We start from the raw sequence: 57,671 nt of genomic DNA on the forward strand, positions 1-57,671 counted from the left end.
CTCGCCCGACCGCAGCCCAACGCAGGCCAGGAAGACGGCCATCCCGAAGTCGCGCAGCAGCAGGCTGGCACTGTCGGGCAGGTAGAAGACGATACGCCCCGCGTTGCCGATCTGCGACAACAAAATGGCCACCAGCATCGGCCCACCTGCCAAGCCGATGCGAATGCCCGAATGCAGGCCCGGCAGCGCCAGTGGAATGCTGCCCACCAGGATGCCCAGCCCAATGCCTAGAAAGATCGGGATCAGCTGTGGCCGGTTCAGCACCTCGATCGAGTTTCCCAGTTCCGCCTCGGCCGATCGAACACCGTTGCACGGTCCGACGACCGTCACCGTGTCCCCGAACCGCAGCGCCAGCGACGCCGTTGGCGTCAATTGCACGCCAGCCCGGCTGATGCGCGCGATCGTCACGCCGAAACGCTTGGTCAGATCCATCTCGCGCAGCGTGCGGCCAAGGTTGGGCTTGTGCGTGAAGATCAGCACGACGCGCTCGACGTCCCCCACCGCCGTCTTCACATCAATCGGCTTCCGCTGGCCGGCGTGCTCCACGAACTCCTCCAGCGCTCGCCTGGAGCCGACCATGCGGTACACGTCGCCCACGCGCATCACGGTGTCGGCGCTCGGCACGGTCAGCACGTTCTCGCGCAGCAGGCGCGACAGAACGAGGTTGTGTTGGCGCAGCAACGCGTGGTCGCGAATGCGCACCCCGTCCAGTTCCTTCCGGGTGACCTCGAAGTCCATCGCTTCGATGGGCGGCCGTTTGGCATTCTCCACTTCGCGCAGGGCCTTCAGTTCAGCGGCCACATCAATTCGAAAGATTCGGCGAAACAGGATCAGCAAAATGATCGGCCCCAGCAGCCCGAACGGGTAGGCGGCCGCGTAAACGGACGACGTTAGCCGCAGCGCCGCGTCGCCGGCGGGGTCGCCCCTGAACTTGTCGCGCAGCGCTTCCTCGCCCGCCGCCAATGCCGGAGTGGTGGCGAAGCCACCGGTGTACAGGCCGGGCGTCGTCTCGCGCGGCAAATGGAACACCAGCACGATGGCCGCGGTAAGCACCGCACCCAGCACCACCACCGCCAGCGCCAGCAGGTTCAGCCGCAGCCCTTCCGCCCGCAGTGACGACAGAAACCCCGGTCCCACCTGCAGTCCGATCGAATAGACGAATAGCACCAGCGCGAAGTCGCGCATGAAGCCGAGCACGTCGTCGTCAATCACCAATCCCAGCCCGCGCAGGCCCAGCGCCACAAACATCACCGCCGCCACGCCTAGGCTGACGCCGCGCACCTTAATCGCGCCTGCGAACAAACCCAGTACGATCGCCAGCGATAAGATCGCCAACCCACCGGCGACCGATCCGTGCGGAAATATCCTGTCCAGCCACGCTTCCATCGTGCTGCGGATCGTCGCTGTTGGAGGGCGCAGGTCAAGACGCGAACCCTGCTTAAACAAGGGACCCAGTGGAGAAGGATGTCATCCCGAGCGGAGCCTCAGGCGACGGGAGGGATCTCGACTGTTCGAGCGACTCTCGTGCAATCGAGATCCCTCAGGTCGGCAAGCCTCCCATCGGGATGACAACTCACGTCATAGCAACTCCTGCCTCCTCACCCTTCCCCATTCCATCCCATTCCCCGCCCATGGGCAATTCGTATACTGTGCCGCTCGAACAACAAACGAACCTCATCACGGAGCCCAGATCATGGCCACGCAATCCAAGCCCGACCCCAAGAAAATCGTCCTCGCCTACTCCGGCGGCCTCGATACCTCCGTCATCCTGCCTTGGCTGAAGGAGCGCTACCCGGGCGTGAAACTCGTCGCCTTCGCGGCCGAGCTGGGCCAGGGCAGTGAACTGAAGGGCGTGGAGGAGAAGGCCTACAAGAGCGGCGCCGACGAGGTGATCGTGATGGATTTGCGCCAGGAGTTCGCCGAGCAATATTGCTGGCCGATGCTGCGGGCGCACGCGATCTACGAGCAGGACTACCTGCTGGGCACCAGCATCGCCCGCCCGCTGATCGCCGCCAAGCAGGTTGAGGTCGCCCACCAGACCGGCGCCGACGCCGTCGGCCACGGCGCGACCGGCAAGGGGAACGATCAGGTCCGCTTCGAGCTGACCTACATGGCGCTCGACCCGAAGCTGCAGATCATCTCGCCTTGGAAGGACACGAAGTTCGAGCTGCGCGACCGCGAGACCGCCATCGACTACGCCGAAAAGCATGGCATTCCGATCCCCGTTTCGAAGAAGAAGATCTACAGCCAGGACCGCAACCTGTGGCACATCAGCCACGAGGGCGCCGAGATTGAACACCCCGACGCCGAGCCGAACTGGGAGGCGTGCCTGACGATGACGGTGCCGCCGGAGAAAGCCCCGGACCAATCGGAGATCGTCGAGATCGGCTTCGAAAAGGGCAACCCGGTCAGCGTGAACGGCAAGTCCCTGCCCGGCCACGAACTGCTGGCGCTGCTGAACGAAATCGGTGGCAAGCATGGTGTCGGCGTGACGGTGCTGGCGGAGAACCGCCTGGTCGGCATGAAGAGCCGCGGCGTGTACGAAACGCCCGGCGGCACGATCCTCTACGAGGCCCACAAAGCCCTCGAACAGATCTGCATCGAACGCGACACGGCCCACTTCAAGCAGCAACTAGTGCTGCGCTACGCGGAACTGGTCTACTACGGCCAATGGTTCCACCCGCTGCGCGAGGCGATGCAGGCGTTCATCGACCACACCAACGCCACCGTCACCGGCGTTGCCAAGGTGAAGCTCTTCAAGGGCCGCGCGATGCAGGTCGGCGCCAAGTCGCCGAACACCCTCTACGACCCGCAACTGGCCAGCTTCAGCATGGAAGGCTACGACGTGACCGCCGCCCGCGGGTTCATCGATCTGTTCGGGCTGCCGATGAAGGTCGCGCAACAGGCGAAGAAGTGGTGAGGCTGAATGCCGCGACTCCCCAATGGCGACAGGGCGGTGGTCGATCCGCGCAAGCTGATCGACTACTGCCTTAGCGCAACCCATCCGGTGGGAAAGCATAAGGCTCGGCTCTTCGCTAGCGCAATTGGCATCACGCCAGACGAATGGGGCCTGCTGCATTCCGCGTTGCTGAAGGCGGCGCAGGAAGGCGATGCCGTCGGCACCGATCGCTCGCCTTACGGGCAGAAGTACGAGATCCGGTTTCCCATGCTTGCCAAGGATGGACGGACGGCGACGCTGCTGAGCGTCTGGATCATCGGTTCCGATGAGATCCCGCGCTTGGTAACGTGCTATCCGCTATAATGACCGACAAGCGAGGTCCGCATGAGCGCAACCCAACTGAACGAACTGGACGTGGTCGCCGTGACGGTCGACCTGCCCGACTTGAGCTTAGCGCGCGGTCAGGTTGGAGCTGTGGTTCACGTTCACGCGCCGGGCGTGTATGAGGTGGAGTTCGTCGACCACGCTGGCCGCACCTACGCCGTTGCGACGCTGCCCGGCGAGCAACTGCTCCCGTTGCGGTACGAGCCTGCCGCCGCCTGACGGGCCTGAGGAAAGGTGTTCCGGCGCACCTGCTCGCTAGCGAGTCCTCCTTCTGTAGGCCCTCATCCACCCCGCTTTTTCTTCTTGAACAACCCCGGGTTCCGCACCAGAAACCCCCGCACGCCATCGGCGATGAAGCTGTACCGCCCGGTCTTCAGGTAGACGTAGCCCATCACCGCCACCACCACCGCCCCCAGCGTGTCGACGATAAGGTCCTTCATCGTGTCCGTCACCCCGCTGCCGCTGTGTTGGCTTTGCATGTCCAACGCCGGGAAGAACCAATCGACGCCGAACTCGAAAATCTCCCACACCACGCCCAGCGTGACCGCGAACGTGACGCCGAAGAAGCAGACGAACGACGGCCGCATTCCGCGAGGCACCTCGTCGGTCTGGTTCAGCACGAACAGCACGATGAACCCGATGATGCCCAGCAGGAACCCGCTGGCCGTGTGCAGCACGAGGTCCCACCACCAGAAGCGGTAATACAGATCGAACGCCGAACCGAGGAACAGCGACAGGAACACGAACGCCGCCGCGATCAATTGGAACTCGGGCGGGATGACGATGCGGTACCGCCGAAACAGGAACGCCGGCACCAGCGTCAGCAGCACGACGATGCCGGTGAGGAACAGGTTCTCCCAGTCCCGCCGGTACAGGAACAGCGCCATCCCGATCGCCAGCAGCACCTGCAGCGCGAACGTCAGCCGCAGGTACAGGCCGCGCTCTTCCGCGGGAAACTCGGCGGGCGGTTTCGAAGGCCAATGCATGGCATAAATGCTAGACGGTGGCGGCGCAACGTGCCACCCGTAGGGGCAGGCCTCCGTGCCTGCCCTCTTCGCTTCTCCCCGCGCACTGAAGAGGGCAGGCACGGAGGCCTGCCCCTACAGTGCGTTAGAAACAAAGGCGCGGGTTATCACGCGGTTTCATTAGGCCGCGACGTCGCCGTCGGTTAAGATATGAAGCGACGGGGAGGTCACGATGAACTTCAACAATCTAATTGATGGATGGAACCTGGCGTTCGCCCTGCCGTTGCTGTTGGCCTTGGTCTACCTCGGCCTGTACATCGCCAGCGGCGTGACGTTCGGCGATCCCGATACCGACGGTGACGCCGACCACGACGCGGACCACCATCACCCCGACCCCGCCCACGCCGGCGGGCACGACGTCATCCAGTACCACGCGTCGCAGCCGACCGACGCGCCCGTCACCTTCAGCCTGCTCAGCTGGTTCGGGGTTGGCCGCGTGCCGATCAGCCTGTGGCTGAGCGGCGCGATGCTCGGCTGGGGCGCGTTGGGCCTTGGCGCGTCGGCGTTCGCGAACAAGGAAGGGTTCAACGGGCCCACCACCGCCGCGATTGACTTCGGCGCAGCCGCCCTTGGCGCGCTGATCGTCATGCGGGCGCTTACGTTGCTCGTGACGCGCATCGCGCCCATTCACGAAAGCTACGCCCGCCGGCGGCACGAGTTGCTGGGCAGCGAAGGGGAAGCCATTTACGCGATCGACGAATCGTTCGGCATGGTCGGCGTGCGCGACAGCCGGGGCGAGTTCTTCCAACTCGGTTGCCGCGTGGACGACGGCCAGCCCATCGCCAAGGGCTCGCGCGTGAAGCTCGTCGGTTACAACCGCGACACGAACCTGTTCCACGTCGTGCCGGTCGAAACGCCGGCCGACACGGTGTCGGCTGCTTAACAATACTTCACCGCGTCAGTGGACGCGGTTCGCTGAGACGCGTCATCCTGAGGTACGCCGAAGGATCTCTTCGATCCGACGGAGAGTACGGGGGGAGATCCTTCGGAGTACCTCAGGATGACGAACTGTTCGAACTAGAATGACAACCTAAAAGAGGGAACCTTAACCATGATGATGTTCATCCTGTTTCTCATCGGCGCCGCAATGGCCATCGCCCCGTGGGTGGCTGGCCAGCAACTGAACTTCGGCCAGCAGGCAGCCATCTCGATGTTCGGGGGCGCGGTGGCGCTCGTGTCGGCCGTCATCGTCCTCTACTCCAAGCTCTACCGCCGCGCGTCGGCGAACATGGCGTTCGTCCGCACCGGGCAAGGCGGGGCACGCGTGATTCAGGATGGCGGCGCGATCGTCATCCCGGTGCTGCACGAGATCATCCCCGTCTCGCTCGAGACGATGCGCCTGAACGTCGAGCGCCGCGGCACGCACGCGCTGATCACGAAAGACAACCTGCGCGTAGACCTCTCTGCCGAGTTCTACATCAAGGTGCAGGCCAACCGCGACGACATCCTGCAGGCCGCCCGCAGCCTCGGCGACCGCAACATCCAGGCCGAGGCCGTCAGCACGCTTGTGCAGGAAAAGCTCGTCAGCGCCCTGCGCACCGTGGCCGCCACGAAGGACCTCGTCGAACTGCACAGCAAGCGCGACGAGTTCGCGTCCGCCGTGCAGCACATCGTCACCCACGACCTCGCCAGCAACGGCCTGACGCTCGAAAGCGTCACCATCAGCGCCCTCGACCAGACCGACCCCTCGCAGTTGCAGGAACGCAACGTCTTCGACGCCCAGGGCCTGCGCAAGATCGCCGAGATCACTCAGAAGGCCCGCGTCGAGCGCAACGAGATCGAACAGGAAAGCCAGCGCCAGGTGGTCGAGCGCAACGTCGCCACGCGCAAGAAGGTGCTCGACCTTGAACGCGACCAGGCCGAGTTCGAGGCCGACCAGCGGACGAAGGTCGCCAACGTGCGCGCCGGCCGCGAGCGCGAGATTCAGGAATACAAACTCCAACAGGACGAAGCCGTCGCCAAGCGCGACATCGAGAAGATGCGCACGATCGAGACGAGCGAGGTCGAGCGGCAACTCGCCGTCGAGCAGGCGCAGGTCGCCAAGCAGGTCGCGCTGATCGCGACGGTGCGCGAGCAGGAGACCGCCGACATCCTCAAGGCCCAGGCCGTCGCCGTCGCCGAGCGGGCCAAGGAGGTCGCCATCGCCCAGAAGGAGCGCGAGCGTGCCGCCGCCCAGGCGCAAGCGCTGGAGGCCGAGGCCCATCGCGAGAAGGCCAACCAGGAAGTGGTGACGGTGAAGGTGACGGCCGAGGCCGAGCGCGAGGCCGCCAAGCGGCTGATCAGCGCCAAGCAGGTGATCAACGAGAACCAGCTGCGCGAGCAGACCACCGCCGACGTGCTCGCCTACACCACCGTGAAGGAGGCCGAGGCCGAGCGCCAGGCCGCCGATTTGCAGTACGAGGCCAAGCTGCGTCTGGCGCAGGGCGACGCCGAGAGCGCCATCCGCCGGGCCGAGGGTGAGAAGGCCATCAAGATGGTCGACGTCGACGTGTCGCGCGAAGAGGTGGACGTCGAGCAGGCCCGCGTCGAGGTCGAGCGCCGCAGCCTGTCGAACAAGCAGGAGTTCGAGGGGGCCGCGTTGAAGTTCGAGCTCGAGAAGCTGCGCATTCAGGCCGAGCAGGTCGTGCGCGTGGCCGCCGCCGAGGCGATGGGCAACATGCTGGCCAAGGCGAACATGCAGATCTTCGGCGACCCCGACACCATGGCCCGCATGAGCGGCCGCTTCATGCAGGCCGCCAGCGTCAGCAACAGCGTCGACGGTTTGCTCAGCACCCTGCCCCCGCAGGCCGCGTCGCTCTTGAAGCAGCTCGGCGACAAGTTCGGCATCAACGTCGACATGAACGGCAACGGCAACGGCCACTCCACCGACGGCACCGCGACCGTCGACGGCAACGGCACGACCACCGTCGCCACGACGATCAAGCCGCCGAAGGATGCTTGATCGGTTGGTTTCGTCACGACGACGCACCCGGGGCAGACGACCGCGTCTGCCCCTGATGCGTTGTCGTGACGCTGCCTGTCGAACGGTTTGAACCGCCAAGGCCGCCAAGAGCACCAAGAGCTTCTCAGTTTCCTTGACACGTCATCCTGAGAGGGTGTCAAAGAACACGCTCGGGTCCGCCTTTCACGTGGCATGGGCGTCTCGCCCATGCGTGTGGAATGGAACAACAAATGCCTTTTGTGGGTGACTGCGCTGACCAAGCCGCAGGCTCTAAATTGAGTCTTCCGGCCCCACGACACGCATGGGCGAGACGCCCATGCCACGGTCGGAGCGGCCGCGGCACTGTTCTTTAGCATCGCCTGTGGTGCTCCGAAGGATCTGTTCGATTCCGCGGGTGCCAGGAGATCCTTCGGAGTACCTCAGGATGACGGTTGCTTCGTGAAGTGCATCGGCCCGTTCTTGGCTGTCTCTTCTGTAGGACAGGCATTCCTGCCTGTCTCTACCCCCCTCTCCCCGCTTTCTGTGGCACAGACATTCCTGTCTGTGTCTCCCCCCGTCCCCCTGTCTTCGAGCGGGGCAGACATTCAGGTCGCTGCGATTCGGGACGGCCCGGACGCGACGGCGCGAATTGCGGTCGCGACGGCCCGCGAAGAAGAAGATTGAACCACAGAGGACACAGAGGCCACGGAGAGGAAGGCCCACCGCGGATCGAACGTCGCCCGCGAACGCCGCTACTGCAACGGCGGCTGCTCGTCGCGCGGTTTCGTCAGCACGTCGAACCCGCGCGCCTTCTTCTTCGATCGCCGGTTGAAAAGCACCGCCACCACAATCGCGGCTAACGGCATCAACACCAATACCAACAACAGATCTACCGCCATCATCGCCCTCCTGCGTTGCGCTGCCGGGTGAATGTCGCACGAGCCGCGCTCGGTTTGGGCATAGGCCAACAAACCTGTTCCTTTAGCGGCTTGTCCTCTGGGTGCCACGGTTTGGTACGCCAAGCCGTGCTGTGACGTCGACGCAGCCGACCCGGCTTGGCGTACCAAACCGTGGCACCCGACCGCTACGGCGAGGTACGTCCTGCTCTAGTTGAACGCGCCAGACACGGGCGGGCAAGCCGCCGGCGGCACGAGGATGGAGATTGGGGGAATCACGTGCTCGCGCCGCTGGTCGCCCATGTCCTACGCCGCCGCCCGCAGGACGCGGACCGACTCGCCAACGGGCATCGCAATACCGCCGCCGAGGTAGGCCTGCACGGGCCAGCTCATCGGGCCGGGCTGGCTGCGCGTGCCGTACCAGCAGGCCATCAGGTGGACGACGGAGCCGGGCGGCAACTCGGCTGGAAAGGCCACGTCGATCGTCGCGCGCTGCGTGTTGCCGCAGAAGCGCCACGCGCTTATGTCCATCGCCGCGTGCGGGCCCACGTAGCTGAAGACCGTCGCGCCGCGCGCATCGCGCGGTCGGCGGCGCACGCCGAAGATCTGCCCGCGCAGCGACAGCCGCACCGTTCGGCCCGACACCGACACCACGCGCACGCGCGGCCGCTCGTCCGGCGGCGCCACCGTCGTCCGCCGCCCGCCGCTCACCGTCAACCCGATCAAAATCTGCTGCGCCGCCGACAATTCTGTCTGTCCCCTGATGATCGAAACGATCGGCCTTACGACCAATTTCACGCGCTCGCGTGCCTGGTTCTTGTCGATCGTGGCCGCTCGCGACTGCATGCTGGGTTTCGCCGTGACCGCGTACGCCGCCAGGTAGGCCGCCGCCACCTCGCTCACCAGGTCCGACTGCGATTGTTGCAACCCGTAGCGCGATGGGTCCTCCGCGATGCCCGCAGCGAACACCCCGATCCAACTCGCGAAGTCGGCATCCTTCGATGGAAAGTAACTCTTGCGCATCCCGAGCCCGCCTCTCACCCGCGCCGCCACACCGGCCGTCGCGATCGCGTTCGCCGTCGTCTCATCGCAGCGCCGCACGCGCGACGCCACCCCTTTCTCATCGACCATCCCAATGCCCACTTAACCCCCCAGCCCGCAAATCTCCGCACGCCCGATATAAACCGCCACCCGCGTCCTGCAACCCGCCTCGCACGTCACAAATTCTTTCACCCCCATACCTCTGCAGCGCTGCAACGCCCCTCTGCACCGCTGCAACGTCATGCTGCAGCGCTGCAATGGCGCGCTGCACCACTGCAATGACGCGCTGCACCACTGCAATGGCACGCTGCACCGCTGCAATGTCGCGCCGCACCACTGCAGTGGCACGCTGCAGCGCTGCAGCGTCCCTACGCAGCGCTGCCGCGCCGTCCTGCAGCGCTGCAGCGTCTTCCCGCAGCGCTGCACTCCTGCGCCGCAGCGCTGCCGCACCCCCGCGCCCCACGCCGTGGGCTCGGGTCTCACCGACCGCGACCCACGCGCTTCGGTCGGCGCCCTAACACCGCGCAACGCCAGCTCCGCGGTCGACGCCGCGTCCATGCCCACCGGCGCATCCGCCGCCCCCGCCGCCGCAGCCTCGACCCCCGCCCCCATCACTCCCACCCCGTCACCGCCCTCCGCCGCCGCGCGACCGGCGACCGTGACCGCCGCGCACTGCGCCGCACGCGCCGATCTCTCCGGCCTGCAGTACGGCCCGCCCTTCCTGAGTCGCACCTCGCCATCTCGGGGTTCGGACGTGGAGCGTTGTACGCACGCCGAGTTGGAGCAGGCCCGGACGACGACATCAGTAGAAACTTCGCCACCCGCCACCGGTGTGCAGGTGCGGGCGGCGCGGTGTTGGCCATCGTGCGTCGGGACCTTATGATCGCGCGGCCCCATCCCACTGAGGAGCGACGACATGCTGATCCCGCCCGGCCGCGAGGCCGAAGCCGCCGTTTGGGCCCGCGCTGCCGAGGGCGTGCGCGCCGCGTCGTGGTTTGCTGGTGGGGGTTGGCTCATCTCGCAGATGGGGCCGACCGGGTTTCAGCTGTCGAAGCGAAACTGGTTCAACGACGACGGCCACGGCATTCACTTCGAGACGTGGACCACGCCCGAGGACCTCGCCGCCGGCGCGGTGCCGTTCCAGTGCCACATCATGCATGCCGGCCGCACGTTCCCCGGCACGGGTAAGAAGGCGGCCGCCGTCAGCCGACCTGTCCTTGCCCGCTGCGGCGCGGCGATCCGCGGCTGGGGTTACCACACGCCGCGCACCGCGGGCATGAGCCTCTGCTCGGCGCGGCTGCCGTTCGACTCGCTCGACGATCTGCCGGACATCGTGGCCCGCGAGTGCTCGCGCTTCGCGACGACGCTCGCCCCAGTGATCGACGAGATGCTCGCCTGCGTCCTGGCGGGTCGACCGATCCCCCGCGCGACGGGCGCCGGCGTGGCCCGGGCCGCCAAGCCTCGCGTGCCGGAGGCGTGGGGAACGTCGATCCTCCCGCCGTTCGAATCGCTGTCGGACGGCTCGGCCGCCTGGCAGACCGCCACCGAGGCGCGCGGCGAGATCGCCGTCACCCGCGACAAGCGCGGCACGCTGCGCGTCACCGTCGGCCCGCGCAGCCGCCACGGCTACCACGCGACGCTCCGCTGCCGCGGCCTCGCCTTCACGGCGGGCGCGAGCTACCGCGTGAGCTTCACCGCCCGCGCCGCGACGCAGTACCGCATCGCCGGCAACATCCGCCAGGCGGCCAAGCCGTTCCTCCCGGTCGGCTTCTTCCCCGGCCTGACGATCGGCACTGACTGGCAAACCCACACGTGGACGCTGATCGCCGACCGCACCGAACCCGATGCGTGCATCACCTTCGCGCTCGGCCAGATGCCCAACACCATCTGGCTGAAGGACCTGTCCGTCCAGCGCGCAGCGTGAACATGCCGGGCACCGACGCGGCCGCGCGTCACGATCTGGTGCGCCAGTTCGTAGGGTGGGATTGATCCCACCGCCCTCGCTTCGGCTAGGCGAGATGGTGAAATGTTTCCACCAGCGTGGGTCCGGTCGCTGCCGCCGCCGAAGCTCGGTCCCGGCCCGTCCCACGTGCGGTGTCTCGACGCAGACGGGTGGCCCAACGGTAGCCGCGAGATCACCGACGGCGTCGTGTATGCGTGGCGGCACGAGGACGCGTCGCGGATCGCCGCTTACGACCGGACGAACGGGAGGGCCTACTACTACTGGGCCACTCGGTAGCGCTCGGCGATGGGTTGGGTTCAGTCGGCGCACGCGGCGTTCGGCTTCGCGCCGCTTGACGACGGGCGGCGCGGATCATGTAATGCGGGCGCAAAGGCTGGGCCCGCTTCGGGCGTCATTCATTTATCTCAACGAAGGGTTTCGATGGCACAGGTACGGACGGTCGCCGCTTGGACGGCGATCGCGTGGGTGGCGGCGGTGGGCGCGGGCGTGATGGGGCCGACCGGCGCGGCGTGGGCGCAGGTGCCGGTGAAGGCGCAGCAGCCGTCGCAAGACGGGCGCATCGTGCGCGGGCCGGAGAAGGACTTGGGCGCGGGGAAGGTTTGGACGTGGGTGAAGCTGGACGGGGCCGGCACGCCGACGGCGGTCGGCGTCGACTTTACCGAGACAGCGCTGAACGACCTGCCGGCGGGCAACCCGGCGCTGGACGAGAAGATCGGCATGTGCTGCACCGGGCCGGAGTATGCGCTGGAGTTGCCGGCCGAGGCGACGAAGCTCACGCCATTTCAGCACGTGGTGGTGAACTGGCAGCCGCGCGGGCACGAGCCGGTGCCGATCTACGGCAAGCCGCACTTCGACTTCCACTTCTACATGGTGTCGAGCGCCGAGCGCACGGCCATCACCGCGACCGGCGACGACGTGGCCAAGTGCCTGGCGCCCGTGCCGGCCGAGCAGATGCCCGAGGGGTACATCTGCCCGCCCATGCCCGTGCCGCAGATGGGCGCGCACTGGCTGTCGAAGGCGGCCCCCGAACTGGCCGGCGGCACGTTCGGCGAGACGTTCATCTACGGCTCGTACGACGGCAAGGTGACCTTCTACGAGCCGATGGTGTCGAAGGAGTTCCTGGAGACGCGGCCGAACGTGAACAAGCCGATCGACCAGCCGAAGCAGTACGCAAAGGCCGGGCTGTACCCGACGACGTATCGCGTGCAGTACGTCGAGGCGACGAAGACGTACACGGTGGCGCTGGAAGGGTTGACGCAGCGGTAAGGCGACAAGTTCGTGAATCACACGACGCCGCGCCACCCCGCCGCTGGGGGCGCGGCGTCGTCGTTTAATTACTCTTTTCCTTAGGCCGCGTTGTTGTTCCCAAAGCACGGGGCTTCGGCGCATACTGTCGGCATCATGAACAAGCGCAGCATCGTTTCGATGGCGACGGCGGTGGTGTCGGTGGTGGGTTCGGTTGCGGGCATCGCGCGCGGGCAGGACCCGATGGTGATGTCGCCGATGTTTCCGTTCGTGTTGCCGTGGGACGACGTCAGCGAGAACGTGACCAACGTCAGCAGTTGGCTCGACGCGCCGGCGGGCAAGCACGGGTTCATCGCCGCGCGCGGGCCGCACCTGTACGCGGGCGAACAGCGGTTCCGCTTCTTCGGCGTGAACATGGCCTTCGGGGCGAACTTCCCGCAGAAGGACGACGCCGACAAGGTGGCCGCCCGCATGGCGCGGTTCGGCATCAACTGCGTGCGCTTCCACCATATGGACATGTTCGCGGCGCCAGCGGGCATTATGACGGCCGACATGAAGGGGCTGGACGCGCAGCAGCTGGACAAGCTGGACTTCTTCGTCGCGGCGCTGAAGCAGCACGGCATCTACAGCAACATCAATCTGCACGTGAGCCGCGTCTACCCGGACATGCCCGGGTGGGAGAACGCGCCGGACTTCCATAAAGGCGTGGACCTGTTCTATCCGCCGATGATCGAGGCGCAGCGCGACTTCGCGCGGCAGCTGCTGTCGCACGTGAACCCGTACACGGAGACCAGTTACGCGGACGAGCCGGCGGTGGCGATCGTGGAGATCAACAACGAGAACGGGCTGCTGCAGCAATGGTGGGGAGGCGCGCTCGACGCGATGCCCGAGCCGATCGAGCGCGAGCTGCACAACCGATGGAACGCCTGGCTGAACGGCAGGTACGCCAGCCTCGACGACGTGCGCAAGCAGTGGCAGGAAGGCGCCGAGCCACTCGGCGAGCCGATGCTGCGCAACAGCGACTTCGCCCAAGGCATGGACGGCTGGACGCTGGAGCGCCACGGTGAGGCTGACGCGAATGCGACGATCGACGAGAACGCGGGCAACGGCAACGGCGGGCGCGCGATTCGCATTACCGTGGACAAGCCCAGCAGCGAGTCGTGGCACGTGCAGCTGGTGCAGCCGGGCCTAAGCCTGAGCAAGGGGAAGGCGTACACGCTATCGATGCGCATGAAGGCGAGCGGCGACTTGAAGAACACGAACGTCGCGATGGCGCAGTCCGGCAGCCCATGGAACGTGCTGGCGAGCAGCAGCGTGCCGCTGACCGACCAGTGGAAGGACGTAACGCTCGTGCTGCGCGCCAGCGCCGATGAGCCCAACGCCCGCCTGATGATCGGCGGGCTGGCAGCGGCCAAAGGCGAGGTGTCGATCGCCAACCTTTCGCTGCGCCCCGGTGGGCGCGGCGGGCTGAAGGACGATGCGAAGCGCGGCGACATCCCGATCGTCACCAGGGCCCACTACGGCGCGCTGACCGAGTCGGCGCAGCGCGACTGGATCACGTTTCTGTACGAGACCGAGGAAACGTACTGGACCGAGATGAGCGCGTTCCTGAAGAATGATCTTGGCGTAAAGTCGCTGGTGGTCGGCAGCGCGACCGGCTTCAGCCCGTCATCCATTCAAGCTAAGCTGGACGTGGTGGACGTGCACGGCTACTGGCAGCACCCGCACTTCCCCAACAAGCCGTGGGACCAGGCGGATTGGGTGGTGAACAACCTGTCGATGGCGGGCGCCGAGGACGGAGGGCAGATCCCCGGCATGGCGCTGCGCCGCGTGGCGGGCAGGCCCTACATCTGCACCGAGTACAACGCCGCGTCGCCGAACACGCATTCGTCGGAGACGTTCCTGCTGCTGTCGGCCTACGCGGCCATGCAGGACTGGGACGGCATCTTCGCCTTCGCCTATTCGCACCGCACCGACGACTGGGCGGCGGGCAAGATCCCCAACTTCTTCGACATCGACCAACACCCCACCAAGCTCGTCACCCTGCCCGCAGCGGCGGCGATGTTCCTGCGCGGCGACGTGACGGTGCCGGACGCGCGAGCGGTGGTGAACGTGTCGCGCGAGGAGGCGATCACGCAGAGCATGAACTCTGGCCCCTGGTGGCACGCGGGCGCGTTGGGCATCGACCCGCTGACGGCACTGGTGGCGCCTGTGGCCATCGACACCGGCGACGCCACCCCGACGACGCAACCGGCGGCAACGACACCGGCGACCGCGGCAGCCGAGGCGACAACGGCGGCGGCCAATGCGCCGGTGAAGATTGATCCCCCCACCGCCGGGCAGCCGATCGTCAGCCGCGGTGGTGAGTTGACATGGGACGCGCAGCGCAAATACGTCACGATCAACACGCCGCGCAGCAAGGCGTTCATCGGGGAGATTCCGGCCGACCAACCGATCGCGCTGGGCACGGTGAAGCTGACGCTCAGTCCGAACCTGCAGAACTGGGCGGCGGTGTCGATGACGGCGATCGACGGGCCTGACTTTCAGTCGCCGGGCCGGTTCCTGATCACCGTCACCGGATCGGCCGAGAACACCCGCATGGGCTGGAAGAACGCCGAGCGCAACACGGTGGGCCGCGACTGGGGCGAGTCGCCATCGCTGGTGGAGGGCATCGGCGGCACGATCACGTTCGAGAACGTCGACAAGGAAACGTGGGCATGGGTGCTCGACGAGCGCGGCCAGCGACGCTTGGAGACGACGAAGATCAGCACGCCGACATCCAAGGGGTTCCAGTTCGGCCGCGAGTCGGGCACGATCTGGTATGAGGTGGAGATCGGCAAGGAATCAGCGTTGGTAGATCGGTAGCAAGCGGTACGGCACGGTGAGCGTGAGCACCGACATGCTGGTGCTGTAGACGCGGCCGGGTTCCTCACCCGTGCGGCTGGCGGGCCAACCGCCGTCGGGCATTTGCTGGGCCAGCAGGCGATCCATCGTGGGTGGCCAGACCGCCTGCCACGTTGCCCCGCCCGCTTGAAACGCGGCCTGCGCGGCGTAGTAGGTGGCGTAGTACGGGTAGCGGGTGGTCTCGGTGGCGAGGTTGTTGGCTAGGAACTCTGCGGCCGCCGCGGCCTCGGGGTAGTCGGCCGAATCCAGCAGGCGCAGGTTCAACAGACCCACGCCGGTCATCGCGGTGCTCGGCTCGTGGCCAGCCTGATACGCGAAACCCTTCTTGTCCTTTCGATAACACCGCAGCACGTACTGAACCGCGCGCGCCACGCGTTCCTTCGGCACTTCGATGCCCGCGTTCTGCGATGCCCGCAGCGCCAACGCGTTCCAGCCAGACAGCGACAGATCGCTATCGACCGACTGCGGCTCGTAGCGCCAGCCACCGGTGTCGTTGGCCGACTTCTTCACGTCCTGCGCGTCCAGGATCACCTTCACCGCCCGCGCGATGGCCGCCAGCATCTTCTGGCGGCGCTCGGGGTCGGGTTCGATGCCGGCCGCCTCGGCCAAGGCCAGCGTGGTGATGCCGTGACCGTACATCCGGCTGCCATCAACCTTGCCGAAGTACCCGTCCGCCGGCGCGACCGACAGCAGGTAATCGATTGCCGACCGAACCGTCTCCCCGTGCAGCCCCACGTCGGGAGTGTGCCCCGCCGCCAAAAATGACATGAGCCCCAGCGCCGTCATCGCGACGCGCGGCCCACCACTGTCCAGCGAGCCGTCAGGCTTCTGCTGAGCGGCCAAGAACGCCAGCCCGCGCGAGACGCCTTCATCCAATCGTGCAGGCAACGGATCGGCCTGCTGGGCGCGCACCGTGACCGGCGCAGCGAGCAGACAACCAATGACGATCGCCACGATGAACACCGGGAACCAGCCGCGTGAACGCGCCGTCAAGTGAAACAGTCGACGATTCATTTCGTCCCCCCATCGCCCGCCTTGCCGAGCGTTTCGAAGTACAACCGCACCGGTTCTTCGAACCCAACGGGGTCGGAATCGCGCCGCACCGCCGACGTCTCGGGCTTCGTGCCGACGCGCATGCGACCCCACTGCCGCAAGTTCGGCACGAGCGACATGATCCGCTCGGCGGCCTCGCCGTCACCAGCGCCGCCATCGGCGTTGACCGGGAAAAGGTTGAAGACCGACATCATCGACGGCACCGTCGCCATCCGTTCGCCCGCCGCCTGGTGGATCGATCGGTCCCATGCGCGCGTGAGCGCCGCCGACGCCACGCGCTGTTGCCGCTCGGCCGCCAACAGGTCGGGTGGTCGCATCTTCAGCGACCGCACGGCCGCGCGCGAAAACCAGCGGGCGGCCACCAACGGGTCGCGCTCGATCAGCTCATCCTGTGCCGCGAGCAGTTCCGCCTGCACCTGCTCGATCGCCTGGCGCGTCTTGCCAGCCGCACGCTCCAGCTCATTCGCATCGTCCACGCCGACCGACTGCGCGTACGCGCGCAGCGCAGGCAGCAGCGCGCGATCAATCGCCTCGACGCCTCGCCGGGTCGGCGGACGGTAATTCGACAGGTCGGCCGACATGCCTTCGGCCACCTGCGGCCGCACCGGCACAGCGGCGGCGTTCGTACGCGTGACGGCCTCAGCTAGATCGCGATCGGCCTGCGCAATCACGCGCTGCGCCGCAGGCAACTGATCGGCCGGCGTGGCATCGGCAGACTGCTTTGCCCGATCAAGGCGAACTGCGGCGTCGCGGCGTATGCCATCCGCTCGCGCCACCTGTGACAGGGCCTGTGGCATCGCAGCCAACTGCTCCTGCGCGGCCTGGATGGCGGCGATGGCCTCCTCGCGCCAGTCTGGATCGTCGGCGTTGCGCAGGTCCAGTCGAGTGTCGGCGTGAACCTCGCCGATCGCGTCGGTCAGCGTTTCCTGCTTCGTCGCCAGTTCGCCGGCGCCATTAGGCGGCGCGAGCCTTGTTTCCTCGGCCAGCGCCTGCTGTTGCGCCGCCAGATGGTCGATCCGCTCCGCCGCGGCCATCGTTCGCGCTGCCCGGGGCAGCGGCATTTCATCGCCGCCGTTGGCCTCTGGGGCGGCGGACTGCGTTGTCGAACGGGCCAGCGCGCGGTCAATGTGCGCCGCCGTCGCGTAATCGCGTGTGGCAGCGGCGGCGTTCGCTTCGATGGCGAGCGTCTCGGGCGACGCTTCGATCGATTCCTGTTCAGGTTGAACGCTCACGTCCACCTGTTCCAGCCCAGCCCAGGCAAACATGCGCCGCCGGCCCTCGTTCGCCACGCGCTGTCGGTCGGCCACCTCGTCGGACGATGGCCGGTCCTTCATCGGGCGGTTGGTCTCGTGATACCGCTGCAGCGCGAGCATCGACGCGGGATACAATTCGCGCGGCAGTGGATCGGTCGGCCGCGTGGTGGGCGCGACGCGATTCGTCTCGATGCGCGACGCCGCCTCGGCCGCCACGTGCACGTCGCGGGCGCGCACGAGGTCCGCATCCGGCCGGATCGATTCCGCCTGCGCGGCCATCGTCAATCGGTCGTCGAACCCCGTACGCTTGTGCGGCTTGGCGATCTCGACCGCCCAGGCATCGGCGGCCTTCGCAAAGTCGGGCAGTTGCTCCGACTGCATCACCCGATCGGCCGCCTCCACGCGACGCTGCAACTGCTCGGCGACATCGCCGGCGCCGGGGTTGATCTCCAACTGCTTCAGCGATTGCGCAAAGTCCTCCGACAACCGCTTGATGCCAGCCTTAAGCACTTCGGGATAATCCGGAACGGCGGCCCGCGTGGTGGCGGCGGCGACGTTCTCCCGCTCGGCCAGTGCCGCGATCGCCCGCTCGCCGATCGCCAGCGTGGCCAGCATGTCCCGCAGTTCCCGTGCCCGCTTGACGGATTCGTCGATCTGTGAACGGGCGCCCTCGCGGTCGCTGCGAATGCCGATCAGGCGTTCACTGGCCAACAGCTGTTGCTGGGCCACGTCCAGCGCAGCGGCGAGCGCGACGGACATCTCGTGTGACCGGCTGCGCAGCGTCGCCCGCAACAGCGACTGCCGCAGCACCGCCGCCGACTCACCCACGCGCGCCACCGCCCGGTTCGCCTCCGCGACTGCCGACAAGTACGCGCCACCACGCGCCGGCTGTTTGGCCAGCGCCTCGAACGCCTCGGCGGTCGTCGCCCACGCCTTCAACAATCCCTCGGCCACCGTGCGGGCGGCGCTCAGTTCCACCACCCGCTGGTGCGCGTTCATGTCCATCGACCGTGGCGACACCAGCGCCGTGACCGGGCTGCTCTCGGCGGTTTGCGACCGGCCGTCGCGTGCCTGAACGGTCACCGCGATCACGTCGCCCACGTTCACGTTCAACGCCGCCAGATCCAGTGGGTACGTCTGTTCCTGCTGTCGTGGGTCGCCGATCACCTTCAGCCCGATGCGGAGTGACGCCACGCCATTCACCTTCACCAGCGCCGCAAGTTCGCTGACGCCGTAATCATCGAACGCCTGGTACGACAGCGGCATGAGGTCGCGCGGGCCGGGCCGTGGACCCTCACCGGAGTCAAACACGCGCACCAGTGGTGGGCGATCGGGCAGGGCGCGGATCGCGTACTTCCCTAACTCGTTCGTTGCGCCCCGCTCGCTCGTGAGCGCAACGCTGTAGCTGGCGTCCTTCAGCACCGGTAACGTCACCTGCCGCACGTTTGTCTCTAACGTGCGCGCTAGTTGGAGTTGCTTATCCCCCACCTGCAGGGCCGCCGCCAAAAGGGGTTCGGTCGCGGCGATGGTTACCGTGGCCTGCGTGCCCGCGGGCGCTTCGATCAGGCCGGTACGATTGCTTACGATCAACGGTGGGCGCTTCGTGTACTCGGGGTAAACGTACCGAATGCGGAAGTCGGTGATCAGCGGCCGGCGCAGCACCTGCACGTCGTATGTGGGCGTGACCGCGTCGCCACCGGTGACGAAGTACCGCACGTCGCTGCTGAGCGTGTCGAACCGATGCACGAAGCCACGCTCGGTCTGCACCATCGCGTGCTGCGACCCCACCTGCCCTCCGGCCGACACCACATGCAGGCGCGGCACGTCGCTGCCCAAGCGATCGGCCGTCACCAGCACCGACAGCGACTGCCCCTGCTGCACCTGCGCCGCCCCCGGCATCACGTTGAGCCGCGTGGTGGTGACCGGTGCGATGTCCGCCAACGGCAACGCAGCACGCGCAGCCAGTTGAGGCAGGTTGAGCCAGCGGATCGGCAGGCAGGCCAGCACGGTGATGCACGCGATACCCAGCAGCACCCACGGCCGCGCGATAAGGCGCAACGGCAGCAGTGGGCGTGGGTCGGCGTCCTTCGCCTGCGCGGTTGTCGACTCGACGACCTGCTGCAGCATCGCCACTGATCCGTGATACGCCTGCGGCCCGAGCAGCCGCGACGTAACGGTCGACAGCCGCTGCTGCCAGCGTGGGTCGCACCGCTCAGCCAGTTCGCTGGTCGCCTCGTAGTCTGTTCGGCCGCGTGCCCATCGCCACAGGACGGGCAGGAAGACGGTGGCGGCGAACGCGATGTTGACGAGCAACAGCGCCAACCTAATGCCGCCGGGCAGGCGCAGCAGGCGATCGACCAGGCACGACGTCAGCCCGAACAGCACGAGGATCGCCAGCGCGCGACCCGTTGCGCGCAGCAGCGACAGCTTGCGCTGCCGTGCCGCAAGGGCCGTCAGGTAGCCTGCAATCGATGCGGGCAGGAGGTTGTCTGACGCGCGCTTCATCATCCTACGTTACGACCTTCGCTTACTTCGTGTTGATGACGCCAACGGCGGGTCACGCCAATCCAAGCCGTTTGCGGAGCGCCCACTCGGTGCCAAGGCAAGCCAGCACGAACAGGAACAACTGCGGGCTGTCCCACAGCGACCACCGAGCCAGACCGTACCGCGCGTCGCCCGCCGCCAGCAGACGCTGCGGTAGATCTTCGAATGACTCCACGGTTGCATATGCACCGCCGGTCGAGTCGGCCAACTGCTTCAAGAACTCCGGGTCGGACGCAACGTTCAGCATCTCGCGATTGGCGTCCACCTCAACAAACAGCGGCACGTGTGGCGAATCGGGCCGGTCGATCGATAGATCGTATCGCCCGCTGGCCAAGTTGGTGAGCCGCGCTTCAAAACGGTCATCGCCAGCGTCGGTCGCGGCCATGACAACGTCGGGCAGTGCTTCTCCATCGCGCGATACTTTCAGGACCATCGACTCCGTGGGCGCGTCGGCATCATCCTGCGGCTGCACGCGTGCCCGCACAGTCGCGCTTCCCCCAGGCGACAACGTTACGGCGTCCACGTCGATCGCTGCGCCACCACCGCGCGCGGCATAGGGTTCACCCGCGGCATGGCGGATGAGTTGCAGTAAAAATCGGTCCTGGTCGCGCTCGCCGATTTGTCGCCGCCAACGCCACGTTTCGTTCAGACCGACAAACAGCACCCGGCCGCTGCCGAGGCGCATCTGCGTCATGACCGGCGATTGCGAGTCCGGCTCGATCAACAACGGCTCGGCGGTCGGCTTGAGCCCCGAGAGCGGCAGCACGCGGAAGAGCTTGGGCAGCTCTTGCCATCGGCGGGCCGATTCGTCGGCATCATCCGCCAGGCGCAGCGACACGATATCGCGCGCCAGCGGCGCCGGCGCGACGCGCAGCGTCGGCCGTTCGCCCGCCCAAACGCGCCATGCGTACCGCACGCCCGCGCGCAACGGCAGCAGGCTGGCCGCCTGCGGCTGCTGCGCGTAGCCGTCCAGCACGCGCTCATCGTTGGCCAAGATGATAACGCTGCCGCCGCGCGTCGAAACCATCTGATTCAGTGCATCCCACTGGGCGCCGTTTAGCGACTCCACACCGATATCGCACAGGATGATCGCGTCCTGCGCCAGTATCTCCGCTGGCGACAACGGCAGCTTCACCTCGCGCGCGACGACGATCGCCTCCTTCAGCTGCGCCCACGCGGCCCGCTGAAGCGCGTTGCGTAGGTACTGAAAATCCCACGTCGGCGAACCGGCGTAAGCAGCGATCCGCAGTTTCCCCGCGAGCGCGCGCATGCGGTGTGATGCGGTGTTGTTGGTGTCCGTGCGCTCGCCGGGTTGAGGCGGCAACGCGACGACAACATCCAGCACACCCGCGGGCTCGGCCTTGAAGGTGAAATCAACGGTCGCGTCACCGTCGGCCGCTGGCGAGACCTGCTTCGTCTGTTCGACGTTCCCAGCCTTCAGTCGCACGTCTATTGGCCCAGCGAACCGGCCGCTGGTGCGCACGCGTGCCTGCACCGTCACCGTCTCGCCAACGAATGGTCGCAGCGGCGCAGAGACGATCTCTACCGACGCATCCCGCGGTGGCACGGCCGGCGCGACGTTAACCGGGAAGACCGGCGCAGCCGTGGCCGCGTTGGGCTCCGCATCGGTCGCCACCTGTCGACCATCGGTCCAAAGCACCACGCCCCGCACCCGGCCGGGCCCGAAGCGCGCGATGGCGGCCGACACCGCATCACGGCTGTCGCTGCGCGCGGCTGCGGGCTCGACGGACGTGATGGACGCCAGCGTGACGGGCGCAGCCCCATCGTCGGTGGCGGCGTAGACGAACAGCGGCACGTCGACCGGTAGCGCCGCGGCCACGCGGGCCGCGCCTTCGGCCGCCAACTGATAGCGCGAGCGCTGCCCGACCAGATCTGCGGCTGCGCGAACGGTGGGATAGGTGCGGTACCGTTGCCCATCACTCCGAGCCGCAGCGTTGGCCATCGCGTCGGCAACGCGATCAGCGCGGGCGCGCAGCGTAGCGTCGGACGCGTCGCCGTCGCCCATCGCCCGGATGGCGCGCAACACGTCTTCATCCAAGGCCGGCACGTCCGTAGCGACGAGTTGTCGCCGGGCCTCGTCCACGGCAGCGCGCGCGTCGGCTGTCAGGCGGTCGAGCGATTCCGCATCGCTGCCCGAGGGGTCGGCCAGCCGGGCCTCCGCCCGCGTGCGCTGCAGCGCATCCAGCGCGGCCGTCAGTGCATCAATTTGTTCCCGGACCCGCACGTGAACGGGGTCGGCCCGCTCGGCGGGCAGGCGGCCGACGGCGCGGGCGATGGCCACGCGGTCGGCCGGTGTGCGTTCGTCGACGATGCTCATGCTTTGCGACGCGTCGATCACCATCAGCACCGCGCCTCGGTCCACCTGCGGGTTCGGCGCCGCGAGGTTCGGCTTCAGCACCGATAGCATGAGCAACACGATCGCCGTGATGCGTAGCAGCGGCAGCGCAGCGCGGGCCGCCCAGTGCGACATGCGCGCCTGCGGTCGGTACGCCCAAACAACGAACGCGATCGCTACGATCAGAAGCACCAGTGTGGCCGGCAGCGCGCTCAGGTTGTCCCAACTGAAGCGTGCCATCAGCCGCGCCCTCCTGCCGACCAGCGGCGTGCAAGCAGCATCTCGCTCATCAGCAGCACGCCACACAGCGCCAGTAACGAGCCCCACAGCTCGCGCCCCCGGCGGTCGCGCGAGAGCGACCATGGCACGGGCTGCTGACTTAGGTCAATGCGCTGCGCGCCCATCGCTCCGGATATCTCATCCCACCGCGCGATCGACAAGGGCGTGATGTCCGACTCATCTCGCGACGGTCGCATGACGAACGGCGTCGTCCGCTGGCCCGTTCTCGTGCGATAGCGCACCCGATACAAGCCATCGACAGAAGTGTCGTCGTACCGCACCTCGGTGCGCGCGCCGTTGCGGTAGACGGCTGGCGATACGGTGCGGCCGCTGGGGAGTTGTACGCGTACGTCACCATCAATGGGCTCATCGATCGTGAGGACGATTGGCTCGCCCGGCGCCACGTTGCGCTCGCGGTCGCCCGATGCAAGGTGGCGCACCATCGACTGCACGAACGGCAGGTAAAAGCTGGACAGCGGCAACGCCGACCAGTCCGCATCCAAGCCCGTCGTCATCAAGGCCACACGCCCACGACCCCAGGCCGACTCGACCAGGAACGGGCGGCCCGAAGCATAGGTCACCGCCACCGTGGCATCGGGCTGGCGCGGCGTGACCGGGAAGTATCGCCCAATGACCACGTTCGGAATAGGGTCAGGCCGGCCGCGCAGGAAGGAAAGCGCCGGGTGCAAGAAGTCGACGCCGAGGATCGCTGTCGCCTCTGCCCCACCGGCGGACGTGGGTGGTTGCAGTTCGGCGGGCAGAATGCCGGCGCCGTCGCGCCAGAGCTGCGCGTTGTACTGCTGCGCGTCCACCAGCGTGCCGGGCGCGATCAGGAGGCCGCCACCTTCGTACACGAACTGCTCGATCGCCTTTACGCTGGCCGGGCTCAACTGTCCCACGTTGGCCAGCACCAGGACCTGCTGTGCGTCCAACATGGCGGGCTCAAACTGCTCGGCCGGCACCACCGTGACGGCGGCGGGGTCGACGCCCTTCTTGCCGGCGGCGGTGTAAGGCGCGACGGCAATGCGGAAGAACGTGGACTCCGACGCCGCCGCGTCGCCGCGCTCGTCACCGCTTAGTAATAGCACGCGTACCGGTGGCGTCACGCTGACGACGGCACGCAGCGCGTCGTCGGTTTGCAGGCCGGGCGCGGCGATGCGCGCCTCGATCAGGTGCGAGCCGGGCGTGGCAAAGCTGGTCGTGAAGCGGGCCGTCGCGGTCTCGCGCGCGGCGACGGCGAGCGTCTGCTGCGCGATCTCGCGCGCGCCGCGGTGCAGCGTGACCGGCACCGATGGCTGCGCCGTCGGGCCGTAGTTGCGCACGCGCACCTCGACGGTGGCCCGTTCGTCGACGATCGCTGGCGTCTGGACGAACTGCACCGATTCCACCGCGACGTTCTCGGCCAGTTCGCCCCCAACGGGAAAGATCGACAGTCGCGCGCCGGCCGATGCATCAATAGCCGCGTCTCGTCGCCACGCGCGGGCAAAGTCGAGCGTGACGTTACGCCAGTTGGTCGCCTGCCGATCGCAGACGATGAAGATTCGGCCATCTTGCTGCGGCGCGGCGCGTTGTAATAACCGATCGGCGCGGTTCAGTTCCTGCGCGAAATCGACGGCCCGCCCCGCCGGTCGGGCGGCTGCGATGCGGGCGGCGGTCGTGCGCAGATCGGTGGTGGGCGAGAGTTCGGCATCGTCCTGTGCCTGACCGGCGAGCAGCAGCGCCACACGGTCCCCCTGCCGTAACGTCGCCAGCAGCTTCAGGGCTGCCTCGCGAGCGGCTTCCATGCGCGATTGGTTACCCTCGACGATCGCCATGCTTGGCGAGCAGTCGAGCATCAGCACGACCGTCGCAGGCCCGCCGGGCGCAAGGGCCGCCCACGATTCACTGGTGATCGGGCGGGCCATCGCCAGCGCCAGCAGCGCGACGATCAGCATCCGCATCGCCAGCAGCGCGTACTGCTTCAGCTGGCTTGACTGCCGATCGCGCGGGTCGGCCCCGTGCAGGAACATCATCGCGCCCCAGTCCACGCTGCGGTACCGCGCGCGGCTTAGCAGGTGTAGCACCAACGGCAACAACGCGCCGCCGAGGCCTGCGAGCATGAGGGGGTTGAGGAAGGTCATGGGAACGAGCGTTCTACGGTCAGCCTCTCGTTTACCAGGGTTCAGGCAAGGGGGGTCTCATGAGGATTTGCTCTCAAAGCACAACAGGCCGACACCTCGCGTGCTATGTCATCCCGAGCGGAGCCTGAGGCGACGGGAGGGATCTCAATTGGCCGCGCAGTTCTCGCCCAGTGGAGCTGCCTCAGGTCGGCAAGCCTCCCAGCGGGATGACGCGGGTTCTGATAACGCCCTTCATTAGCTACTCCGGCGTTTGCCGCCGTTCGAAATCACCCTCACTTAACCCTCTCCCGGCGTACCGGAAGAGGGACCGGAATTGGCTACCCAAGCATCCTTTGAACCTATCGCCTCGCCGTACCACCGCCACTGCCGCCTCCGCGCATGTGCAGGAACTGCGTGAGCGAATCGATTAGCGGACGGTCGGTCATCAGCGTGTGGAACTCACTTCCGAGCGCGCGGGCGCCGTCGGTCAGGTCCTGGCGGTGCTGGCGGAAACGGTGCAGGTACGCCTCGCGCACGAGCGCCGGCTCGCAGACCGTCGCGGCCTCGCCTTCCAGTCCGCGGAAGCGCGACCAGGTGCGGAACGGAAACTCGACCTCGTCGGCGTCCAGCGTGCGCAGCAGGATCGTCTCGTGGCGGTCGTGGCGCAGGCGTGCCAAGCACTCGCGCACCTGTTCGACCGGGTAGAACAGGTCCGAGACGATGATCACCAGCGCCCGCCGATCGAGCCGGTTGGCCACATCGTGCACCGCGGCCTGAAGCGACGACTGACCGGCGGCGGTGGAACGTTCGAGCACGTCGATAATGCGCGACAGCTGCGCCTGCCCCGCGTGCGGGCCGATCCAGCTGGCGACCCGCGACTTGAAGACGGCCAGGCCGACGCTCTCCGTCTGCCCCAGCATCAGGTACGCCAGCGACGCGGCGAGCGTCGAAGCGTAATCGAACTTCGACCCTGCTGCCGATCGGTAGGCCATCGATCCGCTCGCGTCGATCATCAGCACGCAGCGGAGATTGGTCTCCTCGTCGTACTCCTTGATGTACGGCCGATCGGTACGGCCCAGCACGCGCCAGTCGAGCCGGCGCGGTTCGTCGCCGGGCGTGTAGAAGCGATGCTGGCGAAACTCGACGCTGGCGCCCTTCACCGGGCTCTTGTGCTGCCCGACGGTGCTGCCCTCCACGACGCGCCTCGCCGACAGCTGCAGGTGGTTCAGCCGTTCGATCAGGTTCGGTTCCAGCAGTCGCGAAACGTAACTCATCGGCAGCCTATTCTATGCGCGCCGGTGCGGGTCAGGCGTTGTCTTCGTCTGGCTCGTCGGCCATCGTGGGCGTGCGCAGGTCGATGACGACGGTGCCGGCCGCGGCGTCGCCGGCGCGCTGGCCGAGCGGGGAGAAGACGACCAGCAGGATCGGTAGTAGGAACGGTGCCAGCAGCGCGATGTCGACGATGCGCAGAACGTTGCGAACCAGGATCGCCGACACCGTCGGTCGCACGCCCTGCAGATCGACCACGGCCAGCCCAAAGATCGCCTTGCCGAGCGTGCGCCGGAAGATCAGTTCGGAGATAGTCGTGTGCAACAGGTAGACCGCGATGCCGATCAACCCTTGCGCCGTCGCGGCGAGCGTGGGGGAGACGATTTCGTCGGGCTGACGGCGCAGGTAGTACACGACGCCACCGATGATCAACGGTAACGCGTCGACCGTGGCCGCCGACATGCGAATCCAGAACTTGGCGGCGCGTGGGCGGTCGCGGCGGGCCATCGTCTCGCGCACCACGTCGCGCTGCCGGTACGACGCCATGATCGTCACCGCCAGCATTACCACCACGCCGATGTTCACAATGCTGAACCACGCCGGCTCTTCATCGGGTGGCGCCAGCAGACGCACCGGTTGCGGTTCACCGACCGGCTGGCCGTCCCAGGTCAACCGTTGCTCGGTCACCTTACCGTCGGCGGCGACGTTGATGGTCCGCAGTGTGCCCAAGGCCGACGCGACGGTCGAACTTTGGCTTGCGGGCACGGCCGTCGTGGTAGCGAGCGTATTGGTGAAGTTGTCAACCGGGACGATCCGGCTGGCGCTGCCATCGCCGGTCCAGATCCAGGCGCGGTGCTCGCCCTGCACACCGCCGAAAAACGCAAGCGGGCCGCCATCGATAGGCGTGGTGGACGTTACCTGCCCATTGGCGGGGTTGATCGTGAACAGCGTCGAGTTGCCCGGCGAGCTCGTGACGGAAACGATCACGCGGTCAGCCAGCGGGAGGATCTCGGCGCCGTTGATCAGGTCGAGCGGTGGCTGCGTGGGCAGTTGGACGATCGGCCTCCAGATGGCGCCGTCCAGCCGAAACAGCACGACGGCGGAACCGGTGGTGGCCGGTTGCGTCGCCGGGCCGGTGGCTGCCGCTGCGGGACCGGTGCTTGGGGCGGTAATCGTCGTCGTGGTTGTCGCGGCGCGGGGGCCGGTGGTGGGACGGGTCGCGGCGCGGGCGCTGTCGATGCCACCGGGCACGGTGCCGACGGCCCAGACGCTTTGCGCTTCGGCACCGATGGCCAGGATGCGGCCCCCCGCCGGCAACGGCGTGCCACCACCACTGCCACCGGGCCACACAGCGATCCAGTCACCGTCATCGGCCAGCAGGATCGCGCGGTCGGTCCAGCGCGACAGCGCGACCACGCGCTCGGGGATGCGCGCAACAACGGAGAAACGTTCCTGGCCGAACGTGCGCTTGTAGATCGTGCTCTCGATCGGCGTGGTGGCGCTGCCGGTCGGCTTGCCAACGGCCAGCCAGAACCCGTCGGCCGACCCGGTTGCCGCGACGCTGCCTGCAGCGGCAGCGGTGGTGGCAGCCGTCGTCGTCGGCAGGGTCTGGGCCAGTGCCGGTGATGCGAGGAGGACCAGGAACAGGAGGACGAGAAGATTACGGGCCGCACGCTTCATCGACTTGGATCACTTTCGCCACACCGGGCTTGTTCAGGGGCAACACGAACGCTGCGTCTTTCGGGAAACCGTTGCGCGACAACAACGGGTCGCGCAGGCGAAGGATCATACGGGAACCGGTGTCCGGAAACGACAACGTGTACACCGTAGCGACCTTAGCGCCGGTGTCGGCGTTGCGCTGGGTGGTCACGGGCTCGTGGTTGGCCAGATCCGCCCGCAGCAGCACGCGGCCGTGCTCGCCGTAGAGCATCACGCGCACCGGCAGCAGCGACTTGCGGTCGTACCAGACCTCGCGCTGGGCAGCCCACTGGGTTGGCTGGCGCACGTTCCAGGTGACCATATAGACGTCCTGGTCGTTGTTGAACCGCAGCACGGGGGCCGGCAGGTTGAGGAAGTTGCTGTCGATGCGCCCCACGCCCAGCACCTGCGCGATCAGGGTCGGGTCGAGCGGGACCTGCTGCGAGCAAGGCGATCCGACGAACCGCATGCGCCCCCACCACATCGTGTCGACCTCAGGGCGAACGGTGAGCCAGTAGGTGTCGCCGTTGGTGCCGAGGGTCATGATCTCGCCAAGGCCGACCTTCTTGCAGTTAAGCCGAAAATCGCCACCGGCGCGATATTGCAGTTCACCGTCGCCGTCGACGTAGGTCTCCTTCTGGCGTTCGTCGACGATCCAGGCTTGAAACGTGTGCCGCGACCAGAGGGTGGGGAGTTTCTCGTTGTTGGCGTTGACCTCATCGACCACGGCAGCCAAGGGCAGCGTGGGACCGGCGTAGTAGGTGGTCGGGCGGATGTCCGGCGGCGACGGACAGCCCGTAGTCAGGGTTAGAATTACGAGAAGCAGACTCGCTATGAACGACGTGCGGTACATCAATTCACCCCTCGTTCAATATTTCCGTGAGCTGTCGGCTGACGTCGGCGACCTGTTCTTCGCGCAAATGCGGGTTCAGCAGGTCCAGCGGTTCGTCGCGGCCGCGGAGCTTCATCGCCCAGATCTCCTTACCGTCGTCGTTGCGGCTGCCCTCGTAGCTCAGGATGCGCTTACGCATCAAAATCAGCCCGAGCACGAAGCGGAAGTTCAGTTTGGGCTCTTCGGTGGCCTCGCCTAGGCGTTCGAAAAGTTCGGTGAGGATCGCGTCGTCGACGAACAGTTTCTTCTTTTGTTCCGGCCGGGGCATGGTGGTCTGCCAGAAGGCCAGCAGATCGGTCTTGTCGATCGCATCCCAATGGTCTGGCAGGACGTCGACGCGCTGCAACCCCGTCGGCGTGTCGCGTAACGCAGCGAAGAAGCGCATGCCGGGCTCGATCGAGTTGCCGGAGACCGAGCACGTGCCGCCGGGGCGGGACATGTCGTACGTGCCGGGTTTGGGCGGGCTGGTGGTGGCCAAGTCGAACCTCCTGTTTGACGGCGAGACGGTGATTCTTAATCTCCGTGCTTCATCGAAGTTTAGGCGAGCTCAATCGACGACAAAACTGCGCGATTCCGATCCTCCGTCGGCCACGTCGAATCGTACCGATTTGGCGCACTTTGGACAGCGGGCGGCATAGTGCGTGCCGTCGGCGGAGCGGTAGACGCGGACGTAGGTTCGGCAGCAGTTGAACATGACGCTGAGGAACGGGCGGGACGCGGGGGTTCCGGCGCTTGCTGCGCCGGTGGAACCCGACGCCGCTGAAGCGGTGTCGCCGTGGGTTCCGATCGTGACGCGATAGTCGCGTGGGTCGCGTGGTGTTGCCATGATTGTCCGCTCCGGCCCCTCTCCCGGTATTCCGGGGGAGGCTGAGAGGGGGTGAGTTTGCCTTAATAGATTCGCCAGCCGTTCGAAGCACCCCCACCCTAACCCTCCCCCGGAGTACCGGGAGAGGGAACCAGACGAACTCACTTGAAGCTTTACCGGCTCTGTTCGTACCGCGCCCAAATGCGCGGCGACACGCTTTGCACCAGCGTCAGCGCCCGCGAGCGCAGCTGATTTACCGTCGCCTCGATCGAGCGCACGTCGGCAGGGTCGGTAATCTCCGGCAAATTCGCCCGCACGCTGTAAATCGCACAGCGGACGGTCGCCATCGCCAGATCGGCACAGACGGCCAGGTCGCTCAGCAGGTATGGGTTCACGTGGTCCACCTGCGCGTCGGCGATCTCCAGCACGCGCACCGCGGTCGCGCCGATCGCTTCCGGCACGCGCACACACGCCAGAATCGCCGCGTTCAGCGTCGCCTGCTTGTCGGGGCCGTCGGGCATCTTCTTGGCGTCGCGCAAGGCTTCGAACGCGGCCTGATCTTCGATGACCAGCTGCGCGAACAGGTTTCGCGCGTTCAGCAGTTCCCGCTGGGCGGCCGTCAGTTCGTCGGTGAAGGCCTCGTGGCCCTTGCGCCCCACGCTGTAGTTGATCACCATCTGCCCCATGGTGACTGCCAGCGCCCCCGCCAGCGCCGTAACGGCCCCACCACCCGGCGTGGGCGTGCGGGCAGCGGCGGCTTCGAGGAAATCGTGGATCGTGCTGGTAGTGTCTTTCATGGGCCCAACATGCGGTGCAATGCGATTCCGCGGCAACGGCGAACTGATTAAATGTGCCACCGGCGGCTTGCCCGCCCGTGTCTTTTCTTCGACGAAGACACCGGTGGACAAGCCGCCGGTGGCACACATTCACAGGCGGCGCTCCCCTACGTCTCGGGATTGTCCTGCTCGATCTCGTTCAGGTAGGTCAGGGCCCGTTCCAGTTCGCTCTTGAGGTGACGGACGCGCAACAGGCTCTTTACGCGCGTCAGCAATTCGAGCTTGTTGACGGGTTTGCTGACGAAGTCGTCGGTGCCGCACTCGCTGGCCTGTTCGATATCGCCCAGCTCGTTCAGGGCCGTCACCATCAGGATCTGGATGTCCTTTGTCTTCGGGTCGCTCTTGAGCTTGCGGCAGACCTGATAGCCGCTCATCCGCGGCATCATGATGTCCAGCAGAATCAGATCCGGATTGTGCTCGGCGACCTTCTCCAGCGCGTCGACCCCGTCTACCGCGATGGCAATGCGCACCGGCAGCGCTTCCAGGAACGCCTGCAGCAGTTCGACGTTCTGCGGGTTGTCGTCGACGATGAGCACGGTCGACTGCGGCAAGAACGACTCGCTGTTAATGTCCGCCTGGGCGGCTGCGGGATCGGTCGGCGGAAATGCGTCGGTCATGCGACAAGTTATATCCGACGGGCACCGCCCTTTCGAGTTTTTGAGGCCAGTCGACGACCGACGACCGGTTATCGGACGGTGACCTCCTCGCCATTCGGGCGAGGGCCGGACTTGGTTGCGGTGCCAGATAACCCGAGTGTCATCCCGAGGAAAGCGGCAGCGACCCGAGGGATCTAGAACATGGGAGAGTCACTCGGATGTGGGAGATCCCTCACGTCGCTACCGCTCCCGTTCGGGATGACGCGCACTTCCCTTCGGGCACGCCTCGGAAGGAGAGGGGACCGAAACGAGCCCGTCTCAATCCGCGAACAGTTTCGAAAGAAAACGACAACTCTCATCCGCGGCGGCCTGGGGGTTCTGCGTGTGCGTGTAGAGCTCGACGGTCGCGAAGCGATCGTATTGAATAGCCCGCAGCGACTGTTTCAGTTCATCCCACGGGAAAGTGCCCTGACCCGGGATCATGTGGTAATGCTTGCGGCCCGGCAGATCCTCGACGTGCAAATTCCAGATCCGCCCCTGCATCAGCGACACGACGTCCGCGATTGGCTCGCCAATGACGACGCTATGACCAATGTCCAAATTCGCCCCCAACCGCTGGCTGCCTAGCCGGTCACACCAGTCGCGCAGTTCGGCGATGTACTCGACGTATAGGCCGGGCTCGCACTCAATACCGACATCGATCCCCATCGACTCAGCAGAGTCCAAAATAGGTTTAATCGATTCCACGAACTGAGGGGCCGCCCGGTCGGGTGGCATGCCCCCGAGCAGCCGGCCGCTCGTAATGCTGATGTTGCGCGCCCCGATGGCCGCGGCGAAGTCGAGCGTCTTCAAAATCATCCGCTGGCGGTCGGCCCGCATCGTCGCGTCCGGGCTGATCAAACTCGGCTCAAAGTACGGTTCCGCCGGCGCGTGCCGCCAGTAACCGAACGAGCAGTTGGCGTTGACGTTGGAGACCGTCAGTTCCAGCCGTTCCAGTTCATCCAGCACGCGCGCTGTGAAGGCGGTGTCGATCGCGTCCGGATATGCGTGCGGCACGTCCGCGAGAATCTCGACGCCCTCGAACCCGGCGCGCTTAATGCCCGCCAGCGCGTCGAACAGCGTGTGCTTCGTGTAGGCGTTAGTGGAGAAGGCGAGCTTCATGTGTGGTACGGGCGGCTTCTGGCACCTCTCCCCTTACTCATGGGAGAGGCTGGGTGAGGGTGATTTCGTTCCAAATGAGAGGCGCCAGCAGTTCGAAATCACCCTCACCTAGCCTCTCCCGGAGTACCGGGAGAGGGACCGGAGGAGCTCGTCTGCTAGCGATCAGCTAATGTCCCTCCGCCGGCTCGCCCAGCAGCTTCTTCAGTTCCTTGAACTTGTCATCCAGCATCGCCTTGCTCGGCGCTTCCAAATTCAGGCGCAACAGCGGTTCGGTGTTGCTCTTGCGGACGTTGAACCACCAGTCGCCCATGTCAACGGTGATGCCGTCAAGGTAGTCGCTCTTGCCGGTCTTATACGCCTCGGCGATCTCGCGGATCTTGGCGTCCTTGTCGTCGACGAGAAAGTTGACCTCGCCGGTCTGGAAGTACTTGCTGAACGGCTTGAGCTGCGCGCTGGCCGGGGCGGCCTGCTTCGACAGCACCGACAGCACCTTGGCGAACGCAATCGCCCCGCTGTCGGCGTAAAAGTTGCCCTGGAAGTAGAAGTGCCCGCTCAGTTCCCCGCCGAACACCGCCTTCGTCTCGGCCATCGTTTTCTTGATGAACGCGTGACCAACGCGGTCGCGCTTCGGCACGCCACCTGCCGCCTTGATTTCGTCGGGCACCACATGGCTGCTGCGCAGATCGTAGACGATCGTCGCGCCGGGCTGCTCGATCAGGAAATCCTTGGCCATGACCGCCGTCAGGATGTCGCAACCGATCGTCTGGCCTAGTTCGTCGACGAAGAAGCACCGGTCGGCGTCACCGTCGAAGCAACCGCCGAGGTCGGCGCCCGTCTCGCGCACCTTGGCCTTGAGCATGTCCAAGTTCGAATCGACCAGCGGATTGGGGTCGTGCACGAAGCTGCCGGTGATCTCGAAGAGTAGCGGGATGATCTCGAGGTTCGGCACGTCGTTGAAGACCAGCGGCACCATCTTACCCGCCATGCCGTTGCTGGCGTCGACCACGACGCGCAGCTTGCGCTTCAGGTCCATGAACTGCAGCACGTGTTTGCGGTACGCCGGCCAGAGGTCCTGCTCGACGATCTGCCCCTTCAGCCCCGTATTGCCCACGCGCAGCGTGCTGGCGATGCGCTTGATGTCCCCCAGCCCACTGGCCGCGCCGATCGGCTTGGCCTTGGGCCCGCTGATCTTGAACCCATTGTACTGAATGGGGTTGTGCGACGCCGTCGTCATTATGCCGCCGACGGTGTCCAGTTCGTTGATCGCAAAGTAGATGAACGACGTGTCGACCATGCCGACGTCGACCACATTCATCCCGACCGACCGAATGCCGTCCATGAGGGCATTGGCCAGGTCGGGTGAATGGGGGCGCATGTCGCGCCCGACGACCATCGTGTCCTCGCGGGCCACCTTCTTGTCGGCCGGCAGGGCTGCCCGGCTGCGCTTCAGGTACTGGGCCGCAGCGTGACCCACCTTCCACGCCATTTCCTCGTTTAGCGGGCTCGGATAGACCGCGCGGACGTCGTACGCCTTAAAGATCTTATCGATCATGTGTTCCTTCCCGGGCCTGCCCGAGGCGGAAGTGTACTTAGCAGCGTCAACAGCGGCAATCGAAGAGGACATGCGCATGCTATCGGGTAGCGACCACGACAGGGTAAGACGAGCGCGACACGGGAACGCCGGCCAGCGTGCCACGCGAGCGTCTGGCATTCCGTGCGCACCGGCGGGGGCGCGCGTAGCGACTATCCGACCTGTTCAGCGATCGACGCCGTCGCTAAAGTCCACCCATCATGAAAACGCAACTGCTCGGCCGATCGTCGCTCGTCTCGTCGCGCCTGTCGTACGGCAACATGCGTTCGGTCGGCACGTGGAACCCTGCCGAGGTTACGCCCGAACGCATGGCCAAGGCCGTGCAGGCGCACATCGCGGCGTACGAAGCAGGCTACACGCTCTTCGACACCGCAGACATCTACTGCCGGGGCATGTGCGAGACCGCGCTGGGCAACACGCTAAAGCAGGTCAGCGGCATGCGCGACCGCATCTTAATCGCCACCAAGTGCGGCATCCGCTTCGCGGGCGACCCCGCGCCCGACTCGCCCCACCGCTACGATTTTTCGGCCCAGCACATCGAACGGTCGGTCGAAGGGACGTTGTCCCGCCTGGGCGTCGAGACGATCGACGTCTTCCACCTGCATCGCCCGGATCTGCTGATGAACCCACCCGAGATCGCCGCTGCGTTCGACCGCGTCCGCAGCGCCGGCAAGGTGCGCGAGTTCGCCGTCAGCAACTTCTCGCCCAGCTTCGTCGCGGCGCTGCAGGCCCACCTGCCCTTCCCACTGGTTGCCAACCAGGTCGAGATTCACCTCGGTCGGCTCGACCCGTTCACGGACGGCACGCTCGATCAATGCATCGAGCGCACCATCACCCCGCTCAGCTGGAGCCCTTTGGCCGGTGGCTGGCTGGGCGCCGGTCGCACGCTGCCCGCCGACGCGCCGAATCGGGAGAATCGCCAGAAGTTGCTGGACGTGCTCGACGCCACCGCGACCGAGCACGGCGTTAGCCGGACCGTCATCGCGCTCGCCTGGCTCCTGAAACACCCCAGCCAGATCATCCCCATTATCGGGTCGGCCACCCCCGCCAACATCGTTGACGCCGCCAAGGCCGACGACATCGACCTGACACGCGACCAGTGGTACCGCATCCTGCTCGCAGCGCGCGGCAAGGCGTTGCCGTAAGAACGGCGCTCGCCTATCTCGACACATCAAGAAAGCCAAATGCAACCGCGGAGATGCAGAGGACGCGGAGATAGAGGGAGAAGCGTTCAAAGTGGAAAAAGCATTCTGAACGCGTCTCTCTCTATCTCCACGTCCTCCGCGTCTCTGCGGTTATCCGAGTTCGTCCCGCTAGCTGTATCGGCGTCGGCGCGTGCCCAGAAGCAACATGCCACCCAGGCCGACGCCGACCGCGCTCGCCGGCTCGGGCACCGCCGTCAGCGTCACGATGTCGGTGGTGTGTTCACGGCGTTCCCAACCGGTTACTTCGCCCTTCGTGTTCATTAGCGGGAAGAGATAGACGGGCGTCAGGATGGCCTTCCAGATGCCATCCTCTTCGAACACGTTCACCTCGACGTGACCGTAATGCTTGCCGCCCGACAGCAGCACATTGCCGTCCCAGATTTCCGGTGCATCGGTGTGCGCGATGAACTCCTGGAACTCGTTCTTCAGGACATCCTCAGTGAGCGGCGCCCGCAGACCGTCGCCACCGATGCCCACGTCGTAGAAGTGGATGCCGTCGACGAGCGAATGTTCGTACATCTCATCGTGGCCACTGAAGACGGCGTCGACGCCGTACTGGGACAGCAACGGGGTAAGGGCCCGCATCGGCACGCCCGATTGCGGGTCGAGACCGGCGTCGATCGCGCCCGGGGCCAATCCGTGCGGGCCGGTGGAATAGGGCGCGTGATGAAACTGCACGAACGTGAACTGGCTCGCCTGCTGCGCGTCGGCCAACTGCGACTGCAGCCACGCGTACTGCTCCGAGCCTGGCATGTAGTCGGGCGCGTTGGAACCGGACAAGTGATGATTGGTGTCGGTCGCCTTACCGTGTTCACCACCGTCGCTGGAATCGATCGTGATGTAGGTGATCGGGCCAAGGTCGAACCGATGGTACCGGCCGTTGTGTTGCGCGTTGGTCGCGCCGTTGTCAGGGGTTTCGAAGTACGTTCGGAACTTATCCGTCGAGCGGTTCGCCGCCACTGCCGTGTAACCGCCCAGATCTCCCGGACCGCCGTAATTCTCATGATTGCCTAGCGCCGCGATGATCGGCGTGCGACTGGCGAGCGTGCCGTAGGCACCGGCGTTGTGCTTCCAGAATTCGTCCCAATCGCGCTGCTCGCCACCCGATTCCACAAGATCGCCGGCAATCGCGACAAAGTCCGGATTGCGCGCCGCGATGGCGGCCAGGTTTTGGCGGTAGCCTTCGGTTTGGTCGACGACGTACTGGTCGTTCAACCCCGCGGGGCGATTCGCTCCGATCGGCGCAGTCCACGCCGCCCGCTTCCCGGTCGATTCCGGCTCCGTTTCCGAGTCGGCGTAGACGGCAAAGCGGATCGAGTCGGTCTTCGCGGGCGCCGTTCGAAACGTGCTGGTGAACGGTGTGCCGTTCTGCAGCACCGTGTACTCGTAGCTCGTGCCAGGCGCAAGATTCGTCAGCCTTACCGAATGCGCGTACGGCCGCGCAGGATGGGGCCAGCCCACCTCAGCGGAATGGTACGACAACGCCGACGCCAGGGCCGGTGACGACGCGATCGTCGTCGGGCCACCCGCCAGCGCAACCGTGCCCGCGTCGGCGGATTCACTGAACCAGCGAATCGTCATCGCATCGCTGGCAGGGTTCTGCAGGTACGGCAACACCCGAAAATCGTCAGCAAGACCGCTTCCCGTTAGCCCTAGCAGCACCACCGAGGACGCAATCAGTTGATATCGACGCGCGTATCTAGACCCCATATGACAGAATCTAGCGATCTCCCAATGGTTTGTATACCGGACGTCCACCCGACTTTTTGACCGTCGCTTGTGGTTCCCAGACCGCTGAACCGCAAGCGACTCATCGACTCCGCAACAACTCAGACGAGCACCAATGCCTGCGTTCCCCCTCCCCTTGTCCCCCCGCACAGGAACCCGTAAACTACTGGACTTTCCCACAGCCGGGCTCGGCCGTGGACAGCATTGTTGTCGTTTCGGAGATTTGCCGTGATTATCGTGATGCAGCCCCACACGTCCGCCGAGGCCATCGAGCGGGTGTCGAACGAGATCAAGCGTATGGGGTCGACGCCGCACCTGTCGCAGGGGCAGTTTCGCACGGTGATCGGGGCGGTTGGTGAGGAGGGCACGCTGGACCCGCAGCACTTGGCGGCGTTGGAAGGCGTGGAGAAGGTCGTCCCGATCATGAAGCCCTACAAGCTCGCCAGCCGCGAGTTTCACGAGGACGACTCGGTCGTCACGATCGGTGGTGGCAAGTCGCTGTTCGGCACGGAAGTACCGCAGGTGAAAGTAGGCGGCACGCACGCCGCATGCATCGCCGGGCCGTGCGCGGTCGAGAACGAGCAGATGCTCGGCCAGATCGCCCGCCACGTGCGCGACGGTGGCGCAACCGTCCTTCGCGGTGGCGTTTACAAGCCGCGCACCTCTCCCTATTCGTTCCAGGGCCACGGCGAGCCCGCGATGAAGTGGATGCGCGCCACCGGCGACGAACTGGGCATGCCGATCTGCGTGGAGGTCATGGACACGCGTCAGGTCGAGCTGATGGAGAAGTACGTCGACTGCTTCCAGATCGGCGCCCGCAACATGCAGAACTTCGATCTGCTGCGCGAGGTCGGCAAGACCCGCAAGCCCGTCCTGCTGAAGCGCGGACTGGCCGCGACGGTGAAGGATTGGCTGCTGAGCGCCGAGTACGTGCTGAGCCAGGGAAACCGCGGCGTAATCCTGTGCGAGCGCGGCATCAAGACCTTTGAGGACAGCATCCGCTATTCGCTGGACATCACCAGCATTCCGGTGGCGTCGCAATTGAGCCACCTGCCGATCATCGTCGACCCCAGCCACGCCGCCGGCAAGCGAGACTATGTCGGCGCGTTGGCGCTATCGGGCATGGCCGCCGGGGCGCACGGTGTGATCGTCGAGGTTCACTACAACCCCGCCGAGGCCCAGTGCGACGGCCCGCAGGCCCTGCTGCCCGAGACCTTCAAGAACCTCATGGGCAAGCTGCGCTCGATCGCGGCCGTCACGGGGAAAGAGTTCGCCGAGATCGGTGAAGTGGCGGCGGTATAACAAGAAATCGTGCCCACGAATGAGCACGAAGGAACACGAATAAGAATGCATTTATTCGTGTCTATTCGTGCTCATTTGTGGGCACTGAATTGATCGGCAAGGCAGATAACAAAGCACTATGGCACGTACACCGTTTATCGCTGGCAACTGGAAGATGAACACCACCAAGTCCGCGGCCATCGAGTTGGCCAAGGGCGTCGCGGCGGGCGTGCCCGCAGGCGTGGAAGTGGGCGTCGCGGTGCCGTTTGTTTACATCGACGCGGTGGCGCAGGCGGTCGCGGGGTCAAAGCTGATGGTAGGCGCTCAGGACGCCTACTTTGAGAAGAGCGGCGCGTTCACCGGTGAAATCTCGGTCGACATGCTGAAGGACCTCGGCGTGCGGTTCGCGCTTACCGGTCACAGCGAACGCCGGCATGTGCTGGGTGAGACGGGCGAACTGGTGTCGAAGAAGGCCCACGCGATCTACGCTGGCGGGCTGACGCTCGTCCACTGCGTCGGTGAGAAGCTCGAAGAGCGAGACGCCAACACGACCTTCAACGTCGTCGAAACACAGTTGAAGGAACTGTCGGCCAAGATGGACGACCCGGCCCGGGTCGTCATCGCCTACGAGCCAGTCTGGGCGATCGGCACCGGCCGAAATGCCACCGATGCTCAGGCGCAGGAGGTTCACGCCTTCGTGCGTCAAACGCTGGCCAAGATGTGGAACAAGGACTTCGCCGACCGCGTACGCATCCAGTACGGCGGCAGCATGAAGCCCGAGAACGCCAAGGGCCTGCTGGCCCAGCCCGACGTCGACGGCGGCCTGATCGGTGGCGCGGCGTTGAAGGCGGATAGTTTTCTTTCGATTGTGAACGCGGCACTTTGAGGAATTGCCGATTTGCGATTTGCGATTTGCGATTGAAGAGCGGCGATTTACTCCGTCCCTCTCTTCAATCGCAAATCGCAAATTGCAAATCGCAAATTTGGAAACCCAATGTTCAGTAGCGCACTGTTCTACATAACGATGATCGCCTTCGTGCTGATCTCCCTGTTCATGATCCTGCTCGTGCTGGTGCAGAAGGGGCGTGGCGGTGGTCTGGCGGCGGCGTTTGGTGGCATGGGGGGCAACACGGCGTTCGGCAGCAAGACCGGTGACGTGCTGACCTGGACCACCGCGGTCGTCTTCGGCATCTTCGTCGTGCTCGCGGTCGTGCTGAACCTGCTGGCCGAGCAACGCAACCGCGGTGGCGTCGCCCCCGCTGCCGCAGCGGCGACCGCGGCAACAGTCGCCCCCGAGACCGCGCCGGCCGCGACGCCCGCGCCAACGCCGGCAATGCCCCCAACACCCGCGGCGACGACGGCCCCTACCACCGCCGCCACGCCGACCCCGACGCCCATCCCCATGGGTGAGGCCAACGTCCTGAACGCCCCACCGACCACCGCCCCGGCCGCCACTGCGCCCACGGTACCCGCGGTGCCGGCGACGCAGCCTTAATCTGATCCTTTTACGTTACGCATTCGTCCAGTTCTGAAAGGCAATATGATCGTCAGCATGACCGGTTTCGGCGACGCAGCGGCGGAGAAGGACGGCACCCATTACGCCGTCGAAATCCGCTCGCTCAACAACCGCTACTTCAAGCCGGTTATCAAGCTCCCCGACACGGTCAGCGGCCTCGAACCCGAACTCGAGACCATGCTCCGCGAAAAGCTGGGCCGCGGCAGCATCACCTACATCCTGAAGATGCGCTCCGACAGCGCCGAGGCGGCGTACCACATCAACATCGAGGCCCTGAAGGCCTACGTGGAACAACTGCAACAGGTGAAGGGGCTCGACCGCCTGCTGACGATCGACCTGGCCAGCCTGGTCAACCTGCCCGGCGTCTGCAGCGAGCCGCGCGACGAGGCCGACGAGATCGCCGAGCACGGCACGATCATCCGCCAGATCACCGCGCGTGGCATCGAAAAGCTCAACGAGATGCGCCGCCGTGAGGGCGAGAGCCTGTTCCGCGAGTTGATGAAGCACCTGGCGGTCATTAAGGCCAGCCTCGCGACGATCAGCGAACGCGCCCCGATGGTGGTCGACGACTACCACAAACGGCTGACCCAGCGGGTTAACCAGCTGATGCAGAAGGCCGAACTGCGTGTGAACGAGAACGACCTTATCCGCGAGGTCGCCGTCTTCGCCGAGCGCGCCGACATCGCCGAGGAAATCCAACGCCTCTCGACGCATTTGACCGCCTTCGAGGAAGCCTGCCAGACCGGCGAACACGCCGGCCGCAAGCTGGACTTCATCACGCAGGAAATGCTGCGTGAAGCCAACACGATCGGCAGCAAAGCGAACGATGCGACGATCGCCAAGCATTGTGTGGAGATTAAGGGTGCGATCGACCGGTTGAAGGAGCAGGTCCAGAACGTGGAGTGAGCGATGGAGCCACTCGACTACGAAACGTCCGAAAGGCCACGCGATCTCGCTGCCGAGAATGCTCATTACAGTCGTAGGAATCGCGAGGTGCGTGTCTCATGGGTGCCATTGATCGCGGTCGTCTGTGTGTTTGCACTGTTGTGCATAGCAGGATGGTTTTTACTGATTCTCTGGCTGAGAACAGTTCAGTGGACGATTTGAGCCACGCGATGGTGAGCAGTGCTCACCGACTGAGACCACGCAAGTGACCGGTCGATATGCCGAACGAGCCACTCGATTACGAGTCGCCACAGCCGAAACCACCGCCCGATTGGCGATGCGTGCTTCGAGTACTCTTGGTGATCTTCGCGATCTGGGCTGCTTTGATGGTGTTGGCGATGTGGTCAGGTAAATAGACCAGTAGGATGGGGTTCATCCGGCCCAAACTGCGAGGGAACAGATACGGTGGGGATGAACCCCACCCTACGAAGAACTAAATGCTTGACTCGAAAGAATATCCCGGCCTGCTCATCGTTCTCGTCGGTCCGTCCGGCGTGGGCAAGAGCACGATCTCGCGGCTGTTGGCCGACAAGGTGAACGTGTCGTATACGGTCAGCGCGACCACGCGCCCAAGGCGGCCAAACGAGGAGAACGGGAAGACGTACGACCACGTCGACCACAAGGAGTTCTACCGCCGGCTGGACAACGACGAGTTCCTGGAATACGCCCAGGTGTACGGCGACTACTACGCCACGCCCAAGCACCCGGCTTTGGACTACCTGAAACAGGGCCGTGACGTGCTTCTGGAAATCGACTTTCAGGGCGCCATGCAGGTGCGGCACCACTACCCCGAAGCGCTGCTCGTCTTCATTCTGCCGCCCGATGAGCCTACACTACTGCAGCGGTTGACCGACCGCGCCCGCGACAGTGAAGACGAGATCAACAAGCGCTTCCGGGCGGCCAAGCGTGAAATTCACATGGCGAAAGGTAGCCATGCGTTCGACTACATGGTCATCAACGACCACCTTGACGACGCCGTCGAGGAAATTATCAAGATCATTCGACATAAACGGTCGGGTGGGATTTAATTCAGTGCATGGGCGACACTTATGTCGCCATCAGACCGCAGGAAGATGGGCGACGCTTGCGTCTCCCTTATCGAGGAAACCAAATGATTGAAGCACTCAAGAGCGACGAGATCGTGAACAAGGTTGGCGGCCGGTTCAAGCTGACCGCACTCATTCAGAAGCGCATGCTGGAACTGATGGACGGCGCCCGCCCGCTCATCGATCGCGGCAACATGACGGACCTGGAAGTCGTGATCCAGGAAATCCTGCAGGACAAGATTGCGATCGACTACGAAGCCAGTGGTCTGGCGCGCCCCGTATAGGCCAGTTGCAGTTCGCAGCGCCCCACGTCCCGAACGCCGTGCCATCTTGGTGGCATGGTCCGGATCGCGGGGAAAAGCGTAGCCGCGCGCACCCTCTCGCGGCACGACCGTTGCATCACATCCCGTTGAAACATCAGTTCGGGCTGCCCGTGGGGGCGGCCCGAATGCTTTTCAACAGGAGCACGCACATGGCCACTGCAATGGATTATCGTCACGATACTGGCGTCTCGTCGCCCGCCAAGAGCACCGCGTCGATCGTCGCCATCATCGCCGCGATCGTCAGCTTCGTCATGTCCGCCCGCGGTAGCGAGTTCATCGCCTTGCTGCTGGCCGTAGTCGCGATCGGCGCTGGGCTGCTGGGCGGGCTGAAGTCGCTGTCACCCCAGGTGAAGGGTGGCATCCTCAGCATTTTGGCGGTCGTGCTCGGCGTGATCGCGATCGTGGTCGCGGTGATCGCGATGATCTTCTAACTTCCGACGTGAAGACCTCGACAACGGATACAAGAAAGACGCTGGCATAGTTGCCGGCGTCTTTCGTTGATCGAGGTAGTTCTCCTGACGGATCAATAGCGATCGAGATCACTTACGCTCGATATTGAAGCGAAACATCGCCCGCGGCCAACTCGATGGTCTGAGACGACGGGCTGAAGTGGTCTGGCAGACGCAGCGTGATCTGTTGGGCCACGCGGCTGCTCAGCTTGAGCGAGAACGTACGTCCGTTCTCCGACCAGGAGAGATCTACCCTTACGCCGCACCGTGTCGTAATTCCCCGCACGCTTCCATGAGGCCACGCGCTCGGTAAGGCGGGGAGCAGGTGGAGAAAGCCGGGACGTGACCGGACCAGCATTTCACACACGGCCGACACAAGGCCCAGGCCGGCCTCAATCTGGAACGGCGGCTGCGCTCCTAGTCCCCAATACGCCGACAGCCCTTGGGCTCGCCAGTCGTTTCCCCAGCTGAGCAGGTTTGGGTTTGTACATCCCCGCAGCAACAGTTCCAGGTTCTCCAGCGCCCGTTCGCCTTGGCCACTGCGGGCCCAGAGGTTGGCCATGAAGGAGAAACTCCATCCGGCCATGCTGTCCAGTTCATTCTGGCGCAATTCCAAAGCGCGCACGGCCCAGGTGTAAACTTCCGCGGTGTCTTCCGGATTGATCTCCGAGCCAGGGAAGAGCCCGTACAGGTGCGAAAGGTGCCGGTGGGCCTGCACGTCGGCCAGATCCGCGTGCAGCCATTCGCGCAGGCCACCCTCGGCATTAGCCTCGTACGTCGGCAGTGCGGCCAAAAGTTGCCAGTAGCGCTCTTCCTGTTGTGGGTCGGATAATTGAAGGACCCGCAAGGCCTCCAGCAGGTTGCACAGCACTTCGCGGCAGACGGACACGTCCATCGTCGCGTCCGCGACGGTCATCGGCTTCCCGGCGGGCGCATTCTCGGGGGAGATGGATGGGGCGAAGTGCGCGACGCCGTCGCGGACCTCAACGAAGTCGAGGTAAAACGCCGCCGTCTCCTGGAGCCACGGCAACGTGCGCGTGCGAAGAAATTCGCGGTCGCCGGTCGCGAGCCAGTGTTCCCACCAGTGCTGCGCCATCCACCCGGCGCCGGCCGTCCAATGGACGAAGGTGCCGTGAGATATCTGCCCATGTGTTCCCATGTAAGCGGGCAGCAGGATCCCGCGGCAGCCATATGACTGGCGAGCATTGGCGCGATAGTCGCCGAGGAACCCGAAATAGTAGTCGGCCAGCGGCTCGATCAGGCGGGCGAGGCCCGTCTGCGGCGCGAGCCAGTACGTCATCTGCACGTTGATGTCGTTGTGGTAATCGCTTGCCCAGGCCGGCGTATAGTCGCCGTTCCAGCGACCCTGAAGGTTCAACGGCCACGCATCTTCGCGAGCCGCCGTGACGAGCAGATGGCGCTGGAAGGCGACCATACGTTCGACGAGCGCGTTGCTGACATCGCCCTGGAAGGCTTCCTGTGTCAGGACATTATTTGGCTTGCTGCGATCCGCCTCTTCCGCACCCAGGTCGAGATGGAACGCATTGATGAGCGGCTCGTGATGCTCGCGGTGTCGCTGGAGAAGTGTCCTGTAATCTGCCGGAAGCGATGCGAGTTCCTCGAGCAGACGCGGGACCGCAGCATCCGCGGGTTCGTCGTACCAGCACTTGACGAGCACCAGGGCGGACTGAGCGTCCTTCACGCCCGACCAGACGCCTCCCCAATACCGATCACCGTAAGCGCTGCCTCCGCCAACCGGCAGGGCCTGGAGGACCGCACCGAACTCCCGGCCGTCTTCGTAACGGCCGATGTGGGCGTGCCAGCCGGTTCCCTCGCGTGCGTCCCAGGCGATGGGCGGGGTTTGCGGCCGCGGTTTGCGGCCCGATCCGTAATCCGTCACGTCCTCCACGCCGTGTGGGCGCAGGCGGCAAGCCATGTGCAGAGCGCCCGGCTCCCATTCGTCCGTCGTGAGGGCGATAACGTCATCGGCCCGCGACACGAACAGGCGGCGCGCGTGGCGGCGCCCCTTCATGGTCCAGGCGACGACGACCTCACCGGTGCTTAAGTCGAGTGACGAACGATAATCCCTCGTCGCAGCGATGCCGTGATGATGGATCCATATCTCGCCCAGCGGGTGATAGTCGGCCGTGTCGCAGCGGTAACCCTTCTCCTTGATAACGGACGGGAACACTGCGGCGGCTTCGGCCCAACGGCCCTCGGCCTGCAGGCGCCGAATGTCCGCGAGCCGCGGTGCCAGACTCGGCAGTTCACCGCGCGGCTTCTCCAGCCAGCACCGGTGATGGTTGAGCAGAACGAAATCCTGGGCCACATGGCCAAAGACCATCGCCCCAAGAGGCCCATTGCCGGTGGGGATGGCGTCTTCCCAGCGGGTCGCCGGCTGATTTAATGTGTAGGACATACTTGGGCCGGAATTTCTTTCCTGGCTAAGTGAAGAGGATTCCTGAGTTTTTGGCACACGTGCGCTAGGTGAACGGGCAGGTCATAGCCGGGTCACGAGCAGTTCGCGTTGGAAGATCATTTCCTTTGGCAGATCGCCGGCAAGCTTTAAGAACAGTTCCTCTTGGCTGAGGATCTCGGCCTTTACCTCATCGTTGCGCACGGACTGGATCTCAGCAAACTGCTCGGGCGTGATGTCGAGCCCTTCCAGGTCGATGTCCTGTGGGCGCGGCATCCAGCCGATCACGGTCTCGCTGGCATAGGCACGGCCCTGGCAGCGATCGATGATCCACTTCAGCACGCGCATGTTCTCGCCGAAGCCCGGCCAGAGGAACTTGCCGTTGTCGTCCTTGCGGAACCAGTTGACGTGGAAGATGCGCGGGCAGTCGCTCATCTTCTTGCGCATGCGGAACCAGTGCACGAGGTAGTCGCGGATGTTGTAGCCAATGAACGGCAGCATGGCCATCGGGTCTCGCCGCACGATGCCCTGCTGCCCGGTCGCGGCCGCCGTGGTCTCGCTGCCGAGCGTGGCACCGAGGTAGACGCCGTGCACCCAGTTGAACGCCTGGAAGACGAGCGGGATCGTGCGACTGCGCCGCCCGCCGAACACGATGGCTGAGACGGGCACACCGTCGGGGTCGTTGGCGGCAGGATCGAGCGCGGGGTTGTTCACCATTGGCGCCGTGAAGCGGCTGTTTGGATGCGCCGCCTTGCCCGGGCCGTTCGGCGTCCACGGTTTGCCGGTCCAGTCGATGCACTCGGCCGGGGGCTGGTCGGTCTTGCCCTCCCACCACACATCACCGTCGGGCAGCAGCGCGACGTTCGTGAAGATCGTGTCACGCGACATGGCAGCCATCGCGTTGGGGTTCGTCTTGTCGTTCGTTCCGGGCACCACGCCGAAATAGCCGGCTTCGGGATTGATCGCGCGCAGCTTGCCGGTGTCCTTGTCCACCCACATCCAGACGATGTCGTCACCGACCGTGTTGATCTTCCATCCGGCATCGGCGTACTTCTTGGGGGGAATGAGCATCGCGAAATTCGTCTTGCCGCACGCGCTCGGAAACGCCGCCGCGATATAGCTCTTGGCGCCCTGGGGGCTGGTGGCGCCCATCAACAGCATGTGCTCGGCCATCCACCCCTGCTGCTGGCCGAGCACGCTGGCAATGCGCAGCGCCAGGCACTTCTTGCCCAGCAGCGCGTTGCCCCCGTAGCCACTGCCGAAGCTCCAAATCGTGTTGTCGAGCGGAAAGTGCATGACGTAGCGGCGGTCGGGGTTCACGTCGCCGAGCGAGTGCAGGCAACGCGTGAACTCGTCGCTGTCGCCCAGCTGCCGCCAGGCGACGTCGCCCATGCGCGTCATGATGCCCATGTTCAGCACGACGTAGATGCTGTCGGTCAGTTCCACGCCCACCTTCGCCAGCGGGCTGCCGATCGGGCCCATCACGAACGGCACGACGTACATCGTGCGACCCTTCATGCAGCCGTCGTACAACCTGCGCAGCTTCGCGTACGCGGCCCGCGGCTCCATCCAGTTGTTGGTGGGGCCAGCCATGTCTTCGGATGGCGTGCAGATGAAGGTCAGGTGTTCGCTGCGCGCGACGTCGTTGGGGTTGCTGCGGTGCAGGTAACAGCCCGGCAGCTTCTGCTGGTTCAGCTGGATCAGCACGCCCTCATCGACCGCCTGCTTCAGCAACCGTTCGCGCTCGCGTTCGCTGCCGTCGCACCAGACGATTTTGTCGGGCTGGCAGAGCGCCGCGCACTGCTGTACCCACGCCGTGACGTTGTGGTTGGCCGATGCATCACCGGATTGGTTTGCCATGCGTTCGTCGAGGGTCGTGGTCATGTGTCGTCTCCTGATTAGATGCGAACGCGATGCGCTCGGCGTGCGAGTGGACAGCCCATTGAATCTTATGCGGGCAGCGCGCAGCGGGAAACCCGCGGATTGCCCAACCGCAGGGGCGGGCCTTTATGCCCAGCGGCCGTTGCGACGATTTCCGAAGGATAGCGGGCAGGCACGGAGGTCTGCCCTTACTACGGCAGATTCTGACAGACCCGACGATGTGCATTACGTCGCTCTCATCCGTTACAATCTCCCGCCATGAGCCCGCTTCCCCTCGTCAAACATGCCCTGCTCGCGACCGTGTTGTCCGCGGTTGCCTTCGGTTGTACTTCGGTCAACAAGCCGTTGAACAAGGCGACCGTAGCATTGGAACATCGCGCGAAGAACCAGACGCGGGCCGGCACGTTCCTGGACGCCGCCCCCACGCAGGCCTCCAGCGAAAGCGACGTGCTGCGGCCGACGACCAACCCGGCGCAGCCACAAATCGTGGATGCCGACGGTTACTTCGTCGGCATCGCCATTTCAGGTGGCGGCTCGCGATCGGCGAACTTCTCGGCGGCGTGCATGTTTCAACTGCAGCGGTTGGGCGTGCTGCAGTACTGTGACTACATCTCGTCGGTCAGTGGTGGTTCGCTGACGGCCGCCTACTACTGCGCCTGGGGCGAGGAGTGGAACCCCGGCACCGTGCAGAAGAAGATGACGCACCACTTTGCGACCGACCTGCTCGCGCAGACGCTGATGCCATGGAACGTCGTGGGCATGACCGTGTCGCACCTGGACCGGTCCGACCTGCTCGCCAACACGCTGCGCAACAACCTCTTTACGCGCAAGGGCAAGGAACTGACCTACGCCGACCTGCGGCCCGATCGACCACGTCTTCTGATCAATGCGACGGACTTACAGTCCGGCCGGCCGTTCGTCTTCAGCAACGAGACGTTCGACGCGCTGAACACCGATCTGTCGAAGTACCCGCTCGCCTACGCGGTGGCCGCCAGTTCCAGCGTGCCGGTGCTGCTGCACCACGTTACGCTGCGCGACTACTCGACCACGTTCAAGCAGTACCGCCACCTGGTCGACGGCGGCGTGACCGACAACCTCGGCATTCAGACTCTGGTCAACCTGTTCGAAGCCCAGGCCCAGTCGGCCGTCGACCAGAACCTGCCCAACCCCTACCCGAACGGCGCGATCTTCATCGTGCTGGACGCCACGACGCAGTTTGACGCCAAACTGTCGAGCAAGGGAGACATCAGCCTGCTGGACAGCCTGAAGTTCGGCGCCGGCCTGAGCAGCACGGTGCTCATCAACCGCGCCAGCAGCGCGACGCTGGCCGAGATGATCGTGAAGCACGCCAGCGCCGACCTGAACGCCGATCAACTGCGCGCCGATGTTGCCACCTTGAACAAGACCGGCCAACTGACGATGCGCGATAATCGTGGCCAGCAGGTGCAGGTGATGCACCTGTCGCTATCGCACTTGAACAATCTGACCAACCTGCCGTTCAAGAGCTTCAACGAGAGCGTGAACAACATCGCGACCTACTTCAACATCGGCGAGACCGAGGCCTATCACCTCTACCTCGCCGCTGAACTGATGGTGAAGGACAAGTTCGAGAAGCCCCTGCTTGAGGTCGGCGATAAGCTGAAGGCGGCAAACGGACAAGCTCGATGACCTCGGCGTCTGCCCAATCATCTTCCGCCGCGTCGATGCCTCGCCTGATCCTCGCCAGCGGTTCACCGCGCCGCAGGCAGTTGCTGGCTGAGGCGTATTACGCGTTCGAGATCATCCCTTCGGACATTGATGAATCGCAGGTGCCCACGGATCTGCGTCCATCCGAAGTGGCGGCGTATCTGGCGCGCGGCAAGGCCGCCGTCATCGCGGCGCGGTTTCCTGACGCCGTGGTGGTTGGCGCCGACACCGTCGTCGCGCTTGGCGACCTGCTGTTGGGCAAACCGGCCGACGCAACCGACGCTCGGCGAATGCTGTCGTTGCTATCGGGCACGGCGCATCATGTGACCACCGGCGTCGCGGTCTGCCGTGGGGCCCAGGTCGATGAGGTGCACGTCACCTCCACCGTCGCCATGCGCCCCCTGACCGCCACCGAGATCGACGCCTACGTGGCCGGCCGCCAATGGGAAGGCAAGGCCGGTGGTTACGGCATACAAGATGACGACCCCTTCGTCACCCGCATGGATGGCAGCCTGACCAACATCGTCGGCCTGCCGATGGACGAGACGATCGAACTGCTCGCCCGCGCGGGCGTTCGAACTGGTTCGTCTCAACGCAGAGGCGCGGAGGGTGTCGCAGAGGACGCAGAGGCGAAGAGGAAACGCCAAGATCGATGAGCCGACCGCGCGTCCTCTGCGACACCCTCTGCGTTGAAGCTCTTTATTGACGAGGAAATGAAGATGCCGCTTTCCGAGAAACTCACCGCGATGAACATCACGCTGCCGACGCTCGCCGGCCCGTTTGGGGCCTACGTGCCGGCCAAGCGGGTTGGCAACCTGCTATACGTCTCCGGCCAACTTCCGATGAAGGACGGCCAACTCATCGCGACCGGCACCGTGCCGTCGGTGACATCCATTGAGTCCGCCACCGCGGCCGCGAGGCAGTGCGTCATCAACGGTCTTGCCGCCGCGGCGACCGTGCTGGAATCGGTCGACCAGATCGTAGGCGTGGTGCGGGTTGGCGCGTTCGTCGCGTCCGACGCCGGCTTTAGCGCCCAGCCAACCGTCGCCAACGGCGCCAGTACCTTCCTGATCGACCTCCTCGGCGACGCCGGCCGTCACGTCCGCGCCGCGGTGGGTGTGAACGTGTTGCCGTTGAACGCGAGCGTGGAAGTGGAGTTCATCTTCGAAGTGATATGACGACGAGCCGCAAGTACGCTCTTCTGTAGGACAGGCATTCCTGCCTGTCTCTCCCCACGTCTTCTTTCCTATCTCTTTGCTTACGTTCGGTGTGAGGGACATTCTAATCCGTCTCTCCCCCCGTCTTCTGTGGCACAGGCATTCTTGCGTGTGTCTCCCCCGAACTTCCTGTTACACGACATGTTCTACCTGCCGCTAAAGCGGCAAGTCCGATGTGCGCAACGAAAGCGTGATGCGTCTGACGTCGTAAGCTCAACGCCAGCACACTCGCGCCAGAAAACTTGCTATAATCCCTCAACAACGATGATCCGCAACGCGACCATTCACGATGTCCCGACGATCCAGAGCATCGTCAACAGCCACGCTGAGCTGGGGAAGATGCTCTTTAAGTCGTACGCCCAGCTGTACGAGACGCTGCGCGACTTCGCCGTCTACGAGAAGGATGGCAAGGTCGTCGGCTGTGTGGGCGTGGCGATCATCTGGGCAGACCTGGCGGAGGTGCGGTCGCTGGCGGTGGACGAATCGTGCCGCGGGCAGGGCATCGGTAAAGCGCTCGTGAACTGGTGCATCGCCGAGGCCCGGCGGCTGCAGATTCGCCGGTTGATGTCGCTGACGTACGAGCAGACGTTCTTCGAACGGCTCGGCTTTGCCGTGGTGGAGAAGGACACGTTGCCGCTGAAGGTCTGGAGCGACTGTGTCCGCTGTCCGAAGAACGACCACTGCGACGAGATCGCGATGGTCTACGAGCTGAGCGACGTCGCCCGCATCAGCGCCCCCGACGCCGTCCCCACGCCGCGCGGCGTGAGCATTCCCGTACTACAGAACCTGACTAGCGCGTGATCCTTTTCCTCGTTGAGCCACGAGCTTGCTCGCGGAAGCGCACCGCGAGCAAGCTCGCGGTTAAACGAGGAAACGCGTGATCTCGATCTACTTACCCCCTCAGGTCGCTCTCCCCAATCAACGTGAACCCCTTCTTGATCAGCAACTGAGCCGCCAACGTCGGATCATCCACAAACAGCGCCAAAGACGGTCCCGACGGCCGGCGTAGCAACGGATAGGCGTAGTGGATGTTGATCTCCGCCGCCAGCAGCGCGGAACAGACCTGCAGCAGCGGCTGCTTCGTCCGCTTCGGCAACTCCACCGCCAAAAGTTCCGACTCCGCGAACGCAAACCCTGCCGTCGTCAGCAACTCACGGCCATAGTCCGGCTCGGCACAAATCAACCGCACAAGGGCCGTGTCACCCGATTCCTCAATCGAAAGGGCTACGATCTTCCCCACCCCCTGCTCCAACGACCGCACAAGCTGCTGCAGCCGCCCGACCTTATTCTCCATGAAGATCGTGAACTGCCGGACGCGCGTCGATTCGTGACCGGCGCCTTCCAGGGTTTGCGGGGGGAGGACTTCTTCCATGGGTGCACAATCTACACAACATGCCACGCCTGCGCAAGATTATTCGCCGACAGCGCGTAAGAACGCCGGCCTGCGGTGAAGCAGGCCGGCGTGGCAGTAGTTCAGTCGATCGCCTTAGCGACGATAGAGCTTGCTTTAGAAGAAATCAGTAGCGTCGCTGGTCGGCACGAGGATGCTGTCGTCAGCCGTTCCCGGTTGGCTTCCCGCATCCGGAGCGGTCTGGATATCCGCAACAACGGGGTCTCCATCGCCGACACCGTAGATGTTGTCCTTGGCGACGCCAGCCAGCGGGGTATTGCTGAATTCGACGTGACCGTCGCCGAACAGGATGTTCTGGCCGTCCTGACCGTGGTTCTTGCTGTTGGCGGCCTTCACAGCCGTCTGCGCCGACGTATTGTTGATTCCGATAACGGCACCCGACGACCCGACCGGGTTGCGATCGGCCATGATGGCGAATTCAGGCCCGAGGTTGGCGTTCCAGCGATAGCCGTTGCCGACCGCCGTGGACGAGGGATACGGAATGGCCACGCTGAAGCTCAGGTTGTTCGTCCCCGAGAAGTTGCTGCGAAGCGTTGCAGCTTCCGTAAGCTGATCCTTCTCTTCGCTACTGCTGGGGCAGGTGAACACTTCGGTGCCCATGTCCTGTGTACGAACCAGCAGGAACAGTGCCGCTGTCACATCATTGTTCGCTGGAACTCCGGAGCCAGCAACATCCGTGAACGGATCATCACCACCCGGGGTGGTGAAGGCGTTCATGTCAGCGGCGTTGGCGTAGATCGTGCGGGGATAGGCCTGACGGTTCTCGTTGCTGTACAGCAGCAGGCCCTGGCCGACCTGACGCAGGTTGCTGGCGCACTTGACGCGGTTGGCCGTCTCGCGGGCGCGGTTCAGCGACGGCAGCAGGATCGAGATCAGCAACGCGATGATGCCGATGACGACCAGCAGTTCGACGAGGGTGAAACCCTTGGAGGTGCGCTTCATGTGAAGCTCCTTATGAAAAACCAGTGTCGCCCGCGAGCGAACCACGCCAAGAACGAACAAAGAATTTAATGATGGCAAAAGACCCCCATCGCACAGTGCGATAAAGATGGATGACCACCCCATGAGGCGAGGCTGACGGACCGCGAGCGACGAAAATTCACCACCTACGAACCATCGCAGGTGGTGCAAGATAGACAATTCAAATATCGAACAGCGTCAGTTGAACCCTTGGATGCACAATTAATAGTAGACGCCGTATCATTGAGAGCCTGACGCAGGCGCGTAAGTTTCACACTCAAATTAACTTTGCTTGTAGGTGGGCGTCAAGGGTAATCCTGTAGATCAAAAAATTTACTGAACCATCCGAACTTGTGAATTCTCGCGGATTGAGAAAATGGTGGCATGGCACCACCCCGTTGATCTCAAAGAGACGCTGCAGCACTTTCGCGATCAGAGTAAGCAGCGACAGATTTGCAAAGGCGTGGAGCATCACACTCTGGCCACTGACATAGAACGAAAAAAGGCTGGTTTGCCGTAGCAAACCAGCCCTTTCATTCAAATCAGAACCAACGCAACGTTGGCGGTATGGCCTACATCCCGCTTAGTTGCTCAAGGGGAACAAGACGCTGTCGTCCGCATTACCAGGCTCGCCTGCAGCATAAGTGGGCGCAGTCTGTGCGGTGGCGGGGTTGATCGTCGCACCAGCCACAGCGTAGATGTTGTCTTTGTTCACGCCAGCCAGCGGGGTGCTGCTGAACTCGACGTGACCGTCACCGAACAGGATGTTCTGGCCATCCTGACCGTGGTTCTTGCTGTTGGCGTTCTTCACGGCCGTCTGTGCCGACGCCGTATTGATCGCAACATTCGCACCCGTCGAACCAACCGGATTGCGGTCGGCCATGATGGCGAACTCAGGCCCGAGGTTGGCGTTCCAGCGGTAGCCGTTACCAACCACCGTGGTCGTCGGGTAAGGATTCGCAACGCTGAAGCTCAGGTTGGTCGTGCCGGTGAAATTGCCACGCAGCGTAGCGGCCTCGGTCAGCTGGTCCTTCTCTTCGCTGCTGCTGGGGCAGGTGAACACTTCCGTGCCCATGTCCTGCGTGCGAACCAACAGGAACAGCGCGGCCGTCACGTCATTGTTGGCCGGACGATCGGCATCACCGGCACCAGCGGCGCCAGAGAACGGGTCGTTACTGGCAGCGCCAGTGAAGACCGTAACCGCCGCAGTGGCCCCTGCCGCCACCGTACGGGGGTAGGCCTGACGGTTCTCGTTGCTGTACAGCAGCAGGCCCTGGCCGACCTGGCGCAGGTTGCTGGCGCACTTGACGCGATTGGCGGTCTCGCGGGCGCGGTTCAAGGACGGCAGCAGGATCGAGATCAGCAACGCGATGATGCCGATGACGACAAGCAGTTCGACGAGGGTGAAACCCTTGGAGGTGCGCTTCATGTGAAGCTCCTTATGAAAAACCTTTACCGCTTGCGATCAAGCAGTCCCCGCACGGGGCACGTGTAAGGAATGTGATTATGGCAGGAAGTCTCTTACCCCAAGGCATGGCAGCAATGATGACCAACCACCCCAAACAAGGCCAATCGACCGCTAGCGACGAGAATGTAACACCCACGAACATCGCAGGTATCAATTTGGACTATTTGACTATAACGGCGTCAGATAAAATCTTGGATGCACAGCAGAAGGCAGACGCCGCCATATTTCCGTAGTAGGACGCAAAGGCGTTAACTACGCCGCTAGATTACAGACTTCTGCGGATGTAGGTCAAGGGTAATTCCGGAGATCGAATACGAATGTACTTCGTCGTAGCACTTCCCACTCATTAACTGACTACTGCGAACGCGAAGCATCGTCCCACAAGCGCCGGCTTGACCTAGGTTGTTAAGTATTTATCGGTACAGCGGATATCACGATCAAGAGGCATCGCGACTGGTCAAATAGTGGCCATGAAAAAGGGCTAGCCTGCAGAAGCAGGCCAGCCCTTTGTTTTATACGCTTCGGCTTGCGAAGCGATTTAACTTTACATACCGGTTGCAGTGCTAATCGGCAGCAGGACGCTGTCGTCAGCCGTACCGGGCTGGCTACCCGCGGCGGCGGCGGTCTGCGCTTCCGTCACGACTGGCGTTGCATCACCCACGCCGTAGATGTTGTCCTTGGCAACGCCAGCCAGCGGCGTGTTGCTGAACTCGACGTGACCGTCACCGAACAGGATGTTCTGGCCGTCCTGACCGTGGTTCTTGCTGTTGGCGTTCTTCACAGCCGTCTGAGCCGAGGTCGACGTGATTGCGATGTTTGCACCCGACGAACCGACCGGGTTGCGATCCGCCATGATGGCGAACTCAGGCCCGAGGTTGGCGTTCCAGCGATAGCCGTTGCCTACCGCAGTGGTCGAGGGATAAGGAATGGCCACGCTGAAGCTCAGGTTGTTCGTCCCCGTGAAGTTGCCACGCAGCGTGGCAGCTTCCGTCAGCTGGTCCTTTTCTTCGCTGCTGCTGGGGCAGGTGAACACTTCCGTGCCCATGTCCTGCGTGCGGACCAGCAGGAACATAGCGGCCGTCACGTCATTGTCGGCCGGACGGGTCGCATCCGTTTCACCAGCGGCGCCAGAGAACGGGTCGTTACTCGGAGCGCCGGTGAAAGCCGTCATGTTGCCGGCCGCGGCCACCGTACGCGGATATGCCTGACGGTTCTCGTTGCTGTACAGCAGCAGGCCCTGGCCGACCTGGCGCAGGTTGCTGGCGCACTTGACGCGGTTGGCGGTCTCGCGGGCGCGGTTCAGCGAGGGCAGCAGGATCGAGATCAGCAATGCGATGATGCCGATGACGACAAGCAGTTCGACGAGGGTGAAACCCTTGGAGGTGCGCTTCATGTGAAGCTCCTTATGAAAACGCTGTCGCCTGCGACCCGGCCAAAGGACCCTGCGGAGCACGTGTAAGGAATGTGATAATGGCAGGATGTCCCCACTGCAAAAGTGCAATGGCAACGTTGACCAACCACTCCGCTGAGACGAGGACCGATTCGCGTGCGACGGACAAGATAACCATCAGCGAACACCGCAGATGGATTCTAGACAAGTGAGAAGGAGAACGTGATCGGCGTCAGGCGAACTCTTGGATGCGAAACACTCGGGGGACGCCGGTCTTTCAAAAAGTCTGATGAGTCAACATCAGTACGTTGATAAGGTACCTCATGTTTCGGGTTCCGGTCAAGGAAAATCTGGTTGGGAACAGCCCGATTCTGACGCTTGTATGGGCACCAAAACCGCATTTGCGCAACTTCTAGGCAGGTTTAGGGCGGATGTAGGGGAATATCCTCAGATGACGGGGGGGGGGGTGTCTGAAGCCGCGTTTGGGAAAACTATGGCTTTCGGACGCGTTGAAGGCTTGGTTTACTGGCCGCTAAAGCGGCCAGTCCGGTGGGTGGAGGCCAGGGGATCAGGTCGTGGGGGCGTCGGGCTGGGACGTGGCGAGTTTCTCACCTTTGCGTTGCTTCTGAGCTAGTTTGGCCACGACCACTTCGGGCAGCACGGCACGCAGCGTCTCAACGTTGCCGCCGAGCGCAACCACCTGGCGAATGAGGCTGCTGCTGGTGAGGGCGAACTGGTCGCCGGTCATGATGAAGACGGTCTCCACGTCTCCGACCGCCCGGTTGGCCATGGCCAATTGAAACTCGTACCGCAGGTCGGACGCGTCACGAATGCCTCGCAGGATAGCGACCGCCCGGCACTTGCGGACGAAGTTCACCGTCAGCCCGGAATACGCCTCGACGCGCACCGCCGGGATGGCGCCGACGAGGTCGCTGATCATCTCGAAGCGCTCCTCAAGCGTGAACAGCTCGCGCTTGTCCGGGTTTACCCCCACCCCCACTACGACCTCGTCGAATAGCGCCGTCGCTCTGCGGATGACGTCCAGGTGCCCGTTAGTGATCGGATCAAACTGCCCCGGAAACACGGCGATGCGGCGTTGGCTTCCCATAACGCGTTAGCCTAAACGGGCAGCCGTGTTTAGGAAAGCGGTCAACGCAGAGGCGCAGAAGGGGAACGCTGAGTGACGCAGAGGCGGGCAATTCATTTCGAGTATATTTGACGTTCCTCGTCGACGACACGCGTGACGCTTAGTTCGTCATCCTGAGGTACTCCGAAGGATGAGGAGGCGCTTCCAGAATGCGTAATGCCCTACCGCTCGCTCGCTCTGCGAAACTCCGCGCGATTCTCTGCGCCTCTGCGTTGAATATTTCTCAGCAGACGCCAATGGAATCGCCAGCGCAGCCGACGTAGATTGCGAACCATGCTTCAGCGCATCACTGCAGCCAACGGCGTCGTGTACTACCAATCTCCCCTGCTGGCACAGGCGGGCATTCCGCACGGGTTCAGCACGCGGATCGGTGGCATCAGCCGGCGGCCGTTCGACTCGCTTAACCTCGGCAACCCCAACGGGTGCGCGGTGCAGGACGACGAGGCGCAGATTTCGGTGAACTACGAGCGGCTTCACTCGGCGGTGGGACTGGCGGAACGCCGGCGCTGCTGGGTACATCAGGTGCACGGGGCGGCGTTGCAGATCGTGGAGGACGGCGAGACATTTCAGAACTCCCAGAAGGCCGACGCATTGCTGACGAGCGACCCGCGGGCCGCGCTTTCCATCCGCATCGCCGACTGCGTGCCGGTCCTGCTGGCCACCGCCGACGGCCAACACGTTGCGGGCGTTCACGCCGGTTGGCGCGGCGTGATCGGTGGCGCCGTGCCGGTGGCCGTCGCGGCACTTCGCGAGCGGACGGCGGACCAGGCGATCATCGTCGCGATTGGGCCCAGCATCTCCGGTGCGGCGTTCGAGGTCGGGCCGGAGGTCGCCGACGAGTTTACACGAGCGTTCGGGTCACGGGCACCGGTCAGCGTGCCAAATGCCGGTGGCAAGCCGTACGTCGACCTGAGGGCGGCGATCGTACTGCAACTGCTCGATCTGGGCGTCGATGAAGCCGCTATCGATGTCACCGACCGATGCACGGTTCGCGACGCCGACGAGTTCTTCTCCCATCGCCGGGATAACGGCGTCACCGGACGCATGGCGGCGCTGATCGGGACGCGAGTGTAGGTCCTCGAAAGTACGCGCCTTACGGACCTGCCACATAGCCACCGGCTTGCCGGTGGTCTTCTCTTCCCTTTGAAGCAAAGAAAGACCACCGGCAAGCCGGTGGCTATAGGGTCCAACCCGATAGGCCCCTAACCGACATCGCGACTACGTCAGTTTCCTCACGGCTTCCTCGCGCGTTCGCGCGATCGTGAACAGGCGTTCCATGCAGCAGGCCTTGAAGATCTCGGTCAGCTTTTGCGACATGCCGCAGAGCACGAGCTGGCCGCCGGAGCTCTTCACGTGCTGGCGGATGTTCACCATCATGCCGAGCACGGCACTGCCGATGTACTGCACCTTCGACAAATCCAGAATCCATCGGCCATCGCGGCCGGTGAACTCGCGCAGCATCGATTCGTTCAGCTTGTCGAACTCGTCGACGTCGAGCGTGGCGGGCAGGTCGAGTTCGATCACCCGGATCGCCACCGCATCGCTGACCTTGAAGAACTGGGACATGAAGCCCTCTGTGCTGTGCTGACCTTGTCGATTGATCTTGTTTATCGACCCGATTGGGAAGAACTTGCCGCTAAAGCGGCAGGTCCGGTGGTGCGCAGACTACACACTTACAAACCATCGCACGTGTCGCTCACTTTGGAACATCGAGTTCTACCGCACCTTCAACGTGTCGCCCTCGAACGTGATGCCGAGTGGTTCGATCTCGACCGCCTTGCGATCGCCCTGCTTGCTCACGGTGCCGGCGACCCACGCATCGTACCCATTTTCGGTCGCGACGCGCACGGTCTTGTCGGCGTCGGCCTGCGAAACGTAGGCGGCGAAGCCGAT

Annotated in this window: 49 protein-coding genes (2 of these 49 running past the window's edge); 22 read left to right on the plus strand and 27 right to left on the minus strand. The window is 64.5% G+C overall.

What is annotated here, in order from left to right; all coding sequences use genetic code 11:
- On the minus strand, positions 1-1,386 hold the 5' portion of the coding sequence (locus VGN72_18800) for a putative transporter (GenBank protein ID HEV7301419.1). Its footprint begins 294 nt before the window's first position; 1,386 of the gene's 1,680 nt are visible here — the first part of the coding sequence; it begins with the start codon at positions 1,384-1,386; the stop codon falls past the left edge of the window.
- A gap of 307 nt (positions 1,387-1,693) precedes the next feature.
- Here VGN72_18800 and VGN72_18805 point away from each other — a divergent pair, with 307 nt between their 5' ends.
- From VGN72_18805 to VGN72_18815, 3 genes are read left to right on the plus strand one after another with little or no spacing between them, the layout of a single operon-like run.
- Entirely contained in the window at positions 1,694-2,920 is a 1,227-nt protein-coding gene (locus tag VGN72_18805; GenBank protein ID HEV7301420.1) for an argininosuccinate synthase, read from the plus strand.
- 6 nt (positions 2,921-2,926) lie between these two features.
- On the plus strand, positions 2,927-3,262 hold the full coding sequence (locus VGN72_18810; protein HEV7301421.1) for a hypothetical protein: 336 nt from the start codon (positions 2,927-2,929) through the stop codon (positions 3,260-3,262).
- Between the two features lie 21 nt (positions 3,263-3,283).
- A complete protein-coding gene (locus VGN72_18815; protein ID HEV7301422.1) occupies positions 3,284-3,502 on the plus strand; it encodes a DUF4926 domain-containing protein in 219 nt (72 codons plus the stop codon).
- A gap of 62 nt (positions 3,503-3,564) precedes the next feature.
- Here the strand turns inward: VGN72_18815 and VGN72_18820 are convergent, their stop codons facing one another.
- On the minus strand, positions 3,565-4,269 hold the full coding sequence (locus VGN72_18820; GenBank protein HEV7301423.1) for a hypothetical protein: 705 nt from the start codon (positions 4,267-4,269) through the stop codon (positions 3,565-3,567).
- 211 nt (positions 4,270-4,480) lie between these two features.
- Here VGN72_18820 and VGN72_18825 point away from each other — a divergent pair, with 211 nt between their 5' ends.
- Together VGN72_18825 and VGN72_18830 are read left to right on the plus strand one after the other, a co-directional pair.
- Entirely contained in the window at positions 4,481-5,191 is a 711-nt protein-coding gene (locus VGN72_18825) for a hypothetical protein (protein ID HEV7301424.1), read from the plus strand.
- 168 nt (positions 5,192-5,359) lie between these two features.
- Positions 5,360-7,249: an SPFH domain-containing protein gene (locus tag VGN72_18830; protein ID HEV7301425.1), complete on the plus strand. Its 1,890-nt coding sequence runs from the start codon at positions 5,360-5,362 to the stop codon at positions 7,247-7,249.
- A gap of 731 nt (positions 7,250-7,980) precedes the next feature.
- Here the strand turns inward: VGN72_18830 and VGN72_18835 are convergent.
- Together VGN72_18835 and VGN72_18840 are read right to left on the minus strand one after the other, a co-directional pair.
- Positions 7,981-8,196 carry a hypothetical protein gene (locus VGN72_18835; protein ID HEV7301426.1) on the minus strand — a complete coding sequence of 72 codons (216 nt, stop codon included), beginning with the start codon at positions 8,194-8,196 and terminating at the stop codon, positions 7,981-7,983.
- Positions 8,197-8,430: 234 nt separating this feature from the next.
- Positions 8,431-9,255, minus strand: coding sequence for a hypothetical protein (locus tag VGN72_18840; GenBank protein HEV7301427.1), 825 nt, complete (start codon positions 9,253-9,255; stop codon positions 8,431-8,433).
- A gap of 826 nt (positions 9,256-10,081) precedes the next feature.
- On the opposite strand from VGN72_18840, the gene VGN72_18845 reads away from it, so the two are divergent.
- The 4 genes from VGN72_18845 (at position 10,082) to VGN72_18860 (ending at position 15,238) form a co-directional block, all read left to right on the plus strand.
- Positions 10,082-11,089: a hypothetical protein gene (locus VGN72_18845; GenBank protein HEV7301428.1), complete on the plus strand. Its 1,008-nt coding sequence runs from the start codon at positions 10,082-10,084 to the stop codon at positions 11,087-11,089.
- Between the two features lie 102 nt (positions 11,090-11,191).
- The gene (locus VGN72_18850) at positions 11,192-11,404 is read left to right on the plus strand and encodes a hypothetical protein (protein HEV7301429.1); all 213 of its coding nucleotides are present in this window, start codon (positions 11,192-11,194) and stop codon (positions 11,402-11,404) included.
- A 144-nt stretch (positions 11,405-11,548) separates the two neighbouring features.
- On the plus strand, positions 11,549-12,394 hold the full coding sequence (locus VGN72_18855) for a DUF5602 domain-containing protein (protein HEV7301430.1): 846 nt from the start codon (positions 11,549-11,551) through the stop codon (positions 12,392-12,394).
- A gap of 135 nt (positions 12,395-12,529) precedes the next feature.
- Positions 12,530-15,238, plus strand: coding sequence for a carbohydrate binding domain-containing protein (locus tag VGN72_18860; protein ID HEV7301431.1), 2,709 nt, complete (start codon positions 12,530-12,532; stop codon positions 15,236-15,238).
- On the opposite strand, the gene VGN72_18865 is transcribed toward VGN72_18860, so the two are convergent.
- The 13 genes from VGN72_18865 to VGN72_18925 form a co-directional block, all read right to left on the minus strand.
- Complete coding sequence (locus VGN72_18865) at positions 15,218-16,291, minus strand: prenyltransferase/squalene oxidase repeat-containing protein (GenBank protein ID HEV7301432.1); 1,074 nt, start codon at positions 16,289-16,291, stop codon at positions 15,218-15,220. The genes VGN72_18860 and VGN72_18865 overlap by 21 nt on opposite strands.
- Positions 16,288-20,088 carry a hypothetical protein gene (locus VGN72_18870; protein HEV7301433.1) on the minus strand — a complete coding sequence of 1,267 codons (3,801 nt, stop codon included), beginning with the start codon at positions 20,086-20,088 and terminating at the stop codon, positions 16,288-16,290. The genes VGN72_18865 and VGN72_18870 overlap by 4 nt, the downstream gene beginning before the upstream one ends.
- Positions 20,089-20,140: 52 nt before the next feature.
- Complete coding sequence (locus VGN72_18875) at positions 20,141-22,723, minus strand: hypothetical protein (protein HEV7301434.1); 2,583 nt, start codon at positions 22,721-22,723, stop codon at positions 20,141-20,143.
- The gene (locus VGN72_18880; protein HEV7301435.1) at positions 22,723-24,882 is read right to left on the minus strand and encodes a BatA domain-containing protein; all 2,160 of its coding nucleotides are present in this window, start codon (positions 24,880-24,882) and stop codon (positions 22,723-22,725) included. The genes VGN72_18875 and VGN72_18880 overlap by 1 nt, the downstream gene beginning before the upstream one ends.
- Positions 24,883-25,220: 338 nt before the next feature.
- Positions 25,221-26,135 carry a DUF58 domain-containing protein gene (locus VGN72_18885; GenBank protein HEV7301436.1) on the minus strand — a complete coding sequence of 305 codons (915 nt, stop codon included), beginning with the start codon at positions 26,133-26,135 and terminating at the stop codon, positions 25,221-25,223.
- A 31-nt stretch (positions 26,136-26,166) separates the two neighbouring features.
- On the minus strand, positions 26,167-27,810 hold the full coding sequence (locus VGN72_18890) for an RDD family protein (GenBank protein HEV7301437.1): 1,644 nt from the start codon (positions 27,808-27,810) through the stop codon (positions 26,167-26,169).
- A complete protein-coding gene (locus VGN72_18895) occupies positions 27,791-28,684 on the minus strand; it encodes a hypothetical protein (GenBank protein ID HEV7301438.1) in 894 nt (297 codons plus the stop codon). The genes VGN72_18890 and VGN72_18895 overlap by 20 nt, the downstream gene beginning before the upstream one ends.
- A 1-nt stretch (position 28,685) precedes the next feature.
- The gene (locus tag VGN72_18900; protein ID HEV7301439.1) at positions 28,686-29,198 is read right to left on the minus strand and encodes a hypothetical protein; all 513 of its coding nucleotides are present in this window, start codon (positions 29,196-29,198) and stop codon (positions 28,686-28,688) included.
- Between the two features lie 69 nt (positions 29,199-29,267).
- Complete coding sequence (locus VGN72_18905) at positions 29,268-29,546, minus strand: hypothetical protein (GenBank protein ID HEV7301440.1); 279 nt, start codon at positions 29,544-29,546, stop codon at positions 29,268-29,270.
- Between the two features lie 152 nt (positions 29,547-29,698).
- Positions 29,699-30,322: a cyclodeaminase/cyclohydrolase family protein gene (locus tag VGN72_18910; GenBank protein HEV7301441.1), complete on the minus strand. Its 624-nt coding sequence runs from the start codon at positions 30,320-30,322 to the stop codon at positions 29,699-29,701.
- A 146-nt stretch (positions 30,323-30,468) separates the two neighbouring features.
- Positions 30,469-30,978, minus strand: a complete 510-nt coding sequence (locus VGN72_18915) for a response regulator (protein HEV7301442.1) — start codon at positions 30,976-30,978, stop codon at positions 30,469-30,471.
- A gap of 297 nt (positions 30,979-31,275) precedes the next feature.
- Positions 31,276-32,118: a sugar phosphate isomerase/epimerase family protein gene (locus tag VGN72_18920; GenBank protein ID HEV7301443.1), complete on the minus strand. Its 843-nt coding sequence runs from the start codon at positions 32,116-32,118 to the stop codon at positions 31,276-31,278.
- Positions 32,119-32,284: 166 nt separating this feature from the next.
- Complete coding sequence (locus VGN72_18925; GenBank protein ID HEV7301444.1) at positions 32,285-33,670, minus strand: phosphomannomutase/phosphoglucomutase; 1,386 nt, start codon at positions 33,668-33,670, stop codon at positions 32,285-32,287.
- A gap of 239 nt (positions 33,671-33,909) precedes the next feature.
- Here VGN72_18925 and VGN72_18930 point away from each other — a divergent pair, with 239 nt between their 5' ends.
- Positions 33,910-34,854 carry an aldo/keto reductase gene (locus VGN72_18930; protein ID HEV7301445.1) on the plus strand — a complete coding sequence of 315 codons (945 nt, stop codon included), beginning with the start codon at positions 33,910-33,912 and terminating at the stop codon, positions 34,852-34,854.
- A 168-nt stretch (positions 34,855-35,022) separates the two neighbouring features.
- Here VGN72_18930 and VGN72_18935 read toward each other — a convergent pair whose 3' ends face one another.
- Positions 35,023-36,531, minus strand: coding sequence for a metallophosphoesterase family protein (locus VGN72_18935; protein HEV7301446.1), 1,509 nt, complete (start codon positions 36,529-36,531; stop codon positions 35,023-35,025).
- A 339-nt stretch (positions 36,532-36,870) separates the two neighbouring features.
- On the opposite strand from VGN72_18935, the gene aroF reads away from it, so the two are divergent.
- From aroF to VGN72_18970, 7 genes are all read left to right on the plus strand, one after another.
- Entirely contained in the window at positions 36,871-37,944 is a 1,074-nt protein-coding gene (aroF, locus tag VGN72_18940) for a 3-deoxy-7-phosphoheptulonate synthase (protein HEV7301447.1), read from the plus strand.
- 118 nt (positions 37,945-38,062) lie between these two features.
- Positions 38,063-38,809, plus strand: a complete 747-nt coding sequence (gene tpiA / locus VGN72_18945; protein HEV7301448.1) for a triose-phosphate isomerase — start codon at positions 38,063-38,065, stop codon at positions 38,807-38,809.
- A 108-nt stretch (positions 38,810-38,917) separates the two neighbouring features.
- Complete coding sequence (secG, locus tag VGN72_18950; GenBank protein ID HEV7301449.1) at positions 38,918-39,418, plus strand: preprotein translocase subunit SecG; 501 nt, start codon at positions 38,918-38,920, stop codon at positions 39,416-39,418.
- A gap of 57 nt (positions 39,419-39,475) precedes the next feature.
- Positions 39,476-40,345, plus strand: coding sequence for a YicC/YloC family endoribonuclease (locus VGN72_18955; protein ID HEV7301450.1), 870 nt, complete (start codon positions 39,476-39,478; stop codon positions 40,343-40,345).
- A 476-nt stretch (positions 40,346-40,821) separates the two neighbouring features.
- Entirely contained in the window at positions 40,822-41,412 is a 591-nt protein-coding gene (gene gmk, locus VGN72_18960) for a guanylate kinase (GenBank protein ID HEV7301451.1), read from the plus strand.
- Between the two features lie 83 nt (positions 41,413-41,495).
- Positions 41,496-41,714, plus strand: coding sequence for a DNA-directed RNA polymerase subunit omega (locus VGN72_18965; GenBank protein ID HEV7301452.1), 219 nt, complete (start codon positions 41,496-41,498; stop codon positions 41,712-41,714).
- Between the two features lie 188 nt (positions 41,715-41,902).
- Positions 41,903-42,184 carry a hypothetical protein gene (locus tag VGN72_18970; protein ID HEV7301453.1) on the plus strand — a complete coding sequence of 94 codons (282 nt, stop codon included), beginning with the start codon at positions 41,903-41,905 and terminating at the stop codon, positions 42,182-42,184.
- A gap of 112 nt (positions 42,185-42,296) precedes the next feature.
- On the opposite strand, the gene VGN72_18975 is transcribed toward VGN72_18970, so the two are convergent.
- Positions 42,297-44,621 carry a glycoside hydrolase N-terminal domain-containing protein gene (locus tag VGN72_18975; protein HEV7301454.1) on the minus strand — a complete coding sequence of 775 codons (2,325 nt, stop codon included), beginning with the start codon at positions 44,619-44,621 and terminating at the stop codon, positions 42,297-42,299.
- An 81-nt stretch (positions 44,622-44,702) separates the two neighbouring features.
- On the minus strand, positions 44,703-46,502 hold the full coding sequence (locus tag VGN72_18980) for a phosphoenolpyruvate carboxykinase (GTP) (GenBank protein ID HEV7301455.1): 1,800 nt from the start codon (positions 46,500-46,502) through the stop codon (positions 44,703-44,705).
- A 255-nt stretch (positions 46,503-46,757) separates the two neighbouring features.
- Here VGN72_18980 and VGN72_18985 point away from each other — a divergent pair, with 255 nt between their 5' ends.
- The 4 genes from VGN72_18985 to VGN72_19000 all read left to right on the plus strand — a co-directional run bounded on the left by VGN72_18985 (position 46,758) and on the right by VGN72_19000 (position 50,203).
- Complete coding sequence (locus tag VGN72_18985; GenBank protein HEV7301456.1) at positions 46,758-48,167, plus strand: patatin-like phospholipase family protein; 1,410 nt, start codon at positions 46,758-46,760, stop codon at positions 48,165-48,167.
- Between the two features lie 35 nt (positions 48,168-48,202).
- Positions 48,203-48,841 carry a Maf family protein gene (locus VGN72_18990; protein ID HEV7301457.1) on the plus strand — a complete coding sequence of 213 codons (639 nt, stop codon included), beginning with the start codon at positions 48,203-48,205 and terminating at the stop codon, positions 48,839-48,841.
- Between the two features lie 63 nt (positions 48,842-48,904).
- The gene (locus VGN72_18995) at positions 48,905-49,363 is read left to right on the plus strand and encodes a RidA family protein (GenBank protein ID HEV7301458.1); all 459 of its coding nucleotides are present in this window, start codon (positions 48,905-48,907) and stop codon (positions 49,361-49,363) included.
- Positions 49,364-49,666: 303 nt separating this feature from the next.
- Positions 49,667-50,203: an N-acetyltransferase gene (locus VGN72_19000; protein ID HEV7301459.1), complete on the plus strand. Its 537-nt coding sequence runs from the start codon at positions 49,667-49,669 to the stop codon at positions 50,201-50,203.
- A 91-nt stretch (positions 50,204-50,294) separates the two neighbouring features.
- Here VGN72_19000 and VGN72_19005 read toward each other — a convergent pair whose 3' ends face one another.
- The 5 genes from VGN72_19005 to coaD form a co-directional block, all read right to left on the minus strand.
- Positions 50,295-50,774 (minus strand): hypothetical protein, encoded by a 480-nt coding sequence (locus VGN72_19005; GenBank protein ID HEV7301460.1) that lies wholly within the window; start codon positions 50,772-50,774, stop codon positions 50,295-50,297.
- A 135-nt stretch (positions 50,775-50,909) separates the two neighbouring features.
- Positions 50,910-51,755, minus strand: a complete 846-nt coding sequence (locus VGN72_19010; GenBank protein HEV7301461.1) for a prepilin-type N-terminal cleavage/methylation domain-containing protein — start codon at positions 51,753-51,755, stop codon at positions 50,910-50,912.
- Positions 51,756-52,356: 601 nt separating this feature from the next.
- Positions 52,357-53,202 carry a prepilin-type N-terminal cleavage/methylation domain-containing protein gene (locus VGN72_19015; protein ID HEV7301462.1) on the minus strand — a complete coding sequence of 282 codons (846 nt, stop codon included), beginning with the start codon at positions 53,200-53,202 and terminating at the stop codon, positions 52,357-52,359.
- Positions 53,203-53,785: 583 nt separating this feature from the next.
- Complete coding sequence (locus VGN72_19020) at positions 53,786-54,634, minus strand: prepilin-type N-terminal cleavage/methylation domain-containing protein (protein ID HEV7301463.1); 849 nt, start codon at positions 54,632-54,634, stop codon at positions 53,786-53,788.
- Between the two features lie 565 nt (positions 54,635-55,199).
- On the minus strand, positions 55,200-55,739 hold the full coding sequence (coaD, locus tag VGN72_19025; GenBank protein ID HEV7301464.1) for a pantetheine-phosphate adenylyltransferase: 540 nt from the start codon (positions 55,737-55,739) through the stop codon (positions 55,200-55,202).
- A gap of 312 nt (positions 55,740-56,051) precedes the next feature.
- Between coaD and pgeF the strand changes: the two genes are divergently transcribed.
- Positions 56,052-56,852, plus strand: coding sequence for a peptidoglycan editing factor PgeF (gene pgeF / locus VGN72_19030; GenBank protein HEV7301465.1), 801 nt, complete (start codon positions 56,052-56,054; stop codon positions 56,850-56,852).
- 144 nt (positions 56,853-56,996) lie between these two features.
- Here pgeF and VGN72_19035 read toward each other — a convergent pair whose 3' ends face one another.
- Both VGN72_19035 and VGN72_19040 read right to left on the minus strand, forming a co-directional pair.
- Complete coding sequence (locus VGN72_19035) at positions 56,997-57,344, minus strand: STAS domain-containing protein (protein ID HEV7301466.1); 348 nt, start codon at positions 57,342-57,344, stop codon at positions 56,997-56,999.
- A 150-nt stretch (positions 57,345-57,494) separates the two neighbouring features.
- A protein-coding gene (locus VGN72_19040) for an AIR synthase-related protein (protein ID HEV7301467.1) crosses the window boundary here: on the minus strand, positions 57,495-57,671 show its final stretch. Its footprint extends 927 nt past the window's final position; 177 of the gene's 1,104 nt are visible here — the last part of the coding sequence; its start codon lies off the right edge, out of view; the stop codon is at positions 57,495-57,497.

The sequence above is a fragment of the Tepidisphaeraceae bacterium genome, from assembly GCA_035998445.1.
Lineage (GTDB): Bacteria > Planctomycetota > Phycisphaerae > Tepidisphaerales > Tepidisphaeraceae > DASYHQ01.

Coding starts and splice junctions, on each gene's coding strand:
- VGN72_18820 (HEV7301423.1), bottom strand. CDS start 4,269: ATGCATTGGCCTTCGAAACCGCCCGCCGAGTTTCCCGCGGAAGAGCGC.
- VGN72_18925 (HEV7301444.1), bottom strand. CDS start 33,670: ATGATCGATAAGATCTTTAAGGCGTACGACGTCCGCGCGGTCTATCCG.
- VGN72_18890 (HEV7301437.1), bottom strand. CDS start 27,810: ATGAAGCGTGCGGCCCGTAATCTTCTCGTCCTCCTGTTCCTGGTCCTC.
- VGN72_18975 (HEV7301454.1), bottom strand. CDS start 44,621: ATGTCCTACACATTAAATCAGCCGGCGACCCGCTGGGAAGACGCCATC.
- VGN72_18875 (HEV7301434.1), bottom strand. CDS start 22,723: ATGGCACGCTTCAGTTGGGACAACCTGAGCGCGCTGCCGGCCACACTG.
- VGN72_19020 (HEV7301463.1), bottom strand. CDS start 54,634: ATGAAGCGCACCTCCAAGGGTTTCACCCTCGTCGAACTGCTTGTCGTC.
- VGN72_18850 (HEV7301429.1), top strand. CDS start 11,192: ATGTTTCCACCAGCGTGGGTCCGGTCGCTGCCGCCGCCGAAGCTCGGT.
- VGN72_18955 (HEV7301450.1), top strand. CDS start 39,476: ATGACCGGTTTCGGCGACGCAGCGGCGGAGAAGGACGGCACCCATTAC.
- VGN72_19005 (HEV7301460.1), bottom strand. CDS start 50,774: ATGGAAGAAGTCCTCCCCCCGCAAACCCTGGAAGGCGCCGGTCACGAA.
- VGN72_19010 (HEV7301461.1), bottom strand. CDS start 51,755: ATGAAGCGCACCTCCAAGGGTTTCACCCTCGTCGAACTGCTGGTCGTC.
- VGN72_18905 (HEV7301440.1), bottom strand. CDS start 29,546: ATGGCAACACCACGCGACCCACGCGACTATCGCGTCACGATCGGAACC.
- VGN72_18990 (HEV7301457.1), top strand. CDS start 48,203: ATGCCTCGCCTGATCCTCGCCAGCGGTTCACCGCGCCGCAGGCAGTTG.
- pgeF (HEV7301465.1), top strand. CDS start 56,052: ATGCTTCAGCGCATCACTGCAGCCAACGGCGTCGTGTACTACCAATCT.
- VGN72_18910 (HEV7301441.1), bottom strand. CDS start 30,322: ATGAAAGACACTACCAGCACGATCCACGATTTCCTCGAAGCCGCCGCT.
- VGN72_18865 (HEV7301432.1), bottom strand. CDS start 16,291: ATGAATCGTCGACTGTTTCACTTGACGGCGCGTTCACGCGGCTGGTTC.
- tpiA (HEV7301448.1), top strand. CDS start 38,063: ATGGCACGTACACCGTTTATCGCTGGCAACTGGAAGATGAACACCACC.
- VGN72_19000 (HEV7301459.1), top strand. CDS start 49,667: ATGATCCGCAACGCGACCATTCACGATGTCCCGACGATCCAGAGCATC.
- VGN72_18855 (HEV7301430.1), top strand. CDS start 11,549: ATGGCACAGGTACGGACGGTCGCCGCTTGGACGGCGATCGCGTGGGTG.
- VGN72_18840 (HEV7301427.1), bottom strand. CDS start 9,255: ATGGTCGATGAGAAAGGGGTGGCGTCGCGCGTGCGGCGCTGCGATGAG.
- VGN72_18885 (HEV7301436.1), bottom strand. CDS start 26,135: ATGAGTTACGTTTCGCGACTGCTGGAACCGAACCTGATCGAACGGCTG.
- VGN72_18810 (HEV7301421.1), top strand. CDS start 2,927: ATGCCGCGACTCCCCAATGGCGACAGGGCGGTGGTCGATCCGCGCAAG.
- VGN72_18870 (HEV7301433.1), bottom strand. CDS start 20,088: ATGAAGCGCGCGTCAGACAACCTCCTGCCCGCATCGATTGCAGGCTAC.
- VGN72_18815 (HEV7301422.1), top strand. CDS start 3,284: ATGAGCGCAACCCAACTGAACGAACTGGACGTGGTCGCCGTGACGGTC.
- VGN72_18880 (HEV7301435.1), bottom strand. CDS start 24,882: ATGACCTTCCTCAACCCCCTCATGCTCGCAGGCCTCGGCGGCGCGTTG.
- secG (HEV7301449.1), top strand. CDS start 38,918: ATGTTCAGTAGCGCACTGTTCTACATAACGATGATCGCCTTCGTGCTG.
- VGN72_18920 (HEV7301443.1), bottom strand. CDS start 32,118: ATGAAGCTCGCCTTCTCCACTAACGCCTACACGAAGCACACGCTGTTC.
- VGN72_18980 (HEV7301455.1), bottom strand. CDS start 46,502: ATGACCACGACCCTCGACGAACGCATGGCAAACCAATCCGGTGATGCA.
- VGN72_18845 (HEV7301428.1), top strand. CDS start 10,082: ATGCTGATCCCGCCCGGCCGCGAGGCCGAAGCCGCCGTTTGGGCCCGC.
- gmk (HEV7301451.1), top strand. CDS start 40,822: ATGCTTGACTCGAAAGAATATCCCGGCCTGCTCATCGTTCTCGTCGGT.
- VGN72_18965 (HEV7301452.1), top strand. CDS start 41,496: ATGATTGAAGCACTCAAGAGCGACGAGATCGTGAACAAGGTTGGCGGC.
- VGN72_18970 (HEV7301453.1), top strand. CDS start 41,903: ATGGCCACTGCAATGGATTATCGTCACGATACTGGCGTCTCGTCGCCC.
- VGN72_18930 (HEV7301445.1), top strand. CDS start 33,910: ATGAAAACGCAACTGCTCGGCCGATCGTCGCTCGTCTCGTCGCGCCTG.
- VGN72_18825 (HEV7301424.1), top strand. CDS start 4,481: ATGAACTTCAACAATCTAATTGATGGATGGAACCTGGCGTTCGCCCTG.
- VGN72_18860 (HEV7301431.1), top strand. CDS start 12,530: ATGAACAAGCGCAGCATCGTTTCGATGGCGACGGCGGTGGTGTCGGTG.
- VGN72_18830 (HEV7301425.1), top strand. CDS start 5,360: ATGATGATGTTCATCCTGTTTCTCATCGGCGCCGCAATGGCCATCGCC.
- VGN72_18985 (HEV7301456.1), top strand. CDS start 46,758: ATGAGCCCGCTTCCCCTCGTCAAACATGCCCTGCTCGCGACCGTGTTG.
- VGN72_19015 (HEV7301462.1), bottom strand. CDS start 53,202: ATGAAGCGCACCTCCAAGGGTTTCACCCTCGTCGAACTGCTTGTCGTC.
- VGN72_19035 (HEV7301466.1), bottom strand. CDS start 57,344: ATGTCCCAGTTCTTCAAGGTCAGCGATGCGGTGGCGATCCGGGTGATC.
- VGN72_18915 (HEV7301442.1), bottom strand. CDS start 30,978: ATGACCGACGCATTTCCGCCGACCGATCCCGCAGCCGCCCAGGCGGAC.
- VGN72_18995 (HEV7301458.1), top strand. CDS start 48,905: ATGCCGCTTTCCGAGAAACTCACCGCGATGAACATCACGCTGCCGACG.
- VGN72_18805 (HEV7301420.1), top strand. CDS start 1,694: ATGGCCACGCAATCCAAGCCCGACCCCAAGAAAATCGTCCTCGCCTAC.
- coaD (HEV7301464.1), bottom strand. CDS start 55,739: ATGGGAAGCCAACGCCGCATCGCCGTGTTTCCGGGGCAGTTTGATCCG.